The 57671-nt window shown below is 69.5% G+C and carries 37 protein-coding genes and 1 tRNA gene (2 of these 38 cut by a window edge); 19 read left to right on the top strand and 19 right to left on the bottom strand.

Annotated elements, in window-relative coordinates; all coding sequences use genetic code 11:
* Positions 1 to 488 carry the 3' portion of a glyoxylate carboligase gene (gcl, locus tag ACGFU7_RS21135; RefSeq protein WP_393697533.1) on the top strand. The gene continues 1288 nt to the left of window position 1, outside the view, so only the last 488 of its 1776 coding nucleotides appear in the window; its start codon lies off the left edge, out of view; it ends in the stop codon at positions 486 to 488.
* 68 nt (positions 489 to 556) lie between these two features.
* Here gcl and ACGFU7_RS21130 read toward each other — a convergent pair whose 3' ends face one another.
* Complete coding sequence (locus ACGFU7_RS21130) at positions 557 to 1462, bottom strand: hypothetical protein (RefSeq protein ID WP_393697532.1); 906 nt, start codon at positions 1460 to 1462, stop codon at positions 557 to 559.
* A 143-nt stretch (positions 1463 to 1605) separates the two neighbouring features.
* On the opposite strand from ACGFU7_RS21130, the gene ACGFU7_RS21125 reads away from it, so the two are divergent.
* Entirely contained in the window at positions 1606 to 4713 is a 3108-nt protein-coding gene (locus ACGFU7_RS21125; protein WP_393697531.1) for a tetratricopeptide repeat protein, read from the top strand.
* Positions 4714 to 5007: 294 nt separating this feature from the next.
* On the opposite strand, the gene ACGFU7_RS21120 is transcribed toward ACGFU7_RS21125, so the two are convergent.
* The 3 genes from ACGFU7_RS21120 to ACGFU7_RS21110 form a co-directional block, all read right to left on the bottom strand.
* Positions 5008 to 6465, bottom strand: a complete 1458-nt coding sequence (locus ACGFU7_RS21120) for a catalase (RefSeq protein ID WP_393697530.1) — start codon at positions 6463 to 6465, stop codon at positions 5008 to 5010.
* 268 nt (positions 6466 to 6733) lie between these two features.
* Positions 6734 to 7633: a 2-hydroxy-3-oxopropionate reductase gene (locus ACGFU7_RS21115; protein ID WP_393697529.1), complete on the bottom strand. Its 900-nt coding sequence runs from the start codon at positions 7631 to 7633 to the stop codon at positions 6734 to 6736.
* 47 nt (positions 7634 to 7680) lie between these two features.
* Positions 7681 to 8520, bottom strand: a complete 840-nt coding sequence (locus ACGFU7_RS21110) for a TIM barrel protein (RefSeq protein WP_393697528.1) — start codon at positions 8518 to 8520, stop codon at positions 7681 to 7683.
* A 255-nt stretch (positions 8521 to 8775) separates the two neighbouring features.
* Between ACGFU7_RS21110 and ACGFU7_RS21105 the strand changes: the two genes are divergently transcribed.
* The 9 genes from ACGFU7_RS21105 to ACGFU7_RS21065 all read left to right on the top strand — a co-directional run bounded on the left by ACGFU7_RS21105 (position 8776) and on the right by ACGFU7_RS21065 (position 17369).
* The gene (locus ACGFU7_RS21105; RefSeq protein WP_393697527.1) at positions 8776 to 10068 is read left to right on the top strand and encodes a lactonase family protein; all 1293 of its coding nucleotides are present in this window, start codon (positions 8776 to 8778) and stop codon (positions 10066 to 10068) included.
* A 10-nt stretch (positions 10069 to 10078) separates the two neighbouring features.
* Positions 10079 to 10330 (top strand): hypothetical protein, encoded by a 252-nt coding sequence (locus ACGFU7_RS21100; protein ID WP_393697526.1) that lies wholly within the window; start codon positions 10079 to 10081, stop codon positions 10328 to 10330.
* Positions 10327 to 10704, top strand: a complete 378-nt coding sequence (locus ACGFU7_RS21095) for a helix-turn-helix domain-containing protein (RefSeq protein ID WP_382943913.1) — start codon at positions 10327 to 10329, stop codon at positions 10702 to 10704. Before ACGFU7_RS21100 ends, ACGFU7_RS21095 begins: the two co-directional genes overlap by 4 nt.
* Before the next feature lie 190 nt (positions 10705 to 10894).
* Complete coding sequence (gene uraD / locus ACGFU7_RS21090) at positions 10895 to 11407, top strand: 2-oxo-4-hydroxy-4-carboxy-5-ureidoimidazoline decarboxylase (protein ID WP_393697525.1); 513 nt, start codon at positions 10895 to 10897, stop codon at positions 11405 to 11407.
* Entirely contained in the window at positions 11407 to 11796 is a 390-nt protein-coding gene (uraH, locus tag ACGFU7_RS21085; protein ID WP_393697524.1) for a hydroxyisourate hydrolase, read from the top strand. Before uraD ends, uraH begins: the two co-directional genes overlap by 1 nt.
* 7 nt (positions 11797 to 11803) lie before the next feature.
* Positions 11804 to 12751 (top strand): factor-independent urate hydroxylase, encoded by a 948-nt coding sequence (gene pucL, locus ACGFU7_RS21080; protein WP_393697523.1) that lies wholly within the window; start codon positions 11804 to 11806, stop codon positions 12749 to 12751.
* A gap of 68 nt (positions 12752 to 12819) precedes the next feature.
* Positions 12820 to 14217, top strand: coding sequence for a nucleobase:cation symporter-2 family protein (locus tag ACGFU7_RS21075; protein ID WP_393697522.1), 1398 nt, complete (start codon positions 12820 to 12822; stop codon positions 14215 to 14217).
* Positions 14218 to 14259: 42 nt separating this feature from the next.
* Positions 14260 to 15657 (top strand): 8-oxoguanine deaminase, encoded by a 1398-nt coding sequence (locus ACGFU7_RS21070; protein WP_393697521.1) that lies wholly within the window; start codon positions 14260 to 14262, stop codon positions 15655 to 15657.
* A gap of 248 nt (positions 15658 to 15905) precedes the next feature.
* Entirely contained in the window at positions 15906 to 17369 is a 1464-nt protein-coding gene (locus tag ACGFU7_RS21065) for a nucleobase:cation symporter-2 family protein (RefSeq protein ID WP_393697520.1), read from the top strand.
* A 126-nt stretch (positions 17370 to 17495) separates the two neighbouring features.
* Here the strand turns inward: ACGFU7_RS21065 and ACGFU7_RS21060 are convergent, their stop codons facing one another.
* The 3 genes from ACGFU7_RS21060 to ACGFU7_RS21050 form a co-directional block, all read right to left on the bottom strand.
* Positions 17496 to 18374: a chitosanase gene (locus ACGFU7_RS21060; RefSeq protein ID WP_393697519.1), complete on the bottom strand. Its 879-nt coding sequence runs from the start codon at positions 18372 to 18374 to the stop codon at positions 17496 to 17498.
* 171 nt (positions 18375 to 18545) lie between these two features.
* Positions 18546 to 18854 carry an SH3 domain-containing protein gene (locus tag ACGFU7_RS21055; RefSeq protein ID WP_393697518.1) on the bottom strand — a complete coding sequence of 103 codons (309 nt, stop codon included), beginning with the start codon at positions 18852 to 18854 and terminating at the stop codon, positions 18546 to 18548.
* Positions 18855 to 19043: 189 nt separating this feature from the next.
* The gene (locus tag ACGFU7_RS21050) at positions 19044 to 19823 is read right to left on the bottom strand and encodes a chitosanase (RefSeq protein ID WP_393697615.1); all 780 of its coding nucleotides are present in this window, start codon (positions 19821 to 19823) and stop codon (positions 19044 to 19046) included.
* Between the two features lie 120 nt (positions 19824 to 19943).
* On the opposite strand from ACGFU7_RS21050, the gene ACGFU7_RS21045 reads away from it, so the two are divergent.
* Positions 19944 to 20627: an alpha/beta fold hydrolase gene (locus tag ACGFU7_RS21045; RefSeq protein ID WP_393697517.1), complete on the top strand. Its 684-nt coding sequence runs from the start codon at positions 19944 to 19946 to the stop codon at positions 20625 to 20627.
* A 96-nt stretch (positions 20628 to 20723) separates the two neighbouring features.
* Complete coding sequence (locus ACGFU7_RS21040; RefSeq protein ID WP_393697516.1) at positions 20724 to 22853, top strand: hypothetical protein; 2130 nt, start codon at positions 20724 to 20726, stop codon at positions 22851 to 22853.
* Positions 22854 to 22945: 92 nt separating this feature from the next.
* Here the strand turns inward: ACGFU7_RS21040 and ACGFU7_RS21035 are convergent, their stop codons facing one another.
* Positions 22946 to 23560 (bottom strand): TIGR03086 family metal-binding protein, encoded by a 615-nt coding sequence (locus ACGFU7_RS21035; RefSeq protein WP_393697515.1) that lies wholly within the window; start codon positions 23558 to 23560, stop codon positions 22946 to 22948.
* 29 nt (positions 23561 to 23589) lie between these two features.
* Positions 23590 to 24651, bottom strand: a complete 1062-nt coding sequence (locus ACGFU7_RS21030) for an amidohydrolase family protein (protein WP_393697514.1) — start codon at positions 24649 to 24651, stop codon at positions 23590 to 23592.
* 150 nt (positions 24652 to 24801) lie between these two features.
* Here ACGFU7_RS21030 and ACGFU7_RS21025 point away from each other — a divergent pair, with 150 nt between their 5' ends.
* Positions 24802 to 25794: a fibronectin type III domain-containing protein gene (locus ACGFU7_RS21025; RefSeq protein WP_393697513.1), complete on the top strand. Its 993-nt coding sequence runs from the start codon at positions 24802 to 24804 to the stop codon at positions 25792 to 25794.
* 81 nt (positions 25795 to 25875) lie between these two features.
* Here the strand turns inward: ACGFU7_RS21025 and ACGFU7_RS21020 are convergent, their stop codons facing one another.
* The 5 genes from ACGFU7_RS21020 to ACGFU7_RS21000 form a co-directional block, all read right to left on the bottom strand.
* On the bottom strand, positions 25876 to 27033 hold the full coding sequence (locus ACGFU7_RS21020) for a VWA-like domain-containing protein (RefSeq protein WP_393697614.1): 1158 nt from the start codon (positions 27031 to 27033) through the stop codon (positions 25876 to 25878).
* 55 nt (positions 27034 to 27088) lie between these two features.
* Positions 27089 to 28318 carry a sigma 54-interacting transcriptional regulator gene (locus tag ACGFU7_RS21015; protein ID WP_393697613.1) on the bottom strand — a complete coding sequence of 410 codons (1230 nt, stop codon included), beginning with the start codon at positions 28316 to 28318 and terminating at the stop codon, positions 27089 to 27091.
* Positions 28319 to 28323: 5 nt separating this feature from the next.
* On the bottom strand, positions 28324 to 30072 hold the full coding sequence (locus tag ACGFU7_RS21010) for an ankyrin repeat domain-containing protein (RefSeq protein WP_393697512.1): 1749 nt from the start codon (positions 30070 to 30072) through the stop codon (positions 28324 to 28326).
* On the bottom strand, positions 30069 to 31205 hold the full coding sequence (locus ACGFU7_RS21005) for a gala protein (protein ID WP_393697511.1): 1137 nt from the start codon (positions 31203 to 31205) through the stop codon (positions 30069 to 30071). Before ACGFU7_RS21005 ends, ACGFU7_RS21010 begins: the two co-directional genes overlap by 4 nt.
* Before the next feature lie 108 nt (positions 31206 to 31313).
* Positions 31314 to 31386, bottom strand: a tRNA-Cys gene (locus ACGFU7_RS21000).
* Positions 31387 to 31629: 243 nt separating this feature from the next.
* Between ACGFU7_RS21000 and ACGFU7_RS20995 the strand changes: the two genes are divergently transcribed.
* Positions 31630 to 33921 carry a glycosyl hydrolase family 18 protein gene (locus ACGFU7_RS20995; RefSeq protein WP_393697510.1) on the top strand — a complete coding sequence of 764 codons (2292 nt, stop codon included), beginning with the start codon at positions 31630 to 31632 and terminating at the stop codon, positions 33919 to 33921.
* A 398-nt stretch (positions 33922 to 34319) separates the two neighbouring features.
* On the opposite strand, the gene ACGFU7_RS20990 is transcribed toward ACGFU7_RS20995, so the two are convergent.
* Positions 34320 to 36251, bottom strand: coding sequence for a DNA/RNA helicase domain-containing protein (locus ACGFU7_RS20990; protein WP_393697509.1), 1932 nt, complete (start codon positions 36249 to 36251; stop codon positions 34320 to 34322).
* Positions 36252 to 36351: 100 nt separating this feature from the next.
* A complete protein-coding gene (locus ACGFU7_RS20985; RefSeq protein WP_393697508.1) occupies positions 36352 to 38130 on the bottom strand; it encodes a DNA/RNA helicase domain-containing protein in 1779 nt (592 codons plus the stop codon).
* Here ACGFU7_RS20985 and ACGFU7_RS20980 point away from each other — a divergent pair.
* Positions 38092 to 38445 carry a hypothetical protein gene (locus ACGFU7_RS20980; RefSeq protein WP_393697507.1) on the top strand — a complete coding sequence of 118 codons (354 nt, stop codon included), beginning with the start codon at positions 38092 to 38094 and terminating at the stop codon, positions 38443 to 38445. The two genes, ACGFU7_RS20985 and ACGFU7_RS20980, sit on opposite strands and share 39 nt — an antisense overlap.
* Before the next feature lie 178 nt (positions 38446 to 38623).
* On the opposite strand, the gene ACGFU7_RS20975 is transcribed toward ACGFU7_RS20980, so the two are convergent.
* Positions 38624 to 38752, bottom strand: a complete 129-nt coding sequence (locus ACGFU7_RS20975; RefSeq protein ID WP_329831903.1) for a DUF6408 family protein — start codon at positions 38750 to 38752, stop codon at positions 38624 to 38626.
* Between the two features lie 319 nt (positions 38753 to 39071).
* Here ACGFU7_RS20975 and pglW point away from each other — a divergent pair, with 319 nt between their 5' ends.
* Together pglW and ACGFU7_RS20965 are read left to right on the top strand one after the other, a co-directional pair.
* Entirely contained in the window at positions 39072 to 43493 is a 4422-nt protein-coding gene (gene pglW / locus ACGFU7_RS20970; RefSeq protein WP_393697506.1) for a BREX system serine/threonine kinase PglW, read from the top strand.
* Positions 43494 to 43702: 209 nt separating this feature from the next.
* Positions 43703 to 50467, top strand: coding sequence for a DUF3320 domain-containing protein (locus ACGFU7_RS20965; protein WP_393697505.1), 6765 nt, complete (start codon positions 43703 to 43705; stop codon positions 50465 to 50467).
* Positions 50468 to 50541: 74 nt separating this feature from the next.
* On the opposite strand, the gene ACGFU7_RS20960 is transcribed toward ACGFU7_RS20965, so the two are convergent.
* Positions 50542 to 55179, bottom strand: coding sequence for a caspase family protein (locus tag ACGFU7_RS20960; protein ID WP_393697504.1), 4638 nt, complete (start codon positions 55177 to 55179; stop codon positions 50542 to 50544).
* Entirely contained in the window at positions 55176 to 55883 is a 708-nt protein-coding gene (locus tag ACGFU7_RS20955) for a hypothetical protein (protein WP_393697503.1), read from the bottom strand. The genes ACGFU7_RS20960 and ACGFU7_RS20955 overlap by 4 nt, the downstream gene beginning before the upstream one ends.
* A 120-nt stretch (positions 55884 to 56003) precedes the next feature.
* On the opposite strand from ACGFU7_RS20955, the gene pglX reads away from it, so the two are divergent.
* Positions 56004 to 57671: the 5' portion of a BREX-2 system adenine-specific DNA-methyltransferase PglX gene (gene pglX / locus ACGFU7_RS20950; RefSeq protein WP_393697502.1), read on the top strand. It continues 2043 nt past the right edge of the window; only the first 1668 of its 3711 coding nucleotides appear in the window; its start codon is at positions 56004 to 56006; the stop codon falls past the right edge of the window.

Here is a 57671-nt window from a genome sequence, read left to right as displayed (position 1 = left end):
CGGCAGACCCGGACGGCTCCGTCGTCGCGCTCTCCGGCGACTACGACTTCCAGTTCATGCTGGAGGAGCTGGCTGTCGGTGCGCAGCACCGCATCCCGTACGTCCATGTCCTGGTGAACAACTCCTATCTGGGGCTGATCCGCCAGGCGCAGCGCAACTTCGACATCGACTTCCAGGTCAACCTGGAGTTCGAGAACCTCAACTCGCCGGAGATCGGCGTCTACGGCGTCGACCACGTCAAGGTCGTCGAGGGCCTGGGCTGCAAAGCGATCCGCGTCACCGAGCCGGACCAGCTGCTGCCGGCCTTCGAGGAGGCGAAGAAGCTGGCTGCGGAGTTCCGGGTGCCGGTGGTGGTCGAGGCGATTCTGGAGCGTGTGACGAACATTGCGATGAGCGGTACGGATATCGCGTCCGTCAACGAGTTCGAGGACATCGCGACGGAGGCCGCCCACGCACCGACCGCGATCCGCCCGCTCGCCGCGTCCTGACGATTCGCCGGCCGGGCTGTGGTGCTCGCCCCGGAGCCGGGGCGAGGACCACGGTGTCCCGGGAGTGGTCAGAGCACCTGCGCGAGAGGCGCCACCGTCTCCCAGTGCTTGAGGTACTCCAGCGCGGCATGGGGATTGCCGTTGGCGTTCTTCACCATGTGCGTGCGCTCCAGTACGTCATCGGTATCGGGGAACAGGGTCCTCAGCCGAAGGGTGGAGACGATGTAGTCGTCGCGGTCGGCGATGTTCACCCAGCGCTTGAGCTGGTCCGGCGTCCTCAGCGGTTGCGGGCGCAGCCGTTCACGGATGATCGAGCGCAGGCCCAGCGGCGAGCCGAAGGTGACGAGCAGTGGCAACGGCTGGTCGAGCCTGTGCAGGGCCTCATAGGCGACGACGGTGCCGAGCGAGTGCGCGAGCACCGCCTTGGTTTCCCCCGTCACCCGGGACAGCACGGACTCGATCGCCCGTTCGCGTACCGACTCGTCGTCAAGATATGCGGCCACCTGACCCAGGTGGAATACACCGGTGCTGCTGAGCGCGGCGAAACCGGAGCGAGCGATCGGGCCGAGCCGCCCCAGCATCGCGACGACCAGCCGGACCGGGGCGTACGGACCCTGCTCGGGGCCGACCTCCGCGCGCAGCTCGCTCAGTTCACGGGCGGCTTCGGCGCTGTCCGCCGGGTCCGAGGCATGCCGGTGGATGTTGTCCATGATGTTTTCGCCGACCGCCTCGCTGGTGAGCGCCATCTGTTCGGGGAACGGCACGTCCCAGTCGTCCTGCGGTACGTAGGGCGCGAAGAGGCCGCGGTAATGGGCCATGGCGACCGACGTCGAGCCTTCGTCGAGTCTGTCGGCCTGCTCCTGACGGCCGTTGTCACGCAGGGTGCGCGTCAGGGCGCGCACCCAGTCCGTCCTCAGCTGCTCCTCGGTCTCGTCCTCGGGACCGATGCCGTGCACCATGACAAGCTCAGCCATGTGTCTCCTGTCAGTTCCGCGTCCGTGTTGCCCACGTACGCGCCGGCACTCCATCGCCAAGACGAATGGCAGCTGCGGCCAGTTCCTCAACTCATGTGTCCGGGCGACTGGTTACTGGATGTTCCGGTATCGATAATGAGCAGGTGGCAGATGAACGCAAGGCATTGGTGATCGCTTCACACTGGGAAGTCCGCGAGGAGAAGCCCGAGAGCAGGCTGGATCTGCTGGAACCGTGCGCCACCGAGCTCGGGACTCTGCTTCTGGACCCACTGCGCGGCGGGTGCGTGCCGGCATGGGGGGACGGCCTGCTGACCGATCCCGGGACGGTCGACGAGGTGACCGCCGCACTCACCGAGGCCTTCGCCGGAGCCTCGGCGTCCGGAGATTCCCTGGTGGTCGGCTTCGTCGGTCACGGGCATGCCGGCAGGGAAGGCGAATTCCTCTTCCCCGTACGCTCCACCCCGGCCGTCCCCGGCCCGGAGACGGCTTTGCAGCTTCCCCAGGTACTGCGCACGCTGGCGGAGCGTCACGGCGGCGTCCGGGAACTCACCGTCATAGTCGACGCGTGCATGTCGGGCTACGCGGTACTCGCCGGCGCGAGCACCTGGTTCCGGTCCGCCATGCAGACGGGCCGAAGGGTCGAGATCCTCTCGTCGGCGGACGGACGGCCGGCATACGGTCTGCAGTTCTCGGTCGCTCTCAACAGGCTGATCAGACAAGGGGACATCCGGCTGGGCGGGAAGCTGTACACCGGTCCGGTGCGCCGGCTGGTGGATCCGCAGCTGGTGAAGCAGGACCCGCAGTCGGTCTCGTACGACGGCGGCGCAAGTGCCTCCGGCGACCCGTACGGCACCTGGATCGCCCACAACGTCGCGCACAACGCGTCCCTGAGCGTGCTGGCAGGCACGCGTGCCGCCAAGGAACTCGTCCCCGGACTCCAGTACTTCCAGGCCCCTGACGAGCTGACGCGGTTCACCGCGTCGGTCCGCCGGCACCGGGTCGTGGTCGTACTCGGTGCCATGGGTACGGGCAAGACGACGCTCGCCGCCGCGCTGTGCCGCACCGAACTGCTCCCGGAGCAGGGTGCTCCGGCGATCTGCGCGGTCATCCGTCTCTCGGACTCCGCCTGGACCTCCGGCCTCTCCATGACACAGCTCGCCGGTCAGCTGCGCCTGTACCTGCCGGGGTTCCCGGAAGCCGAGAAGGCATACAGGGCGCAGGCGTCCGCGGACGACCAGGGCTCGCTGCGTACCGCCGAGTTCGGTGTCGCCGGCCCGCTCGGCCTGATGGAGCCGCGCGAGCCGGTCCGCGTGATCGTGGACGGACTCGACCAAGTCCATCCCACGAACCGCGTCGGTGTCATGCGCGAGCTGGCCACGCTGAGCGACTCGGCACCCTCGTGGTTCGGCCTGGTGGTCACCAGTCGGGACGGGGTGCGCCTGCCGGACGACTGGCACCGCGAGCCGGTCCTGCCGGCGGCGGGGGAACGGCAGCTCAGCGCCTACCTGACGGCCCACAGTCACTCCGCGGACGCCCGGCGGGAGATTCTGCGTCAGGCGGCCGGGAACTGGGAGATCACCCGCTTGCTCGCGGACTTCGGCCCCCTGGCGCACACCGGCAGCGTGTCGTACGACGAGCTCTACGCGGGGGTGCTCCTGCCGGCCCGGGACGCGGCGCCGGACGGGCGCAGGGAGTGGGTCGATGCCGTTCTCGCCGTGCTCGCGGCCTCCGGGCTCGGCGCCGAGCTGCCCCGCGCCCTGCTGGCCCGGGCGGCCGGGGACCTGGGCGGTCCGGCCGACGAGGACACGCTCGGTCAGGTCCTGGACCTGTTGCCGGGCCTGATCGTACGGGCGCACCATCCCGAGGGAACCGAACTCCTCGGAGTGCACCACCAGACCCTGGTCGAGTACCTGTCCGAGATGCTCGACGTGGTTTCCGGCCATCGCGCGCTGTGCCGGGCGTTGGAGATCATGGCTCCCATGGATCAGCACATGCCCGACGACCCGCTGCACGCCTACGCGGAACAAGCCGAGCCGGAGCACCTGTGGCAGGCGGCGCTCCGCGACCCGTCTCGGTACGAGCGGTTGCTTGCCGCCCTGGAGCAGCGCGCCGCTGCCGAGCCCACGGTCAACCGCGACCGGTGGACGGCCTGGGCCCGGCGGCTGGGGGAGCGCCTCGGCGCGGACACCCCGATTCCGCTCCGCGCACGGGAGCGGGCCGCCTACTGGACGGGTAAGGCCGGTTCCTACCGGCGTTCCCGGGAGCTGCACCAGGAGCTGCTGGAGGATCAGCGGCGCGTCCTCGCGGAGGACGCGCCGGACGTGCTGGAGACCCGGCACCGGATCGCGTACGCGACCGGTGAGACCGGCGACTTCCACACGGCGGTGGAGCTGCACCGGGCCGTGCTGGCCGATCAGATGCGTGTCCTGGGCCCTGACGACCGGCGCACCCTGGCCACCCGGCATCACATCGCGTACTGGACCGGCCGGGGCGGGGACATGACGGAGGGGTTGCGGCTGCACGAGGAGTTGCTGGAGGACCAGCAGAGGGTGCTCGGCCCGACGGATCAGGACGTGCTGGAGAGCCGCCACTACATCGCGTACTGGCACGGCGCCCTCGGACGGCCCCTGCAGGCGCTGGCCCTCCATGACGGGCTGCTGCACGACCGTCTGGCCGTGTTCGGGGAGGACCACCCGCAGGTCGTCTTCAGCCGGATGAACATCTGCAAGTTCCTGGGAGAGGCCGGGCGACGGCAGGAGGCCCTCAGCGGCTACCGCGCCCTCCTGCCGGACGTGGAGCGCATCCGCGGCGAGGACCATCCCAACACGCTGCTGGTGCGGCTGAACATTGCCCGCTACACCTGGGAGCTGGGCGACCCGGAGGGCTCGCTGACGCTGCACGCGGCGCTGATCGAGGATCAGCGCCGCGTCAACGGCGCAAATCACCCCACGGTGATGATCTCCCGCTACAACATGGCCATGCTGAAGGCCGAGCTGGGTGATCCGGTCACCGCCCTGGCAGAGCTGGACGCCCTCCACGCGGACCGGCTCGCCCGCTACCGGAATCCCCTCCATGCCGAGGTGATCACGACGTCGTACGGGCGGGCTCTGGTCACCGCGCAGCTCGGGGACGTGGCGGCCGCCATCGAGGCGATGCGCGCGGTACGGGAGGACCGCGCGAGCGTCCTGGGCGAGGAGCACCCGAGCACCCTCGCCGCCGTGTCCGCGCTGAACGATCTGCTGGCCAGGTGAGAGTCCCCGGCTCCGTGGGCGGGGCCGACGCGCACGCCGCACAGGCCAAGAAGGGCGCGGAGTACGGGACCGTATCCGTACTCCGCGCCCTGGCACGGGTGGTGAAGCGAAAAGACAGGGGTCGCGGCGGCGGCGAACGGGCCGGAAGCCCCCGTCTCCTTCAGGTCAGGAGACGGGACACACCGGGCCCACACCACCGCACTGGCATCGCACAGCCGCCGCGACCTCGTCCTGCCCGCGCCGCATGACACCCCTCATCCGGGTACACGGCGCGAGCAGGGTTCAGAGGGAGGCTCAGTCCTCGCGCAGGGCGCGGACGGCCTCCTCCACGCGCTTGCCGTAGTCGGCATCGGCGGCGTGGAAGTGGGCGAGGTTCTTCTCGATCACATCGTCGCGGGTCACCTGGGACAGTCCACCGGCGATGTTGGCGACCAGGCGGCCCTTCTCGTCCTCGGACATCAGCCGGTACAGCTCGCCCGCCTGGAAGAAGTCGTCGTCCTTGGTGTGGGCGGGCGCCTCGTGGGTGCCGGTCCACCCATGGATCGCGAGCGGGGCGGAGAGCGCCGCGTCGGTCTGGGCGGGGCCCGCGTACGAGTTGGGCTCGTAGTTCTTGTCGTGGCGGGCACCGTTGCGCGTGGCGTGCAGCCCGTCGCGGCCGTAGTTGTCGACGACCGCGGTGCGCGGCGCGTTCACCGGGAGGTGGGTGTGGTTGACGCCCAGCCGGTAGCGGTGCGCGTCCGCGTAGGCGAACAGCCGGCCCTGGAGCATCTTGTCCGGGGACGGACCGATGCCGGGCACGAAGTTGTTCGGGGAGAACGCGGCCTGCTCGACCTCGGCGAAGACATTGTCCGGGTTGCGGTCGAGGACCAGCCGGCCCACCCGCTGCAGCGGATAGTCGCTGTGCGGCCACACCTTGGTCAGGTCGAACGGGTTGAAGCGGTAGTCCGCGGCCTCGGCGGCCGGCATGACCTGCACGTACAGCGTCCAGGACGGGTTCACCCCGCGCTCGATGGCCTGCAGCAGGTCCGTCTGGTGCGAGTTGCCGTCCTTGCCCGCGAGCTCGGCGGCCTGCTCGCTGGAGAGGGAGCGCACACCCTGGTTCGTCTTGAAGTGGTACTTGACGAAGAAGGCCTCGCCTTCGGCGTTCGTCCACTGGTAGGTGTGCGAGCCGTAGCCGTTCATGTGGCGGTACGAGGCGGGGATGCCGCGGTCGCCCATCAGCCAGGTGACCTGGTGCGTCGCCTCGGGCGCGTGGGCCCAGAAGTCCCAGACGTTGTCCGGCTCCTGACGGCCCGTGAACGGATCGCGCTTCTGTGAGTGGATGAAGTCGGGGAACTTGACCGGGTCCTTGATGAAGAACACCGGGGTGTTGTTGCCGACGAGGTCGTAATTGCCCTCGTCCGTATAGAACTTGAGGGCGAAGCCACGCGGGTCGCGTACGGCGTCCGCGCCGCCCAGCGAGTCGGCCACGGTCGAGAAGCGGATGAACGTCTCGGTGCGCTTGCCGACCGTGGAGAGGAAGCCGGCTCGGGTGAAGGCCGTGATGTCATCGGTCACTTCGAAGTAGCCGTACGCGCCGGAGCCGCGGGCGTGGACCACGCGCTCCGGTATGCGCTCCCGGTTGAAGCGGGCCAGCTTCTCCAGCAGGTGCTGGTCCTGGAGGAGGATCGGGCCACCGACGCCGGCGGTGGCGGAGTTCTGGTTGTCGGCGACCAGGGCGCCTGACTCGGTCGTAAGCACGCGCTGCGTCATGGTGTCGGGGCGACCTTCCGTACGGGAGCTGCTGAACTGCGACGGCTTGAGGCTCCAGGAGCGTAAATACGCCCCGAACCCGACGTCAACAGTTTGTTGAAATTGGGAGTCTGGTATTCCGGACGGCGCCGACGCCTGGGCGCGACAGGACAGGTGTCAGCGCCGACGCCATCCGGAAGTCTTGGGAGGCCGAGCCGGGCCGAGCCGAGCCGGGCCGAGCCGAGCCGGGCCGAGCCGAGCCGGGCCGGGCCGAGTCGGGGTGGGCCGGTCAGGCCTGGGCGGGCTGCCCCGACAGGCGCTCGACCGAGCGCAGCAGGGCCGAGTGGTCCAGGCCGCCGTCGCCCTGTGCGCGCAGCGAGGCGACGAGCTGGGCGACCACGGCGCCGACGGGCAGCGCGGCACCGACATTGCGGGCGGCGTCCGTGACGATGCCCATGTCCTTGTGGTGCAGGTCGATCCGGAAGCCCGGCGCGAAGTCCCGCTTCAGGAAGTTGTCCTTCTTACGGGTCAGGACCGTCGAACCGGCCAGTCCGCCGTTGAGCACGTCCAGTGCGGCGGCGAGGTCGACGCCGGACTTCTCCAGGAAGACGACCGCCTCGGCGCACGCCTGGATGTTGACCGCGACGATCAGCTGGTTGGCGGCCTTCACCGTCTGCCCGGAGCCGTGCGGGCCGCACAGCACAATGGTCTTGCCGAGCGCCTGGAGGATCGGCTGCGCCGCGTCGAAGTCGGTCTGCTCGCCGCCGACCATGATCGACAGCACGGCCTCGATCGCACCGGCCTCACCGCCGGACACCGGGGCGTCCAGCACCCGGATGCCCTTCTCCTTCGCGTTCTTCGCGAGGTCCACGGAGGTCTGCGGTGTGATCGATGACATGTCGATCAGCAGCGCGCCGCGCTTCGCGTTCTCCAGGATGCCGTCGGGGCCGTACGCGATGGCCTCGACCTGCGGGGAGGCGGGCACCATCGTGATGACGACATCGGCGTCCCGGACCGCGTCGGCGATCGAGCCCGCGCCCGCACCGCCGGCCGCGACCAGCCGGTCGATCTTCTCCTGCTCCAGGGTGTGACCGGTGACGTCGTACCCGGCCTTGATCAGGTTCTCGGACATGGGGGAGCCCATGATGCCGAGCCCGATCCACGCAACCTTGGGGAGGTTGTTGCTCATGAGGGTGCCTTCCGATAAGCGTGTGTACGAGGGGGAGTTCGCCGCCCTCAGCGGGCGGCCCGCGCGGTGGCCGGGAGCCACTCGAAGGACTCGGCGCTCGGCCGGTCGCCCGGCTTGTACTCCAGGCCGACCCAGCCGTCGTAACCGGCCTTCGTCAGCTCGTCGAGGAGCTGCTCCAGCGGGAGCGAGCCGGTGCCGGGTGCGCCGCGTCCCGGGTTGTCGGCGATCTGGACGTGGCCGGTCTTGTCGGCGTACGCCGTGATGACCCGGCCGAGGTCCTCGCCGTTCATCGACAGGTGGTACAGGTCCAGCAGGAACTTCGCGTTCCCGAGCCCCGTCGCGGCGTTGACCTTGTCGACGATCTCGATCCCGGCCGGTGCGCTCACCAGGGGGTAGCGCGGCGATTCCGGCTTGTTGAGGGTCTCGATCAGCAGCACCGCCCCGATCCGGTCGGCCGCACGGGCGGCGACGACCAGGTTCTCCAGGGCGAGTTCGTCCTGCACGACCGGGTCCACGCCGTCGATGCGGTTGCCGTAGAGCGCGTTGAGCGCCCTGCAGCCGACCGAGGCGGCAAAACCGGCCGCCACCTCGATATTGGCGCGGAAGCGGCCCGACTCCGAGCCGGGCACGGAGAGGGCGCCGCGGTCGGGGCCGGGCAGCTGTCCGGCGTAAAAGTTAAGCCCCACCAACTGGGTGCCTGCGTCATCGAGCGCCTTCTTGAGGGCGTCGAGCTCGGCCTGCGGGGGAGTGGGGGTCTCGATCCACGGCCACCACAGCTCGACCGCGGTGAAGCCGGCCGCGGCGGCGGCCGCGGGGCGCTCCAGGAGCGGGAGTTCCGTGAAGAGGATCGAAAGGTTCACATCGAAGCGCTGGTCCGGATAGCCCATGAGGGTTTCGGCGCTCCTTCCGTATTGCGGAAGTTAGTTTCTACGTAACGGAAGATTGCCCGGAGCTGGGGGAGCTGTCAAGGGGGTGCCCGGAATTCGGGCCGAGTGCCTTCGTGCGGGTTGTGCAAGGTGCAACCGGAATTGCGCCGGTTGCCGATGGGGTGCGGGGCGGGCCAGGGTGGCTGGTGCATTCCGATGCAGCCGACTCGACTCCCCCTCGACACCCGCACTCGACCCCCACACGAGGTGCCTCGCATGAACCACGCCACCAGCCGGCGCGCCGTCCTCGGAGCCCTGTTCGCCGGTGCCGCCCTGTCCGTGGCCCCCGCCCTGCCCGGCTCTCCCCGGCCATCGGGGCCCGCGCCGGACTCCGTGCCCACGGTCGGTTCACGCTCGCGCACCACCCGGCAGCTGCTGCTCGGTACGTACACCTCGGCCGAGGGCGGCGGTAAGGGAATAGGCACGGCCTCGTACGACTCCACCACCGGCGCGATCTCCGCCGGCCCCGTGATCGCCGGCGTCGACAACCCCTCGTACCTGGCCATGCACCCCTCGGGCGCCACCGTCTACGCGGTCGACGAGCAGGACCGGGGCGGGGTGACGGCCGTCGCCCTGTCCCCGGACGGCAGCCACCGGGTGCTGGGGACCCGCAGCACGGGCGGGGCGGGGCCCACCCACCTCTCCGTCCACCCCACGGGAAGGTGGCTGCTCACCGCGAACTACACCTCCGGCAGCGTCGCGGTGCACCCCATCCGGGACGACGGCTCGCTGGGGGAGCGCACGGATCTGGTCGCCCACACCGCACCGCCGCCCGGCCCCGGCCAGGACGGGCCGCACGCCCACCAGATCATCACCACCCCCGACGGCAACCACATCCTCGCCGTGGACCTGGGCAACGACGCCGTGTACACATACCGGCTCGACGAGAACCGCGGCTCGCTCGACCAGGTGTCGTACGCGGCCCTGCGCCCCGGGGCCGGACCACGGCACATCACATTTCACCCGGGCGGCCGCTTCGCCTACCTGGCCTGCGAGGTCGACAACACCGCGGTCGTCTGCGGTTACGACCCGGCCACCGGCACCCTCTCCCCGGGCGCCCCGCAGCCCACCGGCACCGGCGCCGGCACCAGCTATCCCGCACAGTTCCTGGTCACCGGCGACGGTCGCTTCGCCTACCTCGCCAACCGGGGCCACAACAGCCTGACGCGATACGCCGTCGAGGACGACGGGGCCGTACTGCGGCTGCTCGACACCGTGCCCGTCGGCGGCGATTTCCCCCGGCAGATCGCCTTCTCGCCGGACGGGAAGCTGCTCTTCGCGGCCAACCAGAGGTCGAGCACGGTGACGGCCTTCCGGGTCGACGCCCGGAGCGGCGCCCTGACCCTCACCGGTGACGCCTTCCCCGCCCCGGTGGCCGTCTGCGTGCTCCCGTACCGGAGCGCGAGCCCGGTCGGCGATCAGGGCGAAACCATCACCCGACGGCCCCGGCGCCCGTCCGTTAGGGTCGGGCCCGAGCCGCGGGTTCACACAGACGTGGCGAACGCATGAGGGAGGCATAGTGCGCTTGAGAGTGGAGTTCACCACCGAGCCCTTCGATCTCGACGAGGCGCCCGCCCACGCGGTCGTGGCCCGCGAGGTCATCCAGACGGCCGACCTGGACGCCGTGGACGTCGGCCCTTTCGGCAATACGGCGGAGGGCGGCGCCGACGAGGTGCTCAGCGCGGTGGACTCCCTGCTGCGCAGAGCCCTGGCATCGGGTGCCACCCGGGTGTCGCTCCAGGTCAACGTCATCGGGGAGGGCTCGAAGTGACCGAACCGGCGGACCACCCCCTCGTTGCCGCGGTCAAGCCGCTCGTCGACGCCATGGGCGCCGAGCTGCTCGGGCCAGAGCAGGCGCAGGCCGACGACGTCGTGCTGGCCTGGGAGGGCGAGGACGTCATAGCCGTCCGGCTGCCCCAGCTCTCGGAATCGCTCGACCACATCCTGGCCGCCATGGAGCGCCGGCACGGCATGCCGCTCGCCGAGCTGGACCGCAAGGCCAAGCAGTCGGTGGTGCGGACCCTGGAGGCACGCGGCGCCTTCTCCGTACGGCACGGTGTGGAGACGGTGGCGGGCGCGCTGGGGGTCAGCCGCTTCACTGTCTACAACTACCTGAACAGGGAAAATGCCGCCAAAGGCGAGTAGTTGAGCCGTAGGTGAGCGAAGGCCGTGGAAGGCCACGGAAGGCCGTCGTCCGGAGCATCGGGCGACGGCTTTTTACCTTCGCGTAATTTCAACAAAGTGTTGACGTGGTGTTGTGGAGGGCGTTAGCTATCCGCAGCCCGACCGACGCGACGCGAAGAAACGCACAGCGAAAACAGCCACGGAGGCTCCCGTGACTTCGAGCTCCACACCGGGCCTCACCCGGTTCAACACCCTGGCGGACGACGAGGCCACCACCGCGTTGCACGAGGTGTGTGCCAGTGCGGCATGGGGAAGAGCGATCCTCTCCCGACGCCCGTACGCCACCGCAGAAGCCCTTCTCCTGGCCAGTGACGCCGCCACGGCCGCGCTGACCCCGGATGATCTGGCCGACGCGATGGCCGGTCACCCGCCGATCGGCCGCCCGAAGCCCGGAGACCCGACCTCCTCCCGCGAACAGCGGGGGATGGCCGGCGCCACCGAGGAACTCAGGGCCGAGATGCTCGAACTGAACCTGGCCTACCAGGAGCGGTTCGGACATGTCTTCCTGATCTGCGCCACCGGAGCCACCGGTGAGCAGATGCGCGACGCGGTGAAGTCCCGGATCGGGAACTCGCCCGAGCAGGAGCGCGGACACGTGCGCACCGAACTCGGGAAGATCAACCGAATCCGGCTGACCCGTCTCGTAGAAGAGGACAAGGACTGATGAGCACCGAAACCACCGCATCGGTGTCCACGCACATCCTGGACACCAGCGTCGGACGCCCCGCCGAGGGCGTCGCCATCTCGCTCGCGGCCCGCTCGGGCCCCGAAGCCGCGTGGGTGGCGCTCGGCGGCTCCACGACCGACGCGGACGGGCGATGCAAGGACCTGCCGGCCCTGCCGGAAGGCACAACTCACGTACGACTCGACTTCGAGGTCGAGACGTACTTCTCCAAGAAGCAAGCCGAGGCGCAGCAGGACGCCCCCCGCGTAAGGGACAGCGGTGCGTTCTTCCCGGAGGTGGCGATCACTTTCGCCGTCGAGCCGGGCGAGCACTATCACGTACCGCTGCTGCTCAACCCGTTCGGCTACTCCGTTTACCGAGGGAGCTAGCACCGACATGACCGCCGATTCCCACCGCCCCCGCCCTGTGATCCTCGGCCAGAACCAGTACGGCAAAGCAGAGAACCGCGTCGTCAGGATCACGCGGGACGGCGACACCCACCACATCAAGGACCTGAACGTCTCGATCGCCCTCTCCGGCGACATGGACGACGTCCACTACTCCGGCTCCAACGCCAACGTCCTGCCGACGGACACCACCAAGAACACGGTGTTCGCGTTCGCCAAGGAGTACGGCATCGAGTCCGCCGAGCAGTTCGGCATCCATCTCGCCCGCCACTTCGTGACGTCGCAGGAGCCGATCAAGGTCGCGCGCATCCGGATCCAGGAGTACTCCTGGGAGCGCATCGCGACCTCGGACAACAACTCCAGGTTCATCGGCTCGGACGAGGTCAACCACTCCTTCGCCCGCAAGGGCCAGGAGCTGCGCACTACGCAGATCACCTTCGACGGTGAGAAGTGGGAGATCATCTCCGGCCTCAAGGACCTCACGGTCATGAACTCCACCAACTCGGAGTTCTGGGGCTACGTCAAGGACAAGTACACGACGCTCAAGGAAGCGTACGACCGCATCCTGTGCACCGACGTCGCCGCCGCCTGGCGCTACAACTGGACCAGCGACGCCGACCGGATGCCCAACTGGGAGAAGTCGTACGAGCAGGCCAAGAAGCACATCCTGCAGGCCTTCGCCGAAACGTACTCCCTCTCGCTGCAGCAGACCCTGTACCAGATGGGTTCGCGGGTGATCAACAGCCGCAGCGAGATCGACGAGATCCGCTTCTCACTGCCGAACAACCACCACTTCCTGGTGGACCTGGAGCCGTTCGGGCTCAAGAACGACAACGAGGTCTACTTCGCGGCGGACCGCCCGTACGGCCTGATCGAGGCCACTGTGCTGCGGGACGGAATCGAGCCGCAGATCCCGGTCGACATGACCAACCTCTGACGCGGCGCCGATCCGGTCCCCGCCCGCACACAGCCGGGCGGGGGCCGGCCGGACCGGAGGGAACTCCCATGACACAGCCTGCACTTGGGCCGGCAGAAGCAGAACGCCCGTGTCCCACCCCGCCTCAGACCTCGGTCCACCCGGTGGACGAAAAGCTCCGTCCCTCGCGGCTGGTCCCCGCCGCACTCCAGCACATCGCCGCCATGTACGCGGGTGTCGTCACTCCTCCGCTCATCATCGGCCAGACCGTCGGCCTCGACCCGGCGGGCATGACCCGGCTGATCGCGGCGAGCCTCCTGATCGCCGGATGCGCCACCATCCTGCAGACCCTCGGCATCGGCGGCTTCGCCGGGAACCGGCTGCCGTTCGTCAACGCCTCGTCCTCCGCCGGAATCGCCCCGATGCTCGCCATCGCCGAGACCACCGCGCCCGGTCACCAACTCCCTGCGATCTACGGGGCGGTGCTCGTCGCCGGCGTCTTCTGCCTGGCCGTCGGACCGTTCTTCGGACGGCTGCTCCGCTTCTTCCCGCCGTTGGTCACCGGCGTCGTCATCACCCTCATCGGCGTCACCCTGATGCCCGTCCCGGTCTCCTGGGCGCAGGGCGGCGACAAGAGCGCCGCCGACTTCGGCGCGATGAAGTACCTTGCGCTGGCCGCCTTCACGCTCGTCGTCATTCTGCTGATCCAGCGGTTCGGACGCGGTTTCCTCAAGCAAGTCGCCCTGCTGATGGGTCTGTTGATCGGCACCCTGGCCGCGATCCCGTTCAAACTCGCCGACTTCTCCGCGCTGAAGTCCGCACCGGTCGCCGCCCTGCCCACCCCCTTCGCCTTCGGTGCCCCCGAGTTCCGGCCCGCCGCGATCCTCTCGCTCTGCATCGTCATGCTCGTCCTGATGACCGAATCCTCCGCCGGAATGCTGGCGCTCGGCGAGATCTGCGACCGGCGCACCGACGGCCGGACCATCACCCGCGGACTGCGCACCGACGGCATCGCCACCCTGCTCGGCCCGGTCTTCGGCGGCTTCCCGACGAGCGCCTTCGCGCAGAACGTCGGCGTGGTGTCACTGACGAAGGTACGCAGCCGCTACGTCGTCGCGGCCGCGGGCGGCGCGCTGCTGGTCCTGGGCGCCTTCCCGGTGCTCGGCGCGGTCGTCTCACTCGTGCCGATGCCTGTGCTCGGCGGCGCCGGCATCGTCCTGTTCGGCTCGATCGCGGTGAGCGGCATCCGTACGCTCTCCGAGGCCGGACTCGACGACAGCTCCAACATCATCCTGGTCGCCGTGGCGCTCGGCGCGGGCATCATCCCGCTCGCCGCGCCCGGCTTCTACGCGGGATTCCCGTCCTGGGCCCAGACCGTCCTGGGCTCCGGCATCAGCGCCGGAGCGCTCGTCGCGGTCCTGCTCAATCTGTTCTTCCACCATCTCGGCACCCACAGCCGCCCGGCTGTGGCACTCAAATCCTCCTAGGGTCCTGCCGTGCCCACATCGCCGGAAAGAAAAGGAAGCGCCATGGCAGCATCGGCAGCCCCTGAGCACGTGGAACGCATCGTCATCGAGAACTGTTCGATCGCGACCGTCGACGCCGACGACACCGAGTACGCCTCGGGCCATGTCGTCGTCGCGGGCAACCGCATCGAATCCGTCGGCGCGGGCCGGGCACCCGAGGGCCTGGAGAACGTCGTACGCCGCATCGACGGCACCGGGCATCTGGTCACCCCCGGCCTGATCAACACGCACCACCACTTCTACCAGTGGATCACCCGCGGACTCGCCACCGACCACAACCTGTTCGACTGGCTGGTCGCGCTGTACCCGACGTGGGCGCGCATCGACGAACCGATGGTCCGCGCCGCCGCGCAGGGTTCGCTCGCCATGATGGCCCGCGGCGGCGTCACCACCGCCATGGACCACCACTACGTCTACCCGCAGGGGGCCGGCGATCTGTCCGGTGCCATCATCGGGGCCGCCCGTGACATGGGCGTACGGTTCACTCTCGCCCGCGGCTCCATGGACCGCAGCGTGAAGGACGGTGGGCTGCCGCCGGACTTCGCCGTGGAGACCCTCGACGGTGCGCTGGCCGGCACCGAGGCGACCATCGACGCACACCACGACGCCTCGTTCGACTCGATGACCCAGATCGCCGCCGCACCCTGCTCCCCGTTCTCCATCTCCACCGAACTGCTGCGACAGGGTGCCGAGTTGGCCCGGCGCAAGGGAGTGCGCATGCACACCCATGGTTCGGAGACCGTGGAGGAGGAGAAGTTCTGCCACGAACTGTTCGGGATGGGTCCGACCGACTACTTCGAGTCGACCGGCTGGCTCGGCGACGACGTATGGATGGCGCACTGCGTCCATATGAACGACTCCGACATCGCCGCCTTCGCCCGCACCGGAACGGGCGTCGCGCACTGCCCCTCGTCCAACGCCCGGCTCGCCGCGGGCATCGCCCGGGTGCCCGACATGCTCGCCGCGGGTGTCCCGGTCGGCCTCGGCGTCGACGGCACCGCCTCCAACGAGTCCGGCGAACTCCACACCGAACTGCGCAACGCCCTCCTCATCAACCGCCTCGGCGCCCACCGCGAAAAGGCCCTGAACGCCCGTCAGGCCCTGCGCCTGGGAACGTACGGCGGCGCCCAGGTACTCGGCCGCGCCGACCAGATCGGATCCCTGGAGCCCGGCAAGCTCGCCGACCTGGTGCTCTGGAAGCTGGACACCCTCGCCCACGCCTCCATCGCCGACCCGGTGACCGCACTCGTCTTCGGCGCCGCGGCCCCGGTCACCCTTTCCCTCGTCGACGGCAAGCCGGTCGTCGAGGGCAACCACCTGATCACCGCGGACGAGGACGCCATCGCCCGCGCCACTCGCGACGAGGCCCGCCGCCTCGCGCAGATCGCCGCCGGAGCCTGACGCTCCGGGGCACCCCCCGATACCGGCCGGCCGAGGGGGACGGCCCTCGGCCGGCCGCCGTGGACCCGAGCGGGGTCCACGGCAGCCGGTGCAGGGGGCGGGTACGTGTACGTACGCGCCCCCCGTACCGGTGAAGAAAGCTGCCCGCACCAGCTGCATGACCTGCTCCACCTGCACCAACGCACCACTTGCACCACCTCCCTGACACCCACGTCGCCGCAGACGTGTACCCGACCGGAGGAACCGCCGTGGCAGCTACGCCCAGGTTTCGCAACGACGCAGTCGCAGCACCCGATGCCCACCCCCACCCCGACCCCGGCCGCCCCGCCCCCGATTCGGCCTCGGCAGACCGGAAACACCCGGTCGACGAAACACTCCCCCCGCTGAAGATGTTCACCAGCGGCCTCCAGCACGTGGCCGCGATGTACGCAGGTGTGGTGGCCCCGCCGATGATCGTGGGACCGGCCGTGGGCCTCGCCCCCAAGGAGACCGCCTTCCTGATGGGGGCGAGCCTCTTCACCGCGGGCCTGGCCACCCTGCTCCAGACCCTCGGCTTCTGGCGCATCGGCGCCCGGCTGCCGTTCGTCAACGGCGTCTCGTTCGCCGGAGTCACCCCGATGGTGGCGATAGGAAAGGACCGCGGACACGACGGCATCGCCGTCATCTTCGGCGCGATCATCGTCGCCGGCCTGCTCGGCTTCCTGCTCGCCCCCTACTTCTGCAAACTCGTCCGCTTCTTCCCGCCGGTCGTCACCGGCACCGTGATCACGCTGATCGGAGTCTCGCTGCTGCCGGTCGCCTTCAACTGGTCCCAGGGCGGCAACGCCACGGCCGACGACTACGGCTCGACGACCAACATCACCATGGCCGCGGTCACGCTGGTGATCGTCCTCGCCCTGCGCAAACTGCTGCGCGGCTTCCTCCAGCAGATCGCCATCCTGCTCGGACTGGTCGTCGGCACACTGATCGCGATCCCGGTCGGCATCACCGACTTCGGCGTCATCAAGGACGCCGACCTGGTCGGCTTCCCGACGCCGTTCCACTTCGGCGCCCCGCAGTTCGAGGTCGCCGCGATCGTCTCCATGTGCATCGTGATGCTGGTCTGTATGACCGAGTCCACCGCGGACATGCTGGCTCTCGGCAGGATCGTCGGCCGTCCGGCGGACGAGCGGACCATCGAGGGCGGCCTGCGCGCCGACACCCTGGGCAGTGCCATCAGCCCGCTCTTCAACGGTTTCATGTGCAGCGCCTTCGCCCAGAACATCGGGCTGGTCGCGATGACCAAGGTCCGCAGCCGCTTCGTGGTGGCGGCGGGCGGCGGCATCCTGATCGTGCTCGGGCTGGTCCCCGTAGCCGCATCCGTCATCGCGCTCGTTCCGCTGCCCGTACTCGGTGGCGCAGGCATTGTGCTCTTCGGTTCGGTCGCCGCGAGCGGCATCCAGACGCTGGCGACCGCCGCGCTGGAGAAGGGCGAGAACGCGCTGATCGTGGCAGCGGCCGTGGGCATCGGCCTCATCCCGATCGCCGCACCGGACTTCTACCACGCGTTCCCGAAGCATGCGCTCGTCGTGCTCGACTCCGGGATCTCGACCGGGTGCGTCGTGGCGATCGTGCTCAACCTGGCCTTCAACCACCTCGGCAGGAAGCCGGATTCGGATCCTTCGCCGCAGGAGCAGAGCCCGGCGGCCGCGGCCCCGGCGGCCGTGCACTGACCGAACCCGGCCTTGGCGGATACGGCGCTGTGTCCGGTACGGCTGTGTGTCCGGAACGGCGCTGTGGCGCGTACGGAGAACCCGACGGGTGCTGCCGTACGCGCCACAGCCGTGACCCGGGGTGCGTCAGCCGATGTGGTAGCTGTCGCCGTACACCTTCCAGTCGAGCGGCGGATCCAGATTCAGATTGCCCTTCTTCAGGAAGACCCGCTGGGCGGTGTCCACCCGGCTGGTGTCCGAGTGGGCCTCCTCCTGCTGCATCGCCCAGACCCGGGCGTCCAGGAAGGCGTTGAGATACGTGACCTCGTTGCCGCCCTGGGCCGGCGGCTTCGCCTTCGCGAGCGCCCGCTTGCGGATGGAGCTGAAGCTGGTGCTGTCGCCGCCGTCGCCGTGCATGACGATGGCGTCGTAGTACGCGAACTGGCCCAGCGTGCCGATGCCGTCGGCCTTGCCCTGGCTGACCGCCGGGTTGAAGTACACCCGGTCGCGCTCGTCGTTCTGCGCCTGCTTGAACGCCGAGTCGGACGCGGCGGTCGCCCAGTCCTTGGTGAAGTTCGGGTCGAGACCGCTGTGCGAGTCGGTGCCGTCGACCTTCCGCAGTGCGGGGAGGTACTTCGCGAGGATGTTGCCCGGCTTGCGCTGGGTGTACAGCTCGACGAGGTCGAGCATGTCGCCGGTGCCGGAACAGAAGCCGATGATGCCCGCGGTGTAGCCGCGGCCGTCGTCGATGTCCTCGATGTACTTGTACTGCGCCTTCCAGTTGAGGGAGGAGTTCTCCGCGCTGGAGACCAGTTGCATGGCGATTTCCTTCTTCGCCGGATCGTCGAGTCCGGTCGCGGCGGCGGCCTGCTGAACCACCGCCGTCTGCTGATGTACCGCCGGGTGCGTGGGGGAACCGGCGTAGGCGGTGACGGGTATCGCCGTGAGGGTCAATCCGACCGCGATGACCGCGATGCGCACGGAGCGGGTGTTGCGACGTGCGGTGCGCTTATGGGGAGCGTGCACCAGTCCTCCAAAGGGAGTTCGTCGTTCGTCGGTCTGTTAGGAAGCTTTCCTATCAGAATGGAGCGAGTTCCGTACACCCCTTCGACGCAAGGGAGTTGGGGACGTGCCCCGGAACGCAGGAAGGCCCCGCACCGCGCGGAAGGCGCGGTGCGGGGCCGAGGCGTGCCGGCCTCAGCAGTCGAGATACGCCACGTGGATCCAGACGCCAGTGGGGCCGCCCCACAGGTCGCCCATGATCCAGTTGCCCTGCTTGCCGCGGTAGTTGAGGTTCTGGCCCCGGTTGACCTGACCCAGGACCGGGTAGTCGTTGCCCGGTCCGCCGCGGAAGTTCACCCCGTTGTCGTTGACGGTGCAGACCGCGGCCGGCGCCTTCGCGGCCTGCACGGCCGCGGGGCTCTGCACGGCTTGGGCGGCGGGGCTGAGGGCCAGCCCGAGACCGGCGGCCAGGACCGTCGCAGCCAGCATCATCTTCTTCATCATGCGGATCTCTCCTCCGTTTTCCGGCCCACATCCGCGTGTGCCGTTCGTCAGCCTCAACGGAGCGGCCGACCGTCGGGTCACGGGTCCGGGTCCCCCTTCGTGCAGGAGTGAAAGCGCAGGTCATATGGCGTGTGCACCGGCGTACGCAGTCAGTGGGGCGGACGCTTCCCGCGCCCGTCGATCATGGGTTTAGCGGGCGTCGATCCGGTAACTGTCGCCGTACACCCGCCAGCGCAGCGGTGGCTCCAGCCCGAACCTGCCCTCGCTCACGAACACCCGCTGGGCCGTCTCGATCCGGCTGGTGTCGGAGTGCGAGGGCTCCTTACGGATCGCTGCGACGCGAGCGTCGAGGAAGGCGTTCAGATAGGCCGCCTCGTCCCCGCCGCGCGCCGGGGGAGCGGCCGCGGCGATCGCCTCGCGGCGGATCGTACGGAAGCCGACCGTGCCGTCCGTGTCGCCGTACCCGTGCATCACATAGGCGTCGTAGTAGATGAACTGCCCCAGGGCGCCGAGTCCGTCCGCCTCGGCCCGGGCGACCGCCGGGTCGAAGTACGACCGGTCGCGCTCGGCGTCCTGCGCCGACCGGAAGACGGGGTCGGCGGCCGCCTCGGCCCACGCCTCGGTGAACGGCCGGCCGAGGCCGTCGTGCGCATCGCTGCCCCGTACGGCGCGCAGGGCGGGGAGGAACCGTTCCAGCGGATTGCCGGGACGCGCCGCCGCGTACCGCTCGACGACCTTCAGCATGTCGCCGGTGCCGGAACAGAAGCCGATGATGCCCGCGGTGTAGCCGCGGCCGTCGCCGATGTCCTCGATGTACTTGTACTGCGCCTTCCAGTTGAGGGAGGAGTTCTCGGCGCTGGAGACCAGTTGCATGGCGATCTCCTTCTTCGCCGGATCGCCGAGCCCGGCTCCGGGTCCGCCCCCGGCGGACCCGGCCGCCGAGCATCCGGAGAGTGCGGAGACGGCCATGACGGCAGTGGCGACAGCGATGAGCAGCGGGCGGGGAACGAAGTTCACCCCTCAACCCTGCCAGGCCGCGGGGAGCCAGGGGTGAAAGGTCTTCGCTCATTCGCCTGTAGCGTCATGGGTATGGAAGATCAGTCTGTTGTGGATGTCGGCGATGTACGGCTGGCGTATCGGACCTGGGGCGACCCCTTCGGCTCGCCCGTGGTCCTGCTGCATGGCCTCGGCGGCTCCGCCGCGAGCTGGGAGGCGGCCGGGAGTCTGCTCGGCGAAGAGTGGCGGGTGTACGCCATCGATCTGCGTGGTCACGGCGAGAGCGACTGGCCGGACGAGTACTCCGTCGAGCTGATGCGGGACGACGTCCTCGGCTTCCTCGACGAGTGCGAGCTCGACCGGGTGGGCCTGGTCGGCCACTCGATGGGCGGTGTCGTCGCCCATCTGCTCGCCCAGGAGCACGCGGACCGGGTGGAGCGGCTGGTGCTGGTGGAGACCCCGCCGCCGTTCCCGAGCGAGCTGAAGCCGGCCGCCGAGCCGGCAGGGCCGGTGGACTACGACTGGGCCGTCGTCGCTCCGATCCGGGCCGAGTTGGCCGACCCCGACCCCGAGTGGGCGGCCGGCCTCGGTGAGATCGTCGCGCCGACGCTGATGATCGCCGGCGGTCCGGAGTCCACCATGCCCCAGGGGCGCCTGCAGGACATGGCCTCGCTGATCCCGGACTGCCGGCTGATCACGATCGGGGGCGGTCACCGGGTGCATGAGATCCACGCCGACCAGGTCGCCCAGCAGATCACGGAATTCTTCACCAGCTGAAGGGCCTGCGGCTGTCGGCCCACGGCCCGGCCCGGCAACCGCGCAATGTCCGGCATGGCCGGGGCGTTGTCAGTGCCGGGTGCCATGATCCGTTCCATGGAACTCGCACTGTTCTTCGCCGATGTCGACGCCCAGCCGTGGGCCGGACTGCAGCATGCCTACGGAAGCGCCGCCGACGTGCCCGACTGCCTGCGGGCACTGGCGGGGCACGACGAGGATGCGGCGTCCGAGGCGATCTCCGAGCTGTACGGCAGCATCCTGCACCAGGGCTCGGTCTACGAGGCCACGGCCCGCGCCGTGCCGTACATCGCACAGCTCGCCGGGGCCGGGTACCGCACGGAGGACCTGCTGGTTCTGCTCGGCGGGATAGCGGAGGGCGGCGAGGACCATGGCGACACGGACGAAGCCGCCTGCCGGTCGGCCGTCGTCGGCCAGCTTCCCCTGATTCTTGCGTCGGCCGACGCCGAGGAGTCCGGGCTGCGGCGGGCCGCGGTGTGGGCCGCCGCGATGACCGGGGCGGCAGGCCAGGTGCTGCCGGTGCTCCAGCTGCGCCGGAAGGCGGAGACGGATCCCCTCGTGCGGGCCGAACTCCTCGGGGCCATGGCGCATCTGGATCCGTCGGGAACAGCCGCTGCGGCAACCGAAGCCATGGGTGAGGGCGAGCCCGGCGAGGTCAGGATCGCGGCAGTGCTGGCCTGTGTGGACGCCGGACTGCCGTGGGGCCCCGCGCACCACGAGGCGATGCTGTCGCTCCTCCCCGCGTACGAGCTCGTCCGGGACCGGCTCGACCTGGAGCGGAACGAACCGCTGCAGTATGTCGTCGAAGCACTGCTGCTCCGCGACACCGACGAGGATCGCGAAGCGGCGTACACCCTGCTCGATGCCGCACTGCGCAGTGCGGTGCCCGAAGCGCGTACGGAGGCGTTGTGGGCGGCCGAGACCGCCTGTCAGCTTTCGCGCAGCGCGCCGGAACGGCTGGTCGCCCCCGTGGAGGCGCTGGCCGCCGACCCGGCCTCCGTACCAGCGGCGTACTCGCTCCTCAAGAAGCTGGGCACACATGCCGTGGCTGCTGCTCCGGTGCTGGCCCGGCTCGCCGCAGGACCGGGTGATCCGGCGGACCGGGCCCTGGAAGCACTCGTCGCCGTGGACCCGGACCGGGCCGCGCCCCTCCTGGCCCGTGACCTGGCGCAGCGCCCGCGTGCGCTCGGTGCGGCGTGCGGTTTCCTGATCGGAGGGACGGCCGACACCTCGTTTCCGTACGACTCCGCGCTGCTGGACGCGATCCGTACCCGACTGGGCGCGGACGACCTGGACGGCAACGAGCCCATCCGGCTCACGTCCCTGCTCGGTGCCTGGGGGAGCCGGGCGTCCGCCGCCCTGCCCGAACTGCGATCCGCGCTGCAGAGATTCCCGAAGGTGGTGCCGAAGGCGCTGGCCTCGGTCTGCCCACCGGAACACCGCGCGGCGACGGCGGAACTCCTGGCCACCGCGGCCCGCTCCGGGCCGGAGGACGGCCGGCTCGCTGCGGCAAAGGCGGTGCGCCAGCTGACCGGGGAGACCGGCCCCCTGCTGGCGGCGGTTGCCGCCCAGCTCGCCCGTGGCGGCCATGGCGTACGGGAGGCCGCGGGACTCGCCGCCGAGCTGGGTACGGAGGCGGCCGGTCTGGTGCCGGCTCTGCGGGCCGCGCTCAGCGCGCCCGAGGAGGACCGCAACGTCCCGCAGCTGGACGGCGACGTCGAGATCGCCGCAGCCCTGTGGCGGATCACCGGTGACGCGGAAGAGGCGTTGCCGGTACTGGCCGGTGTGTTCGCCGAGGTCGAACCGGTGTGGATGCGCTGGACGTTCACCCGTGCCGCACGGGCGGCGGCCCGCATCGGCGACGCGGCCCGGCCGCTGATCCCCGCGCTGGAGGGCTTGCTGACGGACCGGCTGCAGACCCCGGCCGCGGTGCTCGCCCTGCATGCGATCGCACCCGAATCCGTCGACGGCCCCCGTCTGGCCGGTCTGGTCCTGGACTCCGCCGAGGAGGATGCCGACGCCGTGACCGCGCTGGAAGCGCTCGTCGCCCTCGGCCCCACCGCCCTCACCGATGACCATCGCCGCCGCCTGACGGCCCTTGCCGAGCGGGACCTCCGGGTGACGGCCTCGGGCCTGGAAACGGGGATGGCCCCGGCCGACGAACGACTGCGCGAGCAGGCATGTGAGGCGGCGCGCATGCTGAGCTGACCCGGGCCGTCGGTCCGGCCACGGGCCGTCCCGGCCCAGGTCCTGGGGCTGCTCCGGTTCGCCCCGGCCCACCGGCCTCGGCTGCCTGTCGCTCAGTCGCCCGGCTGCCAGTCCGGGCGGCGGCCGCTCATGGCGACGGCCCGGTCGACCAGGGGGGCGTCGGCCGGGACCGGAACCGGCGGACCGAAGATGCGCTCGGACCGGGGGACGGTGTCGCTGGGGGTCAGCATGGCCAGCGAGACGCGCAGGCTCGCCTCGTCCGCCTCGTACTTCTGGCCGGTCGACCGGGCCAGGTCCCAGCCGTGGATCACCAGCTCGTCCAGCACGATGACCGCGGCCACCTCGCCCGGCAGATCCACGCCGCCGGCCCTGGTCATCCCCTGCCGGGCGGCGGGGTCGCGCCAGGCCGTCACGAGCTCGTCCAGCAGCGGCGGCAGCATTTCGCGCCAGTCGTCGGCGAGTACCGGAAGTGCGGCGTCCGGGGCAGTGTCGGTCGTCGGCCCGAAGTCCTTGCGCGCCGCGTCGCGGAAGGCCGTGGCCAGCCCGACCACGTGGGCGAGCAGCTCTCGAACCGTGTAGTCGGGACAGGGCGTCGGGCCGGCCAGCTGCTGTGCGTCGATACCGTCGAGCAGGCCGGCGATCTGCCGGGCCGCAGGCTCAAGATCGATCGTGGGAATCGTGGGTGTTGTCTCCGTGTGCGTGTCCATACAGTGCAGACCGCTCCGGCGCCCGGAACTCATCGCACGACGCGTCCCCGGAGCACGATCCGGCTCGGGTGATCCAGCGCGGCAGGGTCCAGGGTCGGGTCGGTGGCGTACGAGACGAGGTCGGCGGGTGCGCCGTCCACGAGCCCCGGCAGACCGAGCCAGGCCCTCGCCGTCCAGGACGCCGCGCCCAGCGCCGCCTCGGCCGGCAGCCCGGCCCGTACCAGCCAGTCCATTTCGCCCGCGACCGTTCCGCACGGGAAAGAGTCCGTTCCCGCCAGCACCGTGACATCCGCCTCATGGGCCGCGCGCACATTGCTGAGCATGGTGTCCCAGCCGGCCAGCCACAGGTCACGGCGCACGCTCGGCTCCCGTGCCCGCATCGCGTCCACTTTCGCGCCGAAGACGCTCAGCGTCGGGACGAACGCCGTGCCCTGCGCGGCCATCCGGTCCAGCAGCGCCGGGTCCAGATGCATACCGTGCTCCAGACTGTCGGCGCCCGCCAGTACGGCATTCCGCGTGCCCTCGGCGGTCTGGCAGTGCACCGCCACCTTGCCGCCGGCCGCGTGCACCGCCTCCACCACCGAGGTCAACAGCGGCAGCGGTACGGCGGGTTCGTCGGCGCGCCAGTCACCGATGACCTTGCACCACCCGGAGGACGCGGCCGCCTCCTCCACGGCAGCCCGCGCCAACTCGGCCTCGCTCACGTCCCGTCCGAAGCCGGGGAAGAACCGGCCGGGCGTGGCCAGCCACCGCCCCGCCGATGTCACACGTGGCAGCTCAGGGTCCTTCTCCACCCACGCGGGCATCCGCTGCGAAGTGCCGGGGGTGCGCACCGCAAGCACTCCGGCATCCCGGTGCTCGCCCAACTGCCTGCGCAGCAGCTCCTCGTCGAAGGCGGCGCCCGGCTCCAGCGCCCCGGGATGTGTGTGTACGTCGACGAGTCCGGGCAGCAGCCAGCCGCCGTCGATGATCGTCTCCGCATCCCGGCCCGCGCGCCCGCCCGCCGGCCGGCCGGCGCGGAGCACCTCGCCGTCGATCCAGAACTCGCGCTCCTCGCGCTCCGGCAGCACAACCCCGCGTATGCACAACATCAGCCGACCGTACGTCACATCCGGGACCCCGCCGACGGACCGCCGACGTACGATCGCCTGCGCACACCGGCACATTGCGGAACGTTCCGCTCCACCCTCTTGTCGGCAACCCCCACGCCATGCGATACAGGTCTGGACCATTGCTGCCGGATGGAAGGCACGACCGTGCAACGCCCCCACGCAACCGCCGCGTCGGCCTGCTCCGCCGCCCTGCTCCTCGCCGCGCTCACCGCCTGCGGCTCCACCCCCGAAGCGGACACCCGCAAACCCACGACGCCGGGCCATGTGACAGCACAGGCCGGCAGCGCCACCTCCGTGCATGTCATGTGGGAGCAGGCATCCGACAACAAGGCGGTTACCGGCTACGAGATCTACCGCAAGGGCGAGAAGGTCAAATCCGTCCCGGCGGCCAAGGTGATGATCGACGTCGACGGGCTGACCGCCTCGACCGCCTACACCTTCACCGTCCGGGCCCGCGACGCCGCCGGGAACCTCTCCGCGCCGAGCGCCGCCGCAACCGTCACCACACCCGCCCCGACCCCCGCCGACCACGAGCCGCCGACCCGGCCGGTGAAACTGCGCGGCACCGCGGACGGCAGCCGGGCGGCGAACCTCTCCTGGGGCGGCTCGACGGACGACGTCGGCGTCACCTCGTACGACATCTACCAGGAGGACTCCCGGATCCACAGCGTGCCCGGCACGCAGACCACGGCGCATCTGACCGGACTGCGCCCCGGCACCGTCTACACCTTCACCATCCGCGCCCGCGACGCCGCCGACACCTCCTCGCCGGACAGCAATGCCCTCGATCTCACCACCGCGTCCGCCCCGGGCGCGCCGGCCGGTACCGCCCCCACCGGCCTGCGGATCAGCAACCGTGTCCAGGGCAAGGAGTACGCCATCGACCTGAACTGGCAGCAGCCCGAGACGGGCGGCGAGATCCCGGCGTACCAGCTCTTCATGGACGGCCGGCTGACCACCACGATCGTGTGGGGCTCCACCCCGCCCGCAGGCAGGGCGAGCTACCGGCTCACCGTCAGCGACCCGCGCGGCACCCGCTACTCGATGAAGATCCGCGCCAAGCTGCCGGACGGGAAGTGGGGGGACTTCTCCGCCCCGCGCACGGTCGTCCTCGGCGACTGACCGGCCCACGGACATGTGATCTGCGGGTTCGTGGCGTCGGGGGCGGTGGTGACGTGACCGCCGGGTCGCGACGGCGCCGGCTCAGCCGGTGACGCGAACGGTCTCCACCCACCTCGGGGGCTGCGGGGCGTCCGGGCCGATCAGCGCCGCGACGAGCCGGCACGAGGGGGCCTCGTCCGGCCAGGGCGTGTAGCCGTCGGTGAGGACGACGACGATGTTCGGGCGGTCCCGGGCCGCGAGGGCGGCGTTGATGCCCACCCGCATGTCCGTGCCGCCGCCCCCGCCCAGGGTGATCTGCTCGGCGGCCGTCACCCGGGACACGCTCTGCACATCGGCGTCGCAGGCCAGCACGGTGACACGGTTGCCCCGGATGCCCACCTCCCGCAGCACTCCGGTGACCTCGGCCAGCGCCGAGGCGAGCTCGTCATCACCCATCGACCCCGAGGTGTCGATGACGACGGCGACCCGGGGCAACGGACGGCGCAGGCTGGGCAGGACGACGCCGCGGAGCGCCGCGCTGCGGCGGGACGGGCGACGGTACGTGTAGTCGATCGCCCCGGCGGCCCATGCGGCCGCCTCCCGGACCGCGCCCGCGAGCGCCTGCCGCCAGTCGACCGTGGGCTCCAGGACCTGGTCCGCCCAGCGCTGCCAGCCCGCCGGGAGAGTGCCCCGGCTGCGCCGGTGAGCGCGCATGGCCTCCGCGGTGTGGCGCCGCAGCGCCTGGGCCTCGGCCGGACCGAGACGTGTCGGACCGTCGGCCCCGGTCAGGTCCCAGGGCACCGGTTGTCCATGGGCGCCCGAACCGCAGTTGTGTGGGGGCGGGCCCGGCGGCAGCTCGGGAAGATACACCTCGAAGAGCTGCCCGGCCGGCAGGCCGAAGAGCCGCGGTTCCATCCGGCCGGGCGGCAGGGGCAGCCCGTCGGCGATGAGGTCGTCGTTGATCTCGCAGTCCTGGGCGACGTTCACGCGGTGCGGGTCACGCTGGTCGGCGGCGGGCAGCCGCTCCGCCCGCCCGTGGTGATCACGCAGCAGATGCGCCACCTCGTGCACCCACACCGCCGCGAGCTCCGCCACCGGTGTCGCGTCGACAAAGGCGGGCGACACATAGCAGCGCCAGTGCCGGTCCACGCCCATGGTCGGCACCTCGGTGCTCGCCACCACCGTCAGGGCGTACAGCGCCGAGGCCAGATAGGGCCGGTCGGTCGCCGCCCGGTAGCGGGCGGCGAGCAGCTTCGTCATGTCCAACTGGGGCCGCCCCGGGGCGGTTTCCGGCTCCGGCACCGACGTGCCCGCCTCAGCCGCTCTGTGGCAGTGCGCCGGACAGCTGCAGCAGTTCCACGAAGGCGTCGATGCCCTCCGGCACCGGCCAGTCGGTGTCCCGCATCGTCGCCAGGTCCACTGCCGCCCTGGCTGCCACATCGGGCACACCCGCGTCCACGGCCTTCGCCAGCACCACCCAGCCCGCCTCCCAGCGGCGCCGGGTGAGATCGCCCTGGACGGCCGCGACGACCGCGATGAGGAAGGCCAGCTGCCGGTCGCCGCGCTCGGGCAGGGCGAACGCGGTGGGGTCCGCCAGCACGCGGTCGGGGTCGGGCAGGTCGAGGTTCTCCAGGTAGGACAGCAGCTCGATGCCCGCGCCGTCCCCCACGGCCCCGGTCAGCGCGGCGGCCACCGCCTCCCGCCCGGCACCCGTCGCATACCCGGTGGCGAGCAGCCGCAGTGCCATGTCCCAGGTCCGCGGGGACGGCCAGGCCCGGCCACGGCTCTCCGCATCGGCCGGAATGTGATGGACGAGCCCCGGTCGCGCGGTCAGGAAGCCGGAGACCGCGCCACGGGCCCGCGCCGCCGAGCCCGCAACCCTGGCGGCGTCGACGACGGGGACCGCCACCTCGGGCCACGTACCGGCCATGCCCCGCGCGACGGTGCGCGGATCGTGCGTCCACTGGAGGTGCACGAAACGGTTGGCGAGCGGAGGGCTGAGGTGCCAGCCGTCCGCCGCGCTCGACGGAGGATTCGCCGCCGCCACGATGCGTACGGACTCCGGCAACGTCAGGCTGCCCACCCGCCGTTCGAGAACGACGCGCAGCAGTGCCGCCTGCACGGCCGGGGGAGCGGACGACAACTCGTCGAAGAACAGCAGCCCCTGGCCCGTGCGCGCGAGCCGGACCGCCCAGTCGGGCGGGGCCATCGGTACGCCGGTCACGGCAGGATCGTCACCGACGACCGGCAGCCCGGCGAAGTCGGACGGTTCGTGCACACTGGCGATGACCGTTTCCAGCCCGAGGCCGAGCCCGGCGGCGAGCTGCTCCATGCCGGCCGACTTGCCGATGCCCGGCTCGCCCCAGAGCAGCACCGGCTGATTGGCCGTCACTGCCAGTGCGAGTGCCTCAAGTTGGGGATTGGCGGCGGCTTCGGTCCGCGAGGTCCGCAGTCTGCGATTGAGCTCGTCGGCGGCGTCCAGCGGTCCCGGCACGGCGGCCGGAGACGGGGGTACAGGTGACTGCCCCGGAGTGCTGCGGGCGATGGTGTTCACCCTTCCTCATCCTCTTCCTCTTCGTCGTCCTCCCACTCGTCCCACCAGTCGGCCCCGATGCCCGGATGCTCCTTCTCCACCCGTTCCCTGAGGAAGTCCAGGTCCGTCCGCCGGTACTTGCGGATCAGCTGGTCCAGCGAGAGTTCCATCTGGTCGATCACGTCGATCCGTGCCCCGGCCTCGATCAGCGCCTTCACGAGTTCCGGCGAACCACCGTTGCCGACCGCCGTGCAGAGCGGGGTGCGGTCCCGGTGGTCCCGTGCCTCCAGATCGAGGCCGGCTGCCAGAAGCCGGGGCAACAGGGGCTCGTGGTCGAGCAGGTGCAGCACATGGAGCAGATTGCGCTGCCCGCCGTCCCGTACCCGGGGGTCGACCCCCGCGTCCAGGAGTTCCAGGACCCCCGGTGTGTCCCCGTGCTGGGCGCGCAGAAAGAGTTCCCGCAGCTGCGCCCGCAGGGCCTTGGGCAGCCGGGCCGTGCCGGAGGTGGAGGCGTGTTCCACGGCGAAGCAGCCGGTGACCGCGCCGCCGAAGGCGCGCAGGGCGTTCTCGCGCTGTCGCTCCTGCGGGCTGTGCGGGGAGCCGAGTGTCCCGTCGCGGAAGACGACCGTGTGCCATTCGCCGCGGCACCTGACCCGTACCGGTGCGGGAGGCGTCGGCCCCGGTGGGCCGGCCGCCCTGTCGAGGTCCGGGAAGAGTGCGCCGACGACCAGCGGATGCAGTTCCCCGGGAGACGCCCCGCCGGCCCGCAGCAGGTCGAGGTCCGGCAGCCGGCGCCAGAGCGCCTCGGGCAGGAAGGGCGCGCCCTCGGCCGCCCCCCGGCCGACGAGCCTGATCCGCAGCCGTCCGCGGCCCGTGAACTCCAGCAGGAGGTTGGCCCGCCAGTCCTCACCGATCTGGAAACGCTCCGCCGGACTCTGCTCCGCGAACCGCCGGACCTCCGCCTCCAGTCGGGGAACATCGAGCGCCAGTCCGGACATGATCCCTTCCGGAGTCGCCCGGTACCACGCAGGCGTTTGTGGTGGCGTCGGATCCCATTCGATTCCGGCCGCTGCCAGGGACTCGGGCACCTGGCCGCTCTGGTGCAGCAGCGTCACCCACTCGGCGTGGGCCGACGGATCATCGAACCCCGGATCCGCCATGGGCAGTTCGTCCGCCCCGCGCGGTGTGCCGTCGGCGTGGAAGAACGGCAGCCGGTCCGCGCCACCGACCCGTGCGCGCAGCTCGTCGGTACGGCGTGCGTCCCACAGATGCCGGGAGGTTCGCCAGTCCTCGGTTCCTGCACGGAAGACGCCGGGTGCCGCGTTGCGTCCCCTCGCGCCGAACCGGAGAGAGATCCGCTGCGGTCCGTCGACCATGGGGGGTGTACGGAGATACAGATACGGTGCCGTCGGCCCCGGGCCGTCCGCCGTGCCGCCGTATCCCGCCAGGACCACGGTCCGGTCGGTGGCGAGCGTGGAACGCCCGCCCAGGACCCTCGGCAGATGCCAGCGCACCAGGTCGGGCACCAGATGACGGAGATCGGACCCGAGCGACCCGGCCACGTCCGGACCGTACTGCGCCAAGACCTCAGCCAGGTCAAATGTCACATGGAACCGGGCAGTCGCGCAGACGCCCTCCCAGTCTCCCGCTGCCCGTCGCCCGGCGGACTCCTCGATCATCCACCGGGGCACCGCGTACCGGCGGACCTGCCGTCGGCTCGCCACCTCGTCCGGCGCGAAGTACCCGGCTGCCGCGTCCGGGCTCACCGGTAGACACTCCGGACCGCGCGCAGGTCCGCATGAGTCCCGCAGTCCGGGCGCAGCCGCGCCGCGAAGGACCGCTTCACCTTGCGGGGGAGGCCCGGCCCCAACCCTACGTACTCCAGACGGGAGTCGGCGTCGACGGCCGCGAGCAGGGTCTTCGCACCCCGCCCGGTGAGCCCGGTGTGACACAGCTCCAGCCGCCGCAGCGGACTGCCGCGCAACGCCCCGGCCAGTGCATCGGCCCCGATGTCACCGGTGACATTGGACCGGGCCCCGAGGCTGCGCTCCGAGGGCGGCCGGCCCAGATCGAGCGCCTCGATCCCGCCGAGCGCATCGGCCAGGGCGCGTGCACCGGCGGGCCCGATCCCATTGCCCCCGATACCGAGCCGGACCGGACGGGCGGGGTCGGCCGCGGCCGCGAGCACGGCGGCTCCCGCGTCGCCGAGATGGTTGGCCGGAAGGTACAGCTCCCGCACCCCCGCGTCCCGGATCAGTGCGGCCAGCAGGGGAGCGGACTCGGCGCCGAGCCCATTGCCTCCGAGGAACAGCCGCTCGACGGGCCGGGACCGCTGACTCAGTACGGCAAGCAGTGCCGCGAGGCCGTCGGCCGTGAGCCCGCTGTTCACCAGGTCGAGGGTGCGCAGCACGGTGTTGCGGCGCAGCATCGGAACGAGCGCCCGGACACCGGCGTCACCCAGGGGATTGCGTTTCAGCCACAACGCCCTGACGGTGTCGTCCTCGCTCAGCGCTCCGGCGAGCGCCGTGACCCCGTGGGTTCCGATGCGATTGCAGCCGAGATAGACCGTCTCCAGTCCGTGGCCGCCCCGGCCGAGCGCGTCGGCGACGGCCCGCGCTCCTTCGTCGCCCAGCGAGTTGGTGCCGAGCAGCACATGCACGGCGTGCGGGGAGCGGGCGACTGCGGGCATCACCCGGACCGCACCCGCCGCCCCGAGCCCCTGCTTGCAGAGATCGACCCGTCCGTCCACCCGCAGCGTGCCGAGCGGAAAGGTCTCGTCGGTCTCGACGGGGTGTGCCGATCCCAGCCGCTCCAGCAGCGGATCCAGCAGGGCCGCGTCGGCGAGCGGAATGTCCGGGTGCTCGATCGCGGGACAGCGCACGGGCATCGGCTGCAACATCACTACTCCCCAGGTCCCCCGTCGGCACCCGGCCAGGAGAGGGCGACCGCGTTCTCCGCCCGCTCAGGACGAACCGACGCCATCGACTCTCCTCCACGAAAAAGGCGGCAAGACCGGTCGGATTCGAACCGACGTCCTCCAGCTTGCTGCTAGGGCGCGACGACCTCTGCGCTACAGCCTTGCCGCGAGTGATCATAGGCGCAGCGACATCAAATTCGCACACCAGTGCCTCTGTTGATCCCCGAGATCTCAACTCGCTGTCGGTCGAGGCGGAGTCGCCGGGGCCTCTGGGCGACCGACCGCAAATGGTCTGTACCTATTGACGAGTTGGTCCAGACCATTTAGTTTCCCCTGTGCTCCATGGCGCCAAGGAATCCCGCTCCCCCTCAGGACCGCCTCACGGTCCCTGCCTCAAGGGAGAACCATGTTCGAGCACATGACCTTCATCGGAAGAAGGACGTCGACCGCCCTCGTCGCCGTTCTCGGACTCCTGCTCTCACTGCTGTCCTTACAGACCGCACCCGCACACGCGGCGGGCAAGCTGACGGCCACCTTCACCTCGGCCGACAACGGTTCGTGGTGGAAGGGGACTTATGTCCTGCACAACGACACCGACACCGCCGTCACCGGCTGGAGCCTCGAATTCGACCTGCCGGCCGGGGTCGCGATCGACACCTCCTACAACGGCACCGTCACCCCCCGGGGCAGCCATATCACCGCGGTCAACGCCCACTACAACGGTACGGTCGCCGCGCACAGCACCACCGAGCCGTACAGCTTCTGGTTCGTGGCCACCGGCCCGATCACCGCACCGGCCGGCTGTCGGATCAACGGCGACAAGTGCGACGGCTCCGCGGATGTGCCGCCGGGCGCGCCGAGCGGGCTGAAGCAGACCGATGTCACCACCCGCACCGCTTCGCTGTCCTGGACGGCGGCCACGGCGGGCGACTTCCCCGTGGCGTCGTACGACATCCTGGCCGGCGGAAAGGTGCTCGGCACCGCCACCGCAGCCACCACGGCCACGGTCACCGGGCTGACCCCGGCGACCGCCTACTCCTTCACCGTCCGGGCCAAGGACACCCGCGGCAACACCTCCGCCGAGAGCGCCCCGCTGACCGTCACCACCGTCGACCCGGCCAGTGACACCTCCCCGCCCACCGCACCCGGCTCGCTGCACTCCACGGCGGCCGACTCCTCGTCCGTCACGCTGGCCTGGACCGCCGCGACGGACAACCAGCGGGTCGCCGCGTACGACATCTACCGGGGCGGCCAACTCGCCACCACGGTCTCCGGTACGACGACCACCGCCACCATCGGCGGACTCTCGCCCTCGACCTCGTACACCTTCACCGTCAAGGCCCGTGACGCGGCGGACAACGCCTCCCCGGCCAGTAACGCGCTCACGGTGAAGACCGACGACATCGTCGGCGCGGGCAACTACGCCAAGGTCGGCTACTTCGTCCAGTGGGGCATCTACGGCCGCCAGTACTTCGTCAAGAACATCCAGGACTCCGGCGCCGCCGACAAGCTCGACATCGTCAACTACGTCTTCGCCAACATCGATCCGAACAACCTCACCTGCCTGAACGGCGTCACCAAGGGCACCACCGCCGACCCTCAGGACCCCGAGCAGGGCACCGGCGCCGGCGATGCCGACGCCGACTACGCCCGTCCGTTCAGCGCCGCCCAGTCCGTCGACGGCGTCGCGGACGACGGCTGGGGCAAACTGCGCGGCAACTTCAACCAGTTGAAGAAGCTCAAAAATCGCCACCCGAACCTGAAGATCGTGGTCTCGCTCGGCGGCTGGACGTACTCGAAGTACTTCTCCGACGTGGCGGCCACCGACGCCTCCCGCAAGAAGTTCGTCTCCTCCTGCATCGACATGTACATCAAGGGCAACCTGCCCGAGTACAACGGCGCGGGCGGCCCCGGCACCGCGGCCGGAATCTTCGACGGCTTCGACATCGACTGGGAATGGCCGGGCACCGGCACCGGACACCCCGGCAACCATTACTCACCGAACGACAAGGACAACCTGACGCTGCTGCTCGCCGAGTTCCGTCAGCAGATGGACGCTCTCGGCGGCGGCCACCGCCTCCTCACCGCCTTCACCCCCGCCGACCCGCAGAAGATCGGCGACGGCTGGGACCTGAGCAGGGTCTTCGACTCCCTCGACGTGGCCAACGTCCAGGGATACGACTTCCACGGCTCCGGCAGCGACAACTCCTGGGAACCGAACCGCACCGGCCACCAGGCCAACCTCTACACGGACGACCAGGACCCGTACGACTTCCACTTCAGCGCCGACGCCGCCATCAAGGCCTACACGGACGCGGGCGTCGAACCCCGCAAGCTGACCCTCGGCATCCCCTTCTACGGCCGCGGCTGGCAGAACGTCACCGACGGCGGGACCGCGGGCGAATGGCAGCCCGCAGGAGGCGCGGCCCCCGGCCAGTTCGCGGAGGAGGCCGGCACCCGCGGCTACTCCAACCTCATGGGCGCGTATCCGACGATGACGATCCATCACGACGAACAGTCGGTGTCCACGTACGGCTACACCGGGAACCAGTGGTGGTCCTTCGACGACACCTGGTCCATCGGCAAGAAGACCGGGTACGTGAAGGACAAGGGTCTTCTGGGCGTCATGGTCTGGGAGATGTCGGGGGACACCCCGCAGGGCACGTTGATGAGCGCGCTCGACACCGGGCTGAAGTAGGGCGCCGGTACACCTCCGCCCCCGGCGCTGTGCGTACCGGGGGCGGAGTGCGTGGGCGGGCGACAGGATCAGCGCAGCTGCTCGTACGCCGGCAGCGTCAGGAAGTTCGGCAGCCACAACGGCATCTTCACGGCCCAAGAGCGGGTTTGCGCGCAGAATTTGAGGCCGGAGCAGACCGCGACGCTGATCCTTCCCGGGCACGGCCCGCCGGCCGCCCCGGCACCAGTGCAGTGCTGGCGCCGGCCGCGCCAGGTAGAAGATCAGATCTGTGACCAGGAACTACGCGGGGAGATTGTCCGACGGCCTGCTGGCGGCAGCACCGGGCAATGAGCGTTGACAATCGATGGTCTGCAATGCAAACCGGGACGAACTGGGGCCGCGAACCATCACCGTCCCCTTTATGACGCCGAGGAGGCCTGCTGGGTGTAGTGCGCGGCGCCTGATTGGTGCGTGGAGACTGCGTTGTCTTCTTCGGCCCGGACCAACTGGCGCAGCTTCGCACGCGTAGCGGTGTCGGTGGAATACACGACCGTCCCCACCATGCCACGTGTCAGGAGCACTTTGTACGTGTTGCGGATAAGGCGATCCACATCTGCGTCAGGCGTGGACTTCTTGAAAACGGGATCCTTGGACGCCGTCCGGTCAGTGACCCAGCGATCCTCACGCCATACCAGGTCAGGTCCCAGGATCACACCGCTCCAGTCGTACTCAAATCCTTGAGCGGTGTAGACGCATCCAACCTGTCCGAAGCCGGCCGGGTCGGTTGCCCAGAGCGCGGCCGGAGGTGCACCCGCGACCGCCCTCTCACCGAAGACGTTCCAGGGCCGTTCCCAGTCCCCGATGACGACATCCGCAGGCAGGGGCTGCCCGGGCGGAACCTTCCTGGACCACTTCCAGCAGTAGCCCGCCGATATGCGTGCCCCGAGACCCTGGGCTCGGCGGGCTTCGAGGAACTCCTCCATTTCCCATGGACTGTCCGCGACAATGAGTTGCATCTTGTCGTCCGGGTCCCACCGCACGGGGCCTCCCGGTTCCAGTCCCAACAGACGGACAGTCCATCGCAGATAGGCATCGCTGCCTCCGCACCTGAACTGACTGTCCAGAGGCACCACCTGGCATTGCAGCCCTCTGGCGGCTGCCGCCGCTCTGATCTCTGCAACGGTTCCCATCTCTCCGGGCCGTACAACCTGGTGTTCATCGAGCAGGAAGACCGGCACTCGTGCCGCATCGATGAGTTCTTCGATCTGGGCCTTGCCCGTACGGCCTGCTGCCGGGGTGTAGCGGTTTGCCGAGGTTTGCCTCATGCGATGTGCCTCGTCACAGATCAGCACGTCGAGGCTGTTTCGCTCGGCTGTCATGAAGCTGTTGAAATACTTGAAGAGCTCCTGCACTTCGCGCTTCCGGGCCCCGGCGACCTTGCGCATGGTAGTGGTGAAGGAGTTCGACCCGGTCGCGTGCAGAGCTGTGATTCCTTGGCGATACAGCTCGCCGAGCAACGAGAGCGCGATAACACTCTTGCCGGTGCCCGGACCACCGGTGACGACCACGACCTCCTTGTGGTCGGACCGCCTTGACCGGCGCACAGCGTTGAGCACCGTCCGGTACGCCACCTGCTGCTCGTCCAGCAACACGAACTGTTCCCGCTCGCGCACCTCTTGTGCAGCCACGGCCATGAGCTGTCGGGAAGGGCCGATTTTTCCGGCCAGCAACTCGTCGGCTGCGGACGCTCCGGAGTCCGTCCCCAACCTCGTACGCAGGTAGTCGATGAACTCACTGCGCCTCGCACCGATGAACAGTTGACCGAACGCATCCTGCTCGGCCTCGAACAGCCCACTGACCCCGAACTCGGTCGCGTTGTGCAGATACGCGGCTCCGGAGACGCGATGAGGGTGCGCGGCTAGTGCGCCGTTGAAAGAGACCAGATACTGGCAGTAGGCGCGCACTTGGTCGACAGGATTGAGCACGGGACGGGCGTACGCGTCGATGCGGCACAGCGATGGATCCTCGTCATCCGGCTCGGCGCTGCTCCACTGTTTGAGTTCGACGACAACGTACGACGGCTCTCCGGTCTTGGGATGCACACCCGCCAGCACTGCGTCAGCACGCTTGCTGTTGAGCGGCAATCCGTACTCCAGCAGGATTTCCACCTGGTCGAGACCGGCTTCGTTGAGTGCGTTGGCCAGCACGGGGATGCTGCGCTCCCAGGACCGCGCCTCGGAAGTGCTGGGGCGGTAGCCGTGCACGTGGACGAACTGCTCAGCCAGCCGGAGGAAGAGAGAGCCGGACAGACACTCGGCGGCGACCGCGGCGGCGGACTCGCGGAACAGCAACGGATGCTCCCAGGCAGCACGAAGGAACTCGTGCGGGTGGGGGCGTGTCCTTCGAGACCCCGCCGGAGCGGAGCGGAAGCCCGTCGGGCCGCAATGGCAATTAGTCGAACTCTATCGTGAGCTGCTGTGCAAGGGCTTGCTCGGCCTCTGTGACCAGGGGCGGGAGCTTCCTCTTCTTGGGTTTGGCCAGAGGCGAGTCGGCGACTGTGCCGGAAATCAGAGTGCGTAGGGCGTTACGGGTGTCCTCGTTCTCGGAATAGATGACGATCCCGCTCCGTGCTCGCGTCAGCAGGACGTGGTAGGCATGCCGAACCAAGCGGTCCACCTGCGCGTCGCTCACTGTCTTCCGCTTGAGCTTGCCGTCATGGGTTTTGGTCCGGTCCACGGTGAAGCGGCCGTCCTGCCAGACGAGGTCCGGACCGATGATGACGCCGGTCCAGTCGAACTCGAAGTTCTGCGCGGTGTAGATGCATCCGATCTGTCCGAAACCTCTCGGATCGGTCGCCCATTGACTCGACTCCGGCACGTTGTCGAGCTGGACACCGTCCTTGGCGTTCCAGGGTCTGTGCCAATCACCGATCTGGACCTCGACCCGCAGCCGGCCATCCAGGGGTGTCTTCCACTCCCAGCAGAAACCTGCCGTCATGCGCGCACGGGATCCGTCCTTCTCCATGCGCTCTATGAGGAAGGTCTCCATGTCCTCCGGGCTTTCCGCCAACCGCACGTCGATGCGGCCGTCCGGTACCCACGCGGGGGCGCTGGTCGCTTTGAGGCTGAGCAGCTTCGTCACCCATTCGCGGAAGGCGATACTGCCTTCCGCGCGGAACATTCCGGGCAGCTCGACAACCTCGTAGTCACAGCCGCAAGCGATGGCCCGCTCAACGAGATAGTCGACGGTGCCGACCTCGTCCGGGCGAAGGGACTGCCAGTCGTCGAGCAGGAAGACAGGCATCTCGGCGACGCGGATCAGTTCGTCGGCCTGCGGAAGGCCTCGTTCCTTGACCCATCTCTTGACGTCCCGGCCGTCCGACTTCTCACGCACCCGATGGGCCTCGTCGCAGATGAGGACCTCCAGCGAGTTCTCCTCCAATTCGCCGAACTGCTGGAAGTACCTGTAGTCCTTGCGCGACTGCTTGTCGACGGCTCCTCGCTTCCCGTAAGGCGCGGCGTCGACGGCGGCCTTGCGCAGGTTTTTGGTGAAGGAGCGGGAACCGCTGGCATGCACGACGTGGTGTCCCTCCTGCTTGAGGGAGCGCAGGAGTTCCACGGCAACAGCGGTCTTCCCGCTGCCGGGGCCACCCTGGATGATGACGACCTTCTTGCGACCGCTCTTCGAACCACCGGCACGCACTTTTTGCCGGACCTCCTGGAAGGCGATCTCCTGCTCCTTCTGGAGAGCGAAAACTGGGTGCGGACTCCCGACCCGGCTGAATGCTTCGCTCGACGACGGCGCTTCGTACTGTTGGGCCTGACACAGCACATCGGCCGCGTGGCTTCCGGAGAATCCTTGAGCCAGTCGTGACGCGATGAATGCTTTGAACTCCCCGAGTCGGTCTCTCGTATACAGACGGCCGTGGTCGTTCTGTGGCAAGTCGAAGAGTGAATCAACCTCATGGCTGGCGTTGTGGAGCAACGCGACGCCGGCGATCCGTTGGCGGGCGCCGCGCAGCGGTGCGAGGTGCTGGACGAGGTACTCGCAATAGCGCTGCACCTGGCGTACGGGATGGAGTTTCGGCTTGTCGTAGCCGGCATCGACCGCAATCGGGTTCGTCGACGACACCACTGCCTTGTGCCACTGCTTCAGTTCGATGACGACGTACGACAGATCCTCGGACGTCGGATGCTGCCCGGCAAGGATGACATCGGCGTCACCGGCCATTCCAGGGGTGGAGTACTCGATGAGCACCTCGACCGAATGGAGGCCGAGGGCGACGAGTACGTGGATGACTTCCGGCAGGCTGTGGTCCCAGGAAGCGATCAGGCCTTTGTTCGGCTGCTTCTTGTTGGGGTGGGACTGTACGTACTCGTTGATCAACCGTTCGGTGAGAGGCAGATACTCTCGGCCGACGGGGGTAATGAGCGGGCTCAGTTCAGCAGCCGACTTCCGGAGCAGCACAGGGAGTTCCCCACAGGCACGACGGATCTCGTGCGGGTGGGGGCGTTTCCTGAACGGAAGCCCGTCGGGCCGCAATGACTTTCGACGTACCCTAGCCGGACTTGGTCGATCGTGAACAACAATCGATTGATCCGAGGACGGCCCTCGTGTCGGGTTTCCTGCAGCGCGCCGTATGGACGCGTCCCGCTGCTGTATCGCCTCGCGCGGGCTCCCGGCACACGGGTGATGGCGGGTCCCCGGACCCGCCGCCCCTCGGCTAGCCGAGAAGGTGCGCTGCCGCCTGCACGGCATTCCACACCAGGTCCGAACCGAAGCTCGCAGCGACACCGATCAGGATGTCGCGTACCCAGGTGCGACGTGCGGGCGTGTACTTGGGGTGGGGCATGCGGAGAGCATCTCCTTCGGGAGTCGGGCGGAAGGGAAGGCTCCCAACCGGGAACTCTCCGTACTCACCGAAGTGAGGCCACCGGACCACCGAAATCGCGTGCAGCGCAGGACCGTACCCCGTACACCCTCCGGGGAGGGCGCGCGGCGCACAGCAACGCTATCGCACGGTCGGAGAGGCGAATCAACGCCTCGGCGAAGTCACCGCAGGCCGGATGCCCAGCCGATGGGGGCGGGTGCGGCCGGTCAGGCCCGAGGTAAGGTCGGGCGGGATTGTGCGTTCGTTCACAGAGCGAGATGGATACCGCGGAGGTCGGACCGTGACGGCAGCAGGAACGCCTTCGGCCCCGAAGCCGAGCCCTCCGCGCAAGGAGCGCTGGTTTCAGTCGCGCCGTTCCACCTTTTCGTGGGAGCAGGAAGGGCTCGATCACGTCCGGCAGCTGATGCCGGCAGCCGAGCCGTACCGTGCCTGGGCCACGTTTTCCTTTACCGCAGCGTCCGGCCGCACCAACGAGTGCGACCTCTTCATTGCCGTGCCCGGTGGTCTGTATCTGCTGGAGCTCAAGGGGCACCCCGGCCGAGTCATCAACCACGGCGACACCTGGCAGTTCCATGACGACCGCGTCCGCACACTGAAGAACCCGCTGCACCTCACCGACCTGAAGTGCAAGGAACTCAAGGGCCAGTTGGAGCGGGCTGCACGGTCCATGGGCGTCGATCCGCGGCGGGTCCCGTTCATCAAGCCTGCAGTTTTTCTCCATGCACCCGGCCTGGTGAGCGGTCTCGACGAGTTCCAGCGGATCAACGTGTACGGCCGCAATGACGGTGCCGGCGGACTCGGCAGGATCTGGGACGACCTGCTCGGCAAGCCGCCGGAGCGCGAGAGCTGGCGCGTCACTCCACAGTCCGCCCAGCTGCTGGAGCAGCTGATGCAGAAGATCGGCATCAGCGACTCCACCGCACACCTCCGGTACGGCGACGACTGGAAGCTGGAACCCGGCGTGCTGGACGCGGGCCCCGGCTGGGAGGACCGTCTGGCTGTCCGCGATGACGGGCTGGTCCAGGAGGGCGGGCGCGTCCGGATATACCTGGTCGAGCAGCTGGCCGGGGAGGCAGCCAAGCGAGCCGCGGATCGTGCAGCCCGCCGCGAGTACCAGGTGCTGCAGGGGATCACGCACCGTGGCATCGCTCAGGCTGTACAGATCCGCCAACACCAGGGCGGCCCGGCGATTCTCTTTCGCCACCGCCACACCGATCTGCGGCTCGACGCCTACTTGGACGCCTACGGCGGCAAGCTCACCCCGGAGACCAGGCTGGACCTGGTACGCCAGCTTGCTGAGGCGCTCCGCTACGCCCACAACCGCTCCCTCTACCACCGTGCGCTCGCCGCTCGGTCGGTTTATGTCTCGGCCAACGAGGACGGTTCCGATCCCGTGGTTCGGATCACGGACTGGCAGACGGCCGCCCGTGATTTCGACACCACTTCGATGCGCTCCATCGGCGACACCCCGCTTGATGGCACCCTGATCGAAGACGCTTCTCAGGTCTTTCTGGCCCCGGAGACCGACCAGGAGTTCGCCGATCCGGTGGACCTGGACCTTTTCGGACTGGGATCGCTCGCGTATCTCCTGCTCACGGGGGAGCCCCCGGCAGACCGGCGCAGCGCGCTGATCGAGCGGTTGTCCGCGGAGGGTGGGCTGCACCCCTATGCAGTGGCAGATGGGCTCTCCGACAGCCTCGACGACCTCGTCTACCGTGCCACGCGTGCGGAAGTCGTGGACCGGCTGCCTTCGACGGAGCGCTTCCTGGATCTGCTGAACGAGGCCGAACAGCAGACCACCGTTCCCGACCAGTCCGTGTCCGTCGAGACCGACCCTCTTACGGCGGTGCCCGGGCAGTCGGTCGATGAGACCTGGATGGTCCGGCGGGTACTCGGAACGGGGGCCACGGCCCGCGCACTGCTGGTCGAGCGGGTGGTGGAAGAGGCCGAAGGACCGGACGGCAGGGCGGTCGTCGAGGAACGCGTTTTCAAGGTTGCGCTCGACCAGGACAAGGACGCCCGGCTGTACGCAGAGGCCCAGGCACTCAAGGCGGTGGGCGGCGGCCGGATCGTCAGGCTTCTCGAAGAACCCCGCGAGATCGCCGGTCACACCGTCCTGGAACTCGAATACGCGGGGGGGTCCTCCCTCGGCGCACGGCTGCGCGGCGAAGGGCGCCTGACCTACGACCAGTTGGAGCGGTACGGCAACGACCTCTTCATTGCGCTCGACCAACTCGCCGCCAAGGGCACCCGGCACCGCGACATCAAGCCGGACAACCTCGGCCTGCACAAGCGCAACGATGGTTCGTGGGAGCTGCTGCTCTTCGACTTCTCCCTGGCGGACGCCTCCGAGCGCGACATCACGGCGGGTACGCGCGGCTACCTCGACCCGTTCCTCGGTAGCACCCGCCGCTCGCTGTACGACGATCACGCCGAGCGTTACGCGGCGGCTGTGACCTTGCACGAGATGGCTTCGGGAGAGCGTCCCGTCTGGGGTGACGGCCAGACCGACCCTCGCATGAGCGAGGACGTCGCACTGTTCGTCGCGGCCGAGCTGTTCGAGCCGGGACTTCGCGACGGTCTCACCGTCTTCTTCCAGCGCGCCCTGCACCGTGACGTCGACCGTCGCTTCGACACCTTCAAGCAGATGGAGAACGCGTGGCGGCAGATCTTCCGCACCGCGGACTCGGCGAAGCCGGCCACCACCCCTGCCACTGTCGGGGCCGTCGCCGCCAGCACGGAGGAAGCCCGTGAGACGGCCGCCGCTGCCGCCGAGCTGACCACCGCCTTGGAGGCGGCCGGACTCTCCCCGCGCGCCGTCTCTGTCGCCAATGGTCTGAGCGCGGGCACCGTCGAGGAACTGCTCGATGTCCCCCCGCACACGATTGCCCGTGCCCGTGGTGCGGGAACGCTCGTACGCAGGGAGCTCAACCGGCGCCACAAGCAGTGGACGGCGATGCTGCGGCGGCCGCCAGCGGAGCCCGCCTCTTTCGCAGCGGCCCCTGTGTCGCGGTCACTGTCCGCCGATCCGCAGGCACAGGCGCAGCTCGTCGCCGCCGAACCCGTCGACTCCCTCGCCTCACGCCTCACACCTGGACCGGCCCGGAAGGGCAATCTGCGCCCCGACATCATCCGTCTCACGCTCGGTCTTCCGCGCTCGGCCGCCGATGGCGGTGGGCTCTCCCCGCTCGGGGCATGGCCACCGCAGACGGCCATTGCCAAGCACCTGGGCAGCAGTCAGGCCACTGTCTCCCGCCATCATGTGGCCGCGATCGAGGAGTGGGCCGCCACCGACTGGATCCCGCAGATCCGAGACGAGCTGGTACAGATCCTGGCCCAGTCGGGGCGTGTGATGACGGTCCAGGAAGCGGCTGCCGAACTCCGTGTGAGGCACGGCGCCGGGGACGACACCCCCGAGCGCACGCTGGCCAAGGCTCTGGCCGTCGTCCGCGCAGCCGCTGACGCCGAGGCCCTTCAGCGCGGCACTGAACATGATCCGCGCCTCGAAGTGCTGCGCCGCGGCAACCGTGTCCTGCTGGCACTCGACTCGCTGCCGGGCACGGACGACCCCACCCCGCAGGAGCTGGCCGACTACGCGGCAGCCCTCGGTGCGGAGGCCGACCGGCTGGCCGATGAGGACCCGCTGCCGGGCCGGGCCACCGTCGTGCGCACCCTGCGCGAGGTGGCGGCACCCAGCGGGATGACTCCGCTCGCCGACACCCGCCTGGTCGGCCTCGCCGCGGTGGTCGCCCGGCATGCCTCCGCATCGCCACGCCTGGAGATCTACCCCAAGGCACTCGGGCTGGCCCGCGCCCTGCGTATCTCCCAGGCCGCCGCCGGAGTGCGCCGGGAGACGGGCATCTCGATCAGTGAACTCGTGGCACGCGTCAAGGCACGGTTCCCATCGGTGCCGGTTCCTGATGCGCCCACGCACATCGAGATCGAGGACGTGCTCAAGGAAGCCGGCTTCCCGCTCGAGTACGACACCGTTCGCAGGCGCTTCTTCCCTCCGGCGGTCGAGGGAGCACGCTGGTCGAGCTCCACCTTCACCCGTACCAGCGTGCTGGTCGCCGAGGCCCGGACCGCAGCGGCGGCCGGGCGGGACCCGCAGGCCGTGCTGCGCACGAGGCTCACCACGTCTGCCGAGCGCGGAGGCTTCCTCGCGCTGACCCTCAAGGGCGCCGACCTGCCGGGTGCGGCGGCTGCGGTGGCAGCCGACTTCGGAGTCGTCCCGGTGGACTTCAACAAGGAGTTCCTGAACATCTTCCGGGCGCTGGCCGACGAGTTGAACACCGACTGGTCCAAGGTGCTGCGTGCGGACTCCGCCTTCACCGGCAGCGGAGAGCTGAAGCCGGGCCTGCGCTCGTACGTCCAACGGGTCACCGGGCGGATGTCGGAGCGCCTCGTCGGTATGGCGGAGGAGGCGGGCCCCAAGACGGTGCTGTTCGTCCACAACGCGGGGCTCCTCGCCCGCTACTTCGACGGCGGCGGCCACGACCTGCTGGTGACGCTGCAGCAGGCGGCCCGCCGCCCCGCCCAGATCCCGCACGGACTGTGGTGGCTGTGCCCGATGGAGGACCCGAAGCAGACGCCGTCGCTGGACGGCCGCACGGTGGAAGTCGTCGACCGGGCGACCGAGTGGGCGGTGCTCGACTCGTTGTTCCTGAAGGGGCTCAAGGCCACAGCTGCCGAGACAGCCTGAGCCTTCTCTCTACCTGGCTGTATTCGGCACTTCACTCAACGCAGCGCTGGTCGTAGAATCCTCCGCTTAGGGGGATCAGCGGGACCAATCCGGCCAAGGCGACTGTGTGAACACGACCCTGCCGTGTGGCTGTCCCGGGTTCAGCACGTACCCGGGGGCGTGTGTACTCCGTCGGCCCCGGAGAAGCTGGACGAGGAGCAAGGACCAGAGTGACAATTCCGGGCACTTTCGGCGGTGGCACAGACCTGGAACGACTCAAGAAGGTTCTCGCCGACTGGCGGACTTCCCTTGTGGACCTGAGCGGGCGCAATCGCCTGCTCAACTTCCGCCACACCAAGTCGGCGACCTTGGAGATCACGCAGCCCTCTGCGGAGACACTGGTCCGGGGCTTGGAGCGTGGGTGGGACTTCGCTCCGCTTCCGGACGAGGAACTTTTGGGCGAGGAAGAAGCGGGCTCCGCCGAGGGCGGCACCGCCGCGCGCCAGCCGGCTGTGATCCGCAGTTCCGCGGACGGCATCGTGACGCAGAAGACCACAGGGCCGGCCCTTCAGCGTGCCCTGGCCGGTCTGCGTAGCCGGTCGACCCAGATATTCAACGACTACGGTCTGTGGACGCTGCAGCTCGGCGTCGGTGTCCTGCACTGGCGCGAGGACGGAGCCGAGACGGGCAGCGACGCCCCGCTGGTCCTGATGCCTGCCCGGATCACCCGCACGCCCAACGGGCGGATGCGCCTCGAGCTCAACGAGGATGAGGAGCCACGCCTCAACCCGGCTCTCAAAGTGAAGCTGGAACAATTCCACATCGACTGGGTGCCCGTCACCGAGCAGGATCCGACCGACCCCGCCGCCGTACTCGCCGCCGTCACCGAGTCGGTGGCGGGCAAGTCCGGCTGGAAGGTGTCGCCGCGCGTCGTACTCGCGCTGTTCGCCTCCCACAAGGAGTCGATGTACCAGGACCTGCTGGAGAACGAGAGCCGCGTCCTGGCCAGCGATCTGGTCAAAGCGGTGGCCCTCGGCCCCAAGGCCGGTCTGGCCTCCGATCGCTTCGACTTCGAGGAGATCGATCTCGACCGCATCGACCAGCTCAGCCCGCCCGAGGACAGCCCGCTGGTCCTCGACGCCGACGCCTCCCAGCGTCAGGCCGTGGCCGCCGCTGTGGCGGGACAGTCCTTCGTGCTCGACGGCCCGCCAGGCACCGGGAAGAGCCAGACGATCACCAACATGATCGCCGGTCTCATGCATGCGGGCCGCAGCGTGCTCTTCGTCAGTGAGAAGGCCGCCGCCCTCGACGTGGTACTCGACCGCCTCCGGTCGGTCGGCCTGGACTCGTACGCGCTCGCCCTGCACAGTCACAACACCAGCCGCCGAGCGGTGGCACAGGAGTTGGGCCGGGCGCTCGAAGAGGAACCGCAGGCGCCCCAGCTCTCGCAACAGGCCGTCACCTTGGCCCGCGAGACCCGCCAGGCGCTCAGCGGCTACGCCGACGCGATGAACGAGGTCTGCGAGCCGCTCGGCAAGACCTTGCACGACGTGATCGGCAGAGTGGGACGGCTTTCCGACGCACCCGTGGCATATCTGACCCCGGCGGCCGGCGGCGGCAAGGACCAGAAGCCGTTCGACGCCGTCACCCTCAGCAGCCAGGACCTGCACCTGGTCGTCGAGGCCACCCAGGCCATCGCGGACGCCTGGCAGGCGGTCGCCGACCCGTCCTTCCCGTGGCGGGACCTGCGCGCCGGCACCGCGCATCCGCGACCCGCGCTCGACCAGGCCATGGCTGCCCTCGAGGGGCTTGTCACGGCCGTGTCCCGCTACCCGGAACTCGGGCCCGGAGGATCTCCCGCCGGTGACGAGAGCGGCGTCGTCCGGCTCACCGGTCTTCTGTCGCTCATCGAGTCCCGGCGCGCCGTGCCCGAACACTGGCTGACCAGCGACGACTTCGCCGAGACGGTGGACAACCCGGTCGACGCCTTCCTCACCGAGCTGAGGAAGGCGAACCGCGCAGCGGCCTCCGCACGGTCCGCAGCCGGTGCACGCTGGGAGGAGCTCTCGGCGCGCCTGACGGCGGAGAAGAGTGCTGCGGAGAGCACGCTGACCAGTCTCTCGCCTCCCGGGGCCGACCTGTCCCCTCTCACGGAAGAGCGAGCGGGGGAACTGGCCCGGGAATTCGAAACGACCGCGGACGGGCTCGACCGTACGCATGGAAATCTCTCGGACTTGGCTCGGCGGTTCGGACTCGACGTTCCCCGCAACACCGAAGCAGCCACCCAGGTGTGCGACATCGTCGCGCTGACCGGAAGCGGGCACCGACCACTCGGATCCTGGCTCGAACCCGGTGGCGCGGCGAAGGCCGACCAGGCTGCCGTGCATGTCATCGCCGACCGACTGCGTACCTTCTCCGCCCGCCGCGACAAGGTCCTGTCCGCGCAGGCGGAAGCCACCGCGCTGGCCGGGCCCGGATGGGCCGACCTTCCCATCGGACTCAGCGCGGATCCGTCCGCGGCCGAACAGGCTCTCGCCGAGCTGAAGCCGGCCGGACTGGACATCACATCGTTCACGCGGCGATACGCCGCAGAGGTTCTCGACCGGCTCTCCGCCCTCGCCGATACCCTCGAATCCGCTGAGCGGCATGCCGAGTCCGCGTCCGCGCTGCTGGGCCTCGACCGACCGCGGAGCACGGCGGAGGCCGAAGACCTGGTCGCCCTGATCGACCTGACCACCGCCCCGCACCGCGCCCCGGCCATGTGGCTCGACCCCGCAGTGCTGCCCCGCGTGCGGGAAGCCGTCGCTGAAATCGCCGAAGCCGCAGGCCGCTTGACCGACGCCGAGCAGGCGGCCCGGGAAACTTTCCGCCAAGAGGTTCTCAGCACACCCGGGCTTCCCGATCTGATCCACCGGCTGACAGAGGGTTCCCGCGGTATCGGCGGTCTGCTGTCCAGCGGCATCCGCGCAGACCGCAAGACCGTCGCCGCTATCACCGTCACGGGTTCGTGGCGCAGCGATCTCTACGACAAGTTGCCGACCGCCCTCGCCTGGCACATCGCACACGGCCGACTCAAGCAGCTCACACTCGACCACCGAGAGCTGCTGGGCGCCTACGCGGCCTCTGAACTTCCCGATGTCCCCGCGCTGCAAGCCGCAGCGGCACACGCGGGTTCCCTGCACCGGCTCGCACCGGACGCTGTCATGACCCCGCACCGCCGCACCACACTCGCCGCCCAGACCGCCGGCAGCGTCACTCCCGCGCCGGAGTTGCTCGGCCTGGGGGTCGCACTGCGCGATGAGCTGGGCGCCTGGACAGCCCAGTTGAACGATCCGAGCCTCCGTTCCGACGCCGATGAGCTCATCAAGCAGCCCCTGGGGTCGGTGGCCCGTCGGCTGCGCGCCCATCTCGACCCGCTGCGTGAGGCCATCGCGCTCCTGGACACCCTGACCGCAGTCGGCCGACGAGCTGGAGGAGCCTCCGAACGCACGGTGTCCGTCGCCCGTGCTGCGGTCGCCGCGGCGCACAAAGCCCGGCGTGAGACTGCGTCGTTCGCTGCCGAGGAGGCGACCCACCGCCGGTTGTTCGGCCCTTGGTACGGAGGTCTGGACACGGACCCCTCTCGCCTCCGCGACGACGCACGCGGCGTCGTCACCGGCCACGAGGCAACCGGTCAATTGCTCCGCCTCGCGTGGGAAGCCTCAGAACCGGCAGGAGCAGCCGGACCGGACCAGGTCGCGCGCGCAAGCGCGCAGGACATCGAACTGCTCGGGAGGTACGCCCCGGACGGCCACCCCGACTCGGACCTGCTGCGCCGTGCGATCGAGACGGCACGCACCGTCGAGAAGTTCGCCCCTGGCGCGCTCGCAGACCCCGCGCGAAGGGCCCGCCTCGCCGAAGGCATGTCTGACGGCCGGCCCGAACCTCACGAGGCCCAGCGACAGGCCGAACGGATCCGTTCCGAGCTGGAGATCTGGCAGAGCCATGCAGGTATGCCGCATCTGTCAGGCGCAGGCCACCAGCTCCTGACTCTGCCGCTGGACGAGGCAGCGAGGTGGTTCCGCGCCCACGCCGAGCCCTTCGAGGACGCTGCCGATCTCGTCCACTCCGTCGCCCGCGTTGCCGACACGCACCACGACCTGACGCTGGGCCGCGCACGCGAAGCCGTGACGGCCGTCGTGCAGGCACGGGCAGCCGCAGCACGCTTCACTGAGGATTCCTCCGCCCACCGTGATCTGCTCGGAGAGCTCTACCGAAGCACCGCGACCAACCGCAGCGACGTACTCGATGCCCTCGACTGGGCACAGAAGGTACGCAGGACATCTGACGGAGCTCACTCCGCACCCCTGACCCCGGCCGCCGCGCACACCATGCTGACGGCGCCCGCCGACCCGTCCGCGGCGCAACGCCACCAGGACTGGCGGCGGCAGCGCGACGCCCTCGCCGAACACTTCCAGCCGCCCCGCGACCGAGACCTGCGGCGCGAGCTCCAACAGTCCCTGTCAGCGGCCCGCACCTACCTGTCCCGCCTGGACGACGACCCCTACGGCCCCGAGGCATGGACTTCCTGCGCCCAGGCACTCACCCGCCTCAAGGGATACGGGCTGGACGGACTGCCCGGCCAGCTCGCGCAGCGCGACGTCTCCGCCGCCGAATTCCCGGCGGCGATGGAGCGTGCCGTCCTCACCGCGTGGATCGAGCGCCGATTCGAACTCGACGCCCGGCTCAAGCCCATGCGGGCCGTCGAGCGGGATCAGCTGGTGGAGCGCTTCCGCACGGCTGACCGGGACCTGGTGGAAGCGGCCCACGCCGACGTCATCGCCGCCTGCAACGACCGCCGCCCACGGCGTACGTCGGTGGGCCAGGCCGCCGTACTGCGCAGGCAGGCCCAGCTGAAGACCCGCCATATGCCGGTCCGACGCCTGTTGGGCGAGACCCGCGAAGTCGTCCGCCTCATCAAGCCGTGCTTCATGATGAGCCCGTTGACCGTCAGCCAGTTCCTCCCCTCGGACTTCCGCTTCGACGTCGTCATCTTCGACGAGGCGTCCCAGGTGCTGCCCCAGGACGCCGTCAACTCCATCTACCGCGGTGACGCGCTCATCGTGGCCGGGGACCAGAAGCAGCTACCACCGACCTCGTTCTTCAGCGCGGGCGGCGACAGCGATGAGGACGACGAGTGGGACGAGGACGGGGCAGTCGGTTTCGAGTCCGTACTCGACGCCTGCAAGGCGAGCGGTGTGCTGCGGGGTCTCCCTCTGCGCTGGCACTACCGAAGCCGCCACGAGAACCTCATCGCCTTCAGCAACCACGAGTTCTACGACAACACCATGGTGACCTTCCCCGGTGCGCTGGAACAGAGCCCGGACGTCGGTGTCGAGTTCATCAAGGCGGACGGTGTCTACGACAGGGGAGGCCGCAGCAACAACCCGCTGGAGGCGGCCCGGGTCGCCCAGCGGGTAATCCACCACTTCGCCACCCGCCCCGGACTCACCCTGGGCGTGGTCGCCCTGTCGAAGGCCCAGGCCGAAGCCATTGAGGAGGCCGTGCAAAAGGCCAGGGCCGCCCGCCCCGACCTCGACCGCTTCTTCACCGACGACCGTCTCGACGGCTTCTTCGTCAAGAACCTGGAGACCGTCCAGGGCGACGAGCGCGACGTGATCATCCTGTCGGTCGGCTACGGACCCGATCAGCAGGGCAAGCTCGCCTCGTCGTTCGGCCCCATCAACAGGGAGGGCGGCTGGCGGCGGCTCAACGTCGCCGTCACCCGCGCCCGGCGCCGGATGGAGGTCGTGGCCTCCTTCTACGGCGGCGACCTGCGCGACAGCCCCAACAAGAGCGTGCAGCACCTGAAGCGCTACCTCCAGTACGCCCAGCACGGCCCCCAGGTCCTCCAGACACAGGCCGCCGACCCGGACGCCGCGCCGGAGAGCCCGTTCGAGGAAGAGGTCCTCGACGTACTGCGGGGCTGGGGCTACTCGGTACAGCCCCAGGTCGGCGTCGCCGGCTTCCGTATCGACATGGCCGTACGCCACCCCGCCGCACCTGGCAGCTACGCCCTCGGTATCGAATGCGACGGCGCGATGTACCACTCGTCCCGGGCGGCCCGCGATCGTGACCGCCTGCGCGAGTCGGTTCTGAGTGATCTGGGCTGGAAGCTGCACCGGATCTGGGGCACGGACTGGTACCGCAGCCGCCGGGACGCCATGGCGCGCCTGCGCGCGGCGGTGGAGGCGGCCTGCGCACAGGACCCGCACGAGAGCAGGCCGGAGCCGGAATCCGTACCGGTGGCGGATGAGGAAACCCCGCAGGCCCGGGATGCCGCCGCGCCTGCGGCGACCAGCGCAGCGCCCCCAGCTGCCTCCGCACCGACGGTGACGTTCGTGCCGGTGGACGACGGCCCGGCGCCCTGGAGCCGGCCGTACCAGGAGGCGGAGGACGTCGAGCTGGTCAAGCTGCGGATCGCCTCGGCCCGCCGACGGGGCCGGCACGGCATCGAGCTCCAGGACCCGGACGCCGGCGGCGTGGTGGGGGACGTGGTCCGGTGTGTGATCGAGGTCGAGGGCCCGGTCACGGAGGAGCTGATCTTCACTCGCGTCCGTTCGGCATGGGGCCTTGCCCGCTCCGGTCAGGTCATCCAGGACCGCATCCGCCGGGTCCTGCGGAAGCTGGTGACCAAGGGCGAGATCGTCCGCGTCGGCGACGCGTACGACCGCCCCGGTCATGAGGTGGAGGTCGCCCGCACCCCGACGTCGAGGTTCACCCGCAAGGTCACCCAGGTTCCGTCGGCCGAGCGGCAGCTCGCGCTCCGCAGTGTGGTGGAGGAGAGTCCGGGTGTGCAGCGTGCGGAACTGCTGAGGGAAGTGGCGCGCTTCTTCGGGTGGGCACGGCTCGGCTCGGACATCCGGGACGCGCTCACGGACGACATCGACGACCTGGTCGCCCAGGGAGCGCTGGACGAGACGGACGGGGGGCTGCTGCCTGGGGACGGCGACTGACACGCCGGGGTGTGAACGTCGCCCGGCATGCACGCAAGGCTGCGTTCGCCTGGTGCGTCGCCCCGGGCCTGGCCTCAGTCGGCCAGGTGCCCGTCACAGGTGTCCTGGTAGGGCTGGCCCGGTACGTATTGCTTCCACTCCTCGCTGGTGAGTCCGCCTCCGGCCACGGTGCAGGCGGTCTCGACGAGATCCGCGCTGATACCGGGAAGGCTGCCGAGGTCCCAGACGGTGAGCGGGTTGTCGTCCCCGCTCACCGTGACGGCATACCTGCCGTCCGGGTGGAACGCGAGGTCGGTCATCTCTTGCCCGTGACGGGCCATCGTGGTGGCCAGGTGGATACGGGTGGGGTCGGCCACACTCCACAAGGTGACGCCGTCGCTCTCATCGAGGCCTGCAACCAGATTTCCAGCAGGGTGGAAGACATACGTGGCGAAGTTGTTCTGGTCCTCGGGTACCTCTGCTGTCTTTCTGGGGCTGCGCGGGTTCTCGATGTCCCACAGGACGATGTCGCGTTGCGAGCCGCCCGTCGCCAGAGTCTTGCCGTCGGGACTGAAGGCGGAACTGCCGTTGCTGTCATCGAGTTCTACTGCTTCGTAGGAATCGTCGGCAGGCCACAGGAACGTCCTCAACCCCGGTAGCGCCACGAGAGTCCCATCGGCACCGAAGTGCGCAGAGTGAATGGTGGAGACGTCGTTGAACGTGCCGACCGTACGAGGGCGTCCCTGCTCTCTGATGTCCCACACTGTGGCCCAGCCTGGCGAGAAGTAGGTTTTCGCCCCGCTGACGATCACGCTCTCGCCTTGCTTGCCGAAATCCACGGACGTGATGGGATCGGTATTGCGGGAGAGGTCGGTGACCTTCCGCGGGCGGGCACGGTCCCTGATGTCCCAGATCAGCACGTTGCCGAGCCGATCGCCCGCCGCGAGCAGCCGTCCGTCGGAGCTGATCGCGATATCTGTGACGAACCCGGGCATGGGCGCGGCGGCCGTACGCCTTGGGCTGGTAGGGACGCTCATGTCGTAGAGCGTGACAGCTTGGTCAAATCCAGCGGTGGCCAGCGTCCGCCCGTCCGGCGTGAAGGCCGCGGAGGTGAGGGAGGCCTTCCCCCCGAGTGTGGCGACGGCACGCGGCAGGCCGCCGCCTACCGGGTCCCACTGGATGATCCGGTCCCAGTCGGCGGAGACGATCGAGCGTCCGTCCGCGGAGAAGCGCAGTGTCTCCACCGTAGAGGTGTGCCCGTTCAGCCGGGCGGACTCGGTGGGGTGTGCGGGGTCGGAGATATCCCAGAGGGCGATGGTCTCGTCAGAGCTTCCCGTGGCCAGAGTGCGGCCGTCGGGGCTGAATTCGACCGCGGTCACGTAGTCCTTGTGGGCGGTCCAGCTCGACAGCTCTCTGGGGGTCGCCGGAGTCTTCACATCCCAGACCTGTACGGTCCTGTGGCGCCTGGTGACGAGGAGCCTGCCGTCCCGGCTGAAGCTCTGGCCCTCGCCGACGCGTGGGAGCCGGGTCAGCCGACGGAGGGCCGCTGGGCGGGACACGTCCCAGAGCGTCGCGCCCGATGTGTGGGTGACCGAATCGCTGTTGACCGCATCATCCCGGAAGGACACGATGCCGGTGGAGCTGACGAGTGTTCTGCCGTCCGGGGCGAAGAGCACCGAGGTGCTGTCGTAGACATTTTTGCGCACCTTGAGCAAGGTGGGCCGGGCGCGGTTGCGGATGTCCCACAGGACAAGCGAGCCATGCGCTTGTGATTCGTCCGACGGCGCGTACCTCCCGACTGCAAGCAGTGTGCCGTCGGGACTGAAATCGGCCCCACTGGGTCTGCCCGACACGTCCGGGGACCTCAGTGAACCATCGCGCCGCGGCTGCGTGGGCCGGGTGATGTCCCACAGGTTCACCACGCCGTTGTCGCAGATCACAGCGAGCGTACGGGAGTCGCGGCTGAAGGCGGGCCTGCGCGCAACGCCGGCGCAGGGGGAGAAGGAAGCCAGTCGGGTATTCCGGGCTCTGTCGCCGACACTGCGCAATACCAGCCGCATCCTGTCCGCCTGCGCCGCCACCTGCAGCCTGCCGTCAGGGCTCAGCAGCGGGTCCTTCTCGTTATAGGCAGAGCTGCCGGTGAGTCGGCTCTGGACCAGTGTGTCCGACACTGCTGCCCGCGTCTCCGCGGTGGCCCGCAGCCCGTGCGCTGCCATCGCGATCTTCAGTGCGAGCCGAGGGTCGGCGGCACGCCTGGCCACAGCCTCGGCGACGAGCGCCCGGTGGGTGGCGGATTTGCGCTGTTCCTTCGCCACGCCTTGCTGCTGGAGAGCGAGCACGCCGCCGACGAGCGCCAGGACGAGAGCGAATACGGCTGCGCCGAGCGCCTGCTTGAGGCGCAGAGTGCGGCGCGCCTCACGGGCTCGTGCAGCACGGTCGGCCTCGTCGCTCGCGGCCACGAACCTCTCGTCCAGCCGGGGTAACCGCCGGTGCCTGAGCCGTTCCTCACGTATCAGTCCGAGGGCGGCTTCCAGCAGGCTGCCCCGGTAGTAAAAGCCCGGGTCGCCACCGGACGCGTCCCAGGCACGCGCGATCTCGGAGAGCTGCTGGCGCGCGATCAGGACGCTGCGGTCCTCCTCGATCCACTGGTGCAGCCGGGACCACGACCGCAGTAGCGACTCGTGCGAGAGCTGAGTGCCGTCCTGATCGACGCTGATCAGCCTGGCCGCGGCGAGACGGTCACGGATGGCGGCTGTGAGGTCCTGTTGCTGCGACGGGATGCCGTCCAGCAGTGCGTCGGGGGCCACCTTGCGCCGTACGGCAGTGCCGGTGCCCTCGACCGTCACGTGAACCAGACGCAGCAACAGTTCGCGCAACGCATCCTGGCCCGCTGTATCGAGGTCCTGATAGAGGCGCTCGGTCGTCGTGCTGATGGAGTGCCAGATGCCGCCGGTGGCCTGATATCCGGCCAGCGTCAGCGTGGTTCCGCTACGCCTGCGCCATGTCTCGCGCAGCGCGTGTGCGAGGAAGGGGAGCGCGGTGTCGAGGTCGGGTCCGGACACGGTCACGGCAGGCATGGGGCCGGAGGCGGTTGTGGTGCCGAACGCCGACGTGGCCGAGGGTGTGCTCTCGGCGTCCGCAACGTCTGCGGTGCTCGCGTCGTCGGTCCCGTTCGACAGTTGCCCCCACCGCAGATCCTGTATCAGCCGATCCGTCAGACCTTGCTCCAGATCCAGTCCTACGACGCCGGCGGGACCCTCGATCGCCGCGCGCAGCTCGTCGTCGGTCATCGGAGGGACCGGCAGTTGGCTTTCCCCCAGGACGGGGACGAGCGGGTCATGGGCGAGGCAGCTGCCGTAGTGGTCGGCTCGCAGACCGAGGACCACGCGCATGCCGCGTTCCTTGCGCGCCTCGCTGTCGTCTGCGTTCTCGTGCCCAGCGAGAACGAGTACCTCGATGAACCGAGCCCTCTCGGTGGGGTCCGCGCAGCGGGTGAATATCTCTTCGAACTGGTCGACCACCAGCAACCCGCAGGGTGGCCGGCCGGACTTCGGTGGTGGTAACCGACCGCCTTCGGCGAGTACGCGGTGGACGTCGGCCGAGGCCCGTCCCGTCGCCCGCGCCCACAACTCTGCCAGCGCCCGGAGAGGGTGTTCCCCGGGGGCGGACAACAACAGTGCCGGCCACGGCAGGTCGTGCGGCTGGGCCATCGAGGAGTGTCGCTGCTCCAGTCCGGCCAGCAGCCCGGCTCTCAGCAGGGACGACTTACCCACTCCGGAGGCGCCGATGACCACGGTCATGGGCGCCGCGCCGTCCGGCGTGGCTGCGCACACGGTGTCGATCAGCCGTCGGGCGAGTTCTTCCCGCCCGAAGAAGTGGTGGCTGTCGGCGGCGCTGAAGTATTCCGTGCCGGGGTAGGGGCACGGAACATCGGCCGGTGGATCGTCCCGCCAAGCCGCTCCATCGTGTGACGTGTCGCCGCTTTCGCGATAGGCCCGGTTCCGGGCGATGAGCAGTGAGCCCAGCGAACCTTCGCTCTGACGCCGTGGCCGGATCGGTCCCTCCGCGAACGCGCGGTCCAGTGCGCTGTACAGGCTGTCCATCGTCAGCCAGGGCGGACCGGCCGGATCACCCTCGGTCAGCAGCCGCAGCAGCCGGCCGCTGAACAACGTGTGACGCCGCTCCTCGGGTGCGAAGGACAGGTCGTAGCGAGAGGTGGCACTGAGCAGCAGGCTGCCGTCCGGCCGGACGGATACGAACGGCTCCTGGGCAGGGACACCGCCGCCGTCGGGAACGTCGGCCCGCCCGGAGTAGCAGCAGTCCAGTACGACGATGCCGCCACCCGCACACGCGCTCAAGAGACCCTGCACCGTGTGGTACGGCACGGCCCGTGAGATCTCCTCGTGGGACCGGGTGCCGTGGGTCGCCAGATACAGCTCGTCGCGGGGACCCAGCAGTCCGTGTCCGACGTAATGGACGTACACGACCCCGGTCGCCTCGCGCGCCACCCGCTCGATTACGCCGAGCACTTCCTCGGTGTCCGCGTCGGCCGGGATGCGATGTACATGCTCCGGGCTGACTCCACAAACGTCCGGCAGGGCGGTCTCCAGGTCGTCGAGCGTGGTGGCGACCGAGGGCAGATCATGCAGCTCTGAACCGGATACGTGCCTGTGACTGCCGAACAGGACGGCATGGGCACCGGCCGCGGCGAGTCCGGCTGCTCCAGATATCACCGCTGTGGGGCCTCTGGCGACAGCTCGCCGTCGGCGGGCGGCACCGGGTCGGCTCCCGTGCCGAGGAGGGCGGCCAGCTCCCTCGCCAACTGGGCATTCTGTTCCGCGTTCATTCCTCTGACACGGGTCGCGGAGACGGTGACCGTGGTCCCGTCGGGCCGGGTGATCGTGACGGTCTGGTCGCCCCGGCGGCTCTGCACCCACGCGACGAGCGCTCCGGCGAAGACCACGGCCACGCCACCCGGCCCGAGCACCGCGAGCAGGGCCTCCGCACCCAGCCCCATGGCGTCGGATGGTATCGGTGACGCTGTGTGCCCGCGGATCCGTCCCCTCAGCTCGGGCTCGTCGGACAGCCAGCGGCGAAGGTCGTGCAAGCCGCCGGAATCACCATCCTCGACGGAGACGGTAATGCGCACGCTTCCTCCAGCGGATCGCTCTTCGCACGTCGCGGGGCGCCACCCTACGATGTCCGATCCCAACGGGCCTAGCCGGTTTCCGGTCCCGTTGTGGCGGGCCTGACGCCGTCGGGGGACTGCCTCGCATTGGAGGGATCCGCGCTGACGAGCAGCTGTCACCGAGGCGAGCCGCGGCCTCCTGCCGGAGAGGCCGGCGCAGCGCCTGGGGGAGCACACCTGGGCCCCTTTCAGCCCGCCTGAGGAGGGTGGTGCCAGTGAGCTGGAGGCGCTCTTCGCCAGGAGCGACATGGGCCGTGCTGTCCGGTTACGGATGAAGGGTCCGGGGAGGGGCGGCATGGCTGGCAGGATGGATGCGGATGAGCTGCGGGCCCGGGTGGGGTCCGGGTCACGGAATGAGGGGGCGCCCCGGTGGACAAGGCCGCACTGCTGAAGGATCTGCGCAAGCAGGTCACCGCGCTGGAGGACGACCTCCGGGCTCGTACGGAGTCGGTGGACGAGTACCGCACGGAGCTTGAGCGCGAGTACGGGGCGGCCCGCGAGGCGAGCCGTACGGCGGCGACGTACGGGGCCTGGCGGGACGAGCGGGTGACGCAGGCGGCGGCGGCCTGGGTGCTGGCCACGGTGTTCGTACGGTTCTGCGAGGACAACGGCCTGGTCGACGACCCGTTCATCGCGGGCCCGGGAGAGCGGCTCGCGGACGCGGAGGACCGGCAGGCGGCGTTCTTCCGGGAGAAGCCGGAGCTGAACGACCGGGACTGGCTGGTAGCGGGCTTCGGCCACCTGTCGGATGCGCACAAGGCGGTGGCAGGGCTCTTCGACCGGGGCCACAACGCGCTGTGGGAGCTGAGCCCGTCGTACGAGGCGGCGACGCGGCTGCTGGGCTTCTGGCGCGAGCGGGGCGCGGACGGCGAGATCATCTACGACTTCACGGACGGGGACCTGGACACCCGCTTCCTGGGCGACCTCTACCAGGACCTGAGCGAGCACGCGCGGAAGACGTACGCGCTGTTGCAGACCCCGGAGTTCGTGGAGGAGTTCATCCTCGACCTGACACTGGAACCGGCGGTCGAGGAGTTCGGCCTGGACCCGGCATGGAAGCACAAGCCGGCGGGGTGGCCGGGCGAGGAACCGGTGGTACGGGGCCTGCGGTGCATCGACCCGGCGTGCGGGTCCGGCCACTTCCTGCTGGGCATGTTCGAGCGGCTGCTGAAGAAGTGGCGTGAGGCGGAGCCGGGCACGGCGGACTGGGAGCTGGTGCGGCGGTCCCTGGAGTCGGTGCACGGGTGCGACAAGAACCCGTTCGCGGTGGCGATCGCCCGGTTCCGGATGCTGGTCGCGGTGCTGAAGGCGTGCGGGGAGCGGCGCTTGGCGGCTGCGCCGGAGTTCCCGATCAATGTGGCGGTGGGAGACTCGCTGCTGCATGGGCGGGGGGCGGAGACGGTTACGGAGACGCTGTTCTCGGGTGCAGGGGACGAGGAGCGGACGTTTGCGTTCCGGACTGAGGATGTGTGGGAGTTCGCGGATCGGGTGGATCTGTTGGGGCGGGGGAGTTACCACGTGGTGGTGGGGAACCCGCCTTACATCACGGTGAAGGACAAGCAGGAGAACGAGAACTATCGAAAGGCGTACTTTGCCTGCACCGGGAAGTACGCACTATCGGTTCCGTTCGCGCAACGGATCTTCGAATTGGCCGTCCGGGGATCTGGTGAGAATCGAAGCGGTGGATATACTGGTCAGATTACGGCAAATTCTTTCATGAAGCGGGAATTTGGCAAGTCGTTGATCGAGGCATATTTCAATGGAGGGGTCGAGTATAAAGATCCTCGGGCGAATAGAAAGATGACTTTCTCTGGCATTGAACTAAGTCACGTAATTGATGCTTCGGGGGCCTACATCCCGGGTCACGGAACTCCCACGGTGATCTTGGTGGGACGTAACAGGGTGCCTTTCCAGTCCGATCCAATTCGTTCGGTCTTGGGGATCCGGGGGGAATCTGGGCGACCGGAAGAACCCGCGCAAGGGCCCGTCTGGCGAGCAATCGTCGAACAGGTGGCGAGGCCCGGGAGTGAGTCAGAA

Origin of the sequence: Streptomyces sp. NPDC048473, assembly GCF_043200155.1 — a bacterium.
GTDB lineage: Bacteria > Actinomycetota > Actinomycetes > Streptomycetales > Streptomycetaceae > Streptomyces.
Note: the sequence above shows the minus strand (reverse complement) of the source record. Positions and strands in the feature narration are given on the sequence as shown.

Bases quoted from the DNA above. Each gene is read 5' to 3' on its own strand.
- pucL (WP_393697523.1), top strand. From the start codon at position 11,804: ATGACCGCCGATTCCCACCGCCCCCGCCCTGTGATCCTCGGCCAGAAC.
- ACGFU7_RS21110 (WP_393697528.1), bottom strand. From the start codon at position 8,520: ATGGGCTATCCGGACCAGCGCTTCGATGTGAACCTTTCGATCCTCTTC.
- ACGFU7_RS21050 (WP_393697615.1), bottom strand. From the start codon at position 19,823: ATGGCCGTCTCCGCACTCTCCGGATGCTCGGCGGCCGGGTCCGCCGGG.
- ACGFU7_RS21030 (WP_393697514.1), bottom strand. From the start codon at position 24,651: ATGTTGTGCATACGCGGGGTTGTGCTGCCGGAGCGCGAGGAGCGCGAG.
- ACGFU7_RS21130 (WP_393697532.1), bottom strand. From the start codon at position 1,462: ATGGCTGAGCTTGTCATGGTGCACGGCATCGGTCCCGAGGACGAGACC.
- ACGFU7_RS21025 (WP_393697513.1), top strand. From the start codon at position 24,802: ATGGAAGGCACGACCGTGCAACGCCCCCACGCAACCGCCGCGTCGGCC.
- ACGFU7_RS21055 (WP_393697518.1), bottom strand. From the start codon at position 18,854: ATGATGAAGAAGATGATGCTGGCTGCGACGGTCCTGGCCGCCGGTCTC.
- ACGFU7_RS21105 (WP_393697527.1), top strand. From the start codon at position 8,776: ATGAACCACGCCACCAGCCGGCGCGCCGTCCTCGGAGCCCTGTTCGCC.
- ACGFU7_RS21005 (WP_393697511.1), bottom strand. From the start codon at position 31,205: ATGTTGCAGCCGATGCCCGTGCGCTGTCCCGCGATCGAGCACCCGGAC.
- uraH (WP_393697524.1), top strand. From the start codon at position 11,407: ATGAGCACCGAAACCACCGCATCGGTGTCCACGCACATCCTGGACACC.
- ACGFU7_RS20985 (WP_393697508.1), bottom strand. From the start codon at position 38,130: ATGGCCGGTGACGCCGATGTCATCCTTGCCGGGCAGCATCCGACGTCC.
- ACGFU7_RS20995 (WP_393697510.1), top strand. From the start codon at position 31,630: ATGTTCGAGCACATGACCTTCATCGGAAGAAGGACGTCGACCGCCCTC.
- ACGFU7_RS20975 (WP_329831903.1), bottom strand. From the start codon at position 38,752: ATGCCCCACCCCAAGTACACGCCCGCACGTCGCACCTGGGTACGCGAC.
- ACGFU7_RS21075 (WP_393697522.1), top strand. From the start codon at position 12,820: ATGACACAGCCTGCACTTGGGCCGGCAGAAGCAGAACGCCCGTGTCCC.
- ACGFU7_RS20955 (WP_393697503.1), bottom strand. From the start codon at position 55,883: ATGTCGCTCCTGGCGAAGAGCGCCTCCAGCTCACTGGCACCACCCTCC.
- ACGFU7_RS21020 (WP_393697614.1), bottom strand. From the start codon at position 27,033: ATGACGAAGCTGCTCGCCGCCCGCTACCGGGCGGCGACCGACCGGCCC.
- ACGFU7_RS21045 (WP_393697517.1), top strand. From the start codon at position 19,944: ATGGAAGATCAGTCTGTTGTGGATGTCGGCGATGTACGGCTGGCGTAT.
- ACGFU7_RS21070 (WP_393697521.1), top strand. From the start codon at position 14,260: ATGGCAGCATCGGCAGCCCCTGAGCACGTGGAACGCATCGTCATCGAG.
- ACGFU7_RS21115 (WP_393697529.1), bottom strand. From the start codon at position 7,633: ATGAGCAACAACCTCCCCAAGGTTGCGTGGATCGGGCTCGGCATCATG.
- ACGFU7_RS21035 (WP_393697515.1), bottom strand. From the start codon at position 23,560: ATGGACACGCACACGGAGACAACACCCACGATTCCCACGATCGATCTT.
- ACGFU7_RS20980 (WP_393697507.1), top strand. From the start codon at position 38,092: ATGCTGCCCGGCAAGGATGACATCGGCGTCACCGGCCATTCCAGGGGT.
- ACGFU7_RS21120 (WP_393697530.1), bottom strand. From the start codon at position 6,465: ATGACGCAGCGCGTGCTTACGACCGAGTCAGGCGCCCTGGTCGCCGAC.
- ACGFU7_RS21040 (WP_393697516.1), top strand. From the start codon at position 20,724: ATGGAACTCGCACTGTTCTTCGCCGATGTCGACGCCCAGCCGTGGGCC.